This is a genomic window from Chthoniobacterales bacterium, from assembly GCA_039930045.1.
Taxonomy (GTDB): Bacteria; Verrucomicrobiota; Verrucomicrobiia; order Chthoniobacterales; family DASVRZ01; genus DASVRZ01.
The window spans coordinates 115,009-166,402 of record JBDSQB010000014.1; the positions used below are offsets into that span (position 1 = coordinate 115,009).

Sequence of the window (51,394 nt, forward strand, 5' to 3'; positions counted from 1 at the left end):
CGCTTGCAACTGGTTCTGCCCGCTCCAAGGCGCTGGCCAAGTTCAGCCGTGCCAGCATCAAGCTCGCCGAGCAGCGCATCAACGAAGGCCGCTTCGCCGACGCTCAAGCTGTGATCGCTCGCGTGGTGGAATACGATCCCGAAAATGACAGCGCGAAGACGATGCTGAAGCATTTGGGCGAGCCTGATTATTACAACAAGACTGTCGGTCCCAAGTTTGTGGCCAATGTCGAGCAAGTCAAAAAGCTGCTCGGTGAGGCGGAAGGTTATTACGACAGTGGCCGCTACGACATGTCCGTCAAACGTTGCGAGCAAGTCCTGAATATCGACCCCTACAATGTGGCCGCCCGTCGCATGGAGGAGAAGATCACCAAGGCCAAAACCCAATATTCTCACGCCGCTTATGATCAGGCCCGCGGCCAGGCGATCTGGGAGGTGGATTCTAAATGGGAGCGCCCGATTACCAAATATGGTTTGGGCTCAGCCGTGATTGTGCAAAGCCCGTCTGACGACCTACGAGGCACGGCTTCCATCACTGCCAAGCTGAATAAGATCATCATCCCAAGAATTGAATTTAAGGATGCCACCATTCGTGAGGCCATCGATTATCTGAAGGCGAAGAGCCGTGATATCGATGACGATCCCAATCCAGAAAAACGTGGTGTAAACATCGTTCTGAAGCTGGAATCATCTTACCGCACCCCATCATCCCCCGCAGCGGCAGCTGCCGCTCCGGTGATTCCCGGCTTGGAAACACCTGCCGCTTCTGTGGATGCGACCGCAGCTGCTCCGTCGGCTGAGCCGGGTTCCACTCCAATCACACTTTCATTGACGAATGTGCCTTTGATTGAGGCCCTCAGATACATCACCAGCCTGGCCAATCTGAAGTTTAAGATTGAACCCTATGCCGTTTCCGTCGTGCCGCTGTCGCAGCCCACGGAAGATCTGATCACGAAGCAATATCAGGTCTCGCCTGGTTTCATTAGCGGAGCTGCTGCTGCCTCTGGCGAGGCCGCCGCTGCTCCTGCGGCTGGCACTGCGGATGCGGCTGGCACTGGCAATGCCATCGCCAAGAAGCAAGGTGCTAGGGAATACCTCGAAGGTCAGGGAGTGCCATTTCCTCCGGGTGCCAGTGCCACCTATCAGGCAGGCAGCAGCCGTTTGATTGTTAAAAATACTCAGGAAGCGTTGGACTTGATCGATACCTTGGTTTCCATCGATAGCGAAAATGCGCCTAAGCAAGTGGAGATCGAATCGAAGTTCGTGGAAATTACCCAGAACAACAGCAAGGAACTCAGCTTTGACTGGTTGCTGGGTCAGTTTGATTTAAGCAGCAGCAACGGAATCGTTGGTTCTGGTGGTACTCAGGGCACGGCTCCATCGCTTGACAACGGCGATTACCCCTTTGTCAGAAATGGAAGCCCTGTAGGCACCAATCCTATTACGGGTGGCAATCGCAGTGGCGGAACGGCTATTAGCGCGAACGCCATCGATGCGCTGCTCTTCGGATTATCGGGTAACTCTTTAAGGGCGCCAGCCGCGTTTGGTATTGCCGGCATCTTCACCGATCCTCAATTTCAGCTAGTCATCCGTGCCTTGGACCAGAAAAAAGGCGTGGATTTGCTTTCTTCTCCTCGTGTTACCACCAAGAGCGGCATGAGGGCTGTCATCGAAATCATTCGCGAATTCCGTTATCCAACAGAATTTGATCCGCCACAGATTCCGCAGACTGTTGGCAGCACGACGGTGACTGGAACCGGCGTTGGTACCGGCGGGGGCTCATCAGGCGGCGGAGCTTTTCCGGTTACTCCCACTACACCAACCTCCTTTGAGACTCGCAACACGGGTGTCACATTGGAAGTGGAGCCCCAGGTGGGTCCCGATGGACAGACCATCGATCTCACGCTGGCTCCTTCAGTGACTGAATTTGAGGGCTTCATCAACTATGGCAGCCCCATTCAGACCACCAGTACCAACCTTCTGGGAGTCACAACGACTAACGTTTTGACGGCGAACGTCATCAATCAACCGATCTTCAGCACCCGCAAAGTCACTACCCAAGTCAGCATCTGGGACGGCCAGACGGTGGTCGTAGGCGGGCTGATTCGTGAAGACGTGCAAAAGGTGGAGGATAAAACCCCACTCTTGGGCGACATCCCGATTCTGGGACGTTTGTTCCGCTCCAACGTGGATCAGCATATAAAACGCAACTTGGTGGTCTTCGTGACCGCCCGTTTGATGAACCCCGCCGGCCAGCCGATTCTGAATGCGGAATTGGAGGAAGAAACGGTCGAGCCATTGCCTCTGACCGAATTGAATCCGCCCGCGCAGCCGCTGCCAAACTACGCGAAGTAAGTTTACAAATGCCCGTCATAGGGATTACAGGTGGGATTGCCTCTGGTAAGAGCACTGTAACTCGACTGCTAGCGGAAAATCTGAGAAACGGCCAAGCCGAAAAGGTCCAATCCTTTTCGGCAGATGAATATGGGCATGAACTATTGGAGAACGATCCAGTGGTTCGGAGCCAGATTCACGAGCAATTTGGAAATGACGTGATCGGAGTTGACAGAGCGTTAGATCGCGCCCGATTGCGGCAATTAGTCTTTGCCAACGCAGATCGGCGGAAAGCGTTGGAAGCCATCCTTCACCCGAAAATTCACCAAAGTTGGAGGGACACCGCCGAACATTTTCACTTAAAAGGGCACTATTTTGTTGCAGAAATTCCCCTTCTATACGAAACAGACAGTTCTCCTTACTTTGACTGCATTGTCGTAGTCGAAGCGGACGTTCAGGTTCAACTTGAACGTCTCTCGTCCAAGCGGGGCTGGTCCTTGGAAACGGCGCGTCGAGTAATCGAAGCGCAAATGCCTGCCGAGGAAAAAACCCGGCGCGCGAATATCCTGATTTTGAATCATTACACCGAAAAGCTGCTGCACTGCCAGATCGAACTGGCGGCCCAAGCTTTGTTAACGCGATATGCTTGAAGAAAACATCCCGCCTTCCCCGGAAGGATCGGAGTCCCATTTGCCTTCTGGGAGTGCGGAAAATATCCCGCCCCAGCCGCCTGCCGAGGAACCGCAGCGGCTCATTCTGAAGCTCGGCGACCGAGTCATCGAAGATAAGATCGCCATGGCCGACCTCCATGCGGCCACACTTCATCAATTGATCGAACTCGGACGCGCGGCACGCATTCGTTTCACCCAGGAACGTTCCCGGCATCACATCACGCTCGACATCGTGCGTTACCTCCTCGGCCACGGCATCCCCATTCGGGTCGAAGGCATGCTCGATCTCACCAACGACGCCTACGGATTGCTGCGCTGGGCGCGCTACAGTTTCCAGCCCTGCCCGGAGGACATTTACGTTTCCCTCCAACTCATCAAGCGCCACAGCCTGCGCGCTGGAAACAAGATTTCGGGCTGGATTCGGCCCTCACGCGACAAGGAAAAATATGTCGCCTTGGAAATCATCGACGCCATCGAAGACATCCCAGCGGACGACTGGAAGGAGACCAAGTTCTTCGACAACCTGACCCCGCTTTTCCCGGATAAACGCATCATCCTCGAAAATGAAACGACGAAATCCGTCACCGCGCGGGTTATTGACTTGATTTCGCCGCTTGGTCGCGGTCAGCGCGCACTCATTGTTGCTCCGCCGCGCGCAGGCAAAACGATCATGCTCAAGGAAATCGCCAAGGCGATTCGCGTGACCGCACCGGAGATACACCTCATCCTTTTGCTCGTCGACGAACGCCCCGAGGAAGTCACCGATTTCCAGCAAACCGTCGATGCGGAAATTTACAGTTCCACCTTCGATGAAAACGCCCAGCGCCACACGCAGGTTGCCGATTTGGTGATCGAACGCGCCAAACGCCTGGTCGAACTCGGCCAGCACGTTGTCATCATGCTCGACAGCATTACCCGGCTCGCTCGCGGCTACAATAACCTGCAACCCGGCAAGGGACGCACCATGTCGGGCGGCATCGACGCCGCCGCGCTCATGAAACCGCGCCGCTTTTTTGGCGCGGCCCGCAATGTGGAAGAAGGCGGCAGCCTCACCATCGTCGCCACGGCTCTGGTCGAGACCGGCAGCCGGATGGATGACGCCATTTTTGAGGAATTCAAAGGCACGGGAAACATGGAACTCCACTTGGACCGCGCGTTAGTCGAGAAACGTGTTTATCCCGCGATTCACGTCTTGAAATCTGGCACCCGGCGCGACGAATTGCTTTATCATCCTGAGGAATTTATGCGTATCGGCACCATTCGTAAGCAACTCGCCTCCATTCCGCCGATCGAGGCCATGGAAGTGCTCATCGCCAACGTCAAGGCAACGAAGACGAACGCGGAACTTTTACTGCGGAGTTTCCGGTGAGCGATAATGATCTGACTCGCAGCGACTTGCATACTTTGCCGGTCGTTATTGAAACGGATTCCGTCCTCGCGGAATTCTCCGCCGAACTGGCCAAGGCCGATCTCATCGCCATCGATACCGAGGCGGACAGCCTGCATTGTTTCCGCGAAAAACTTTGCCTCATCCAGATTAGCATTCCGGGTTACGATGAAATCATCGACCCGCTGGCTCCCATTTCGATGGAACCGCTGGCCGCCGCATTGCGCGACAAGGAAATGATTGTGCAAGGCGCCGACTTCGACCTGCGCATGTTGCGTCGGGCAAACATCACCGTCGCGGGCGTTTTCGACACCTTAATTGCCTCCAAATTGATTGGCGAAACCGATGTCGGTTACGGTGCCTTGGTAAAAAACTTCCTCGGCATCGAACTCGCCAAGGGTTCCCAGAAAGCCAACTGGGCCCAGCGCCCGCTGCCACCGATCATGCTGGATTATGCGCGCAACGACACGCGTTACCTGTTGCCGCTGAGAGATTTGCTACTCACTCGACTGCGGGAACTGGGGCGCGAGGATTGGTTTCGTCAAAGCTGCCGTCAAGCCTGGCAACAGGCTTCAGTGGACCGCGAGCGCAATCCCGATGAGCAGTGGCGCATCTCCGGCAGTGGCGCTTTGCGCGGACGCGCGGCGGCGGTTTTGCGGGCGCTCTGGTATTGGCGCGACAAGGAAGCCGAGGCGCGCGACAAGCCGACTTTCCATATTTTGCAAAACAGCAAAATGATCGAAACCGCAGTCGCCATCGACGCGGGACGAACGATTTACCTCTCGGAATTGCGCGGTTCGCGAGGGCAGCGCTTCGATGCCGCCGTGCGGGAGGCTCTGGATTTGCCAGAGTCCGAGTGGCCGCAGCGCATCGTCGCTCAGCGCCATCGCTGGACCGAAGCGCAGGAGAAGGAATTTGACCGGCTCAAGGAGATTCGCGACAAAGTCGCTGCCGAATTACGGCTCGATCCGTCGCTGCTCGGGTCGCGAGTCGCCCTCGAAACCATCGCCCGCTCACCCGAATCTGCCGCCCAGACTCTGCTCCCGTGGCAGCTCGAACTTTTGGGGATCAACGCCCCTGCAACTCCCACACCATGATCATTGTCACCAAACCCGGCGCCACGAACGCCGAGATCGAACACATCGTCGAACGCATTCACGATTGGGGCCTGAAAACCGAGGTCAGCCATGGAGCTCAGCGCGTGGTCATCGGTGTTATCGGCGCGGAAGACATCATCCGCGAGAAACCGATTGCCGCGATTCCCGGAGTGGAATCCGTCACGCCCGTGCTCAAGCCCTACAAGCTGGTCGCCCGTGAATTCCGTGGAACTCCGTCGAAAATTTCCATCGGCAAAGTTGTCATCGGCGGCCCGGAGATCGTCATCATGTCGGGTCCCTGCTCGGTCGAAAGCAAAAGCCAGATCACCGAAATCGCCCAGATCGTGAAGAATGCCGGAGCCACGGTTCTGCGCGGCGGTGCTTTCAAACCACGAACTTCGCCTTACAGTTTCCAAGGGCTCGGAATCGAGGGATTGAAGCTCCTCGCCGAAGCGCGCGAGTCGTCCGGTTTGCCTGTGATCACCGAAATCATGGACACGAAGGACCTCGAAGCGGTGGAGCAATATGCCGATTGTTTACAGGTCGGCGCGCGCAACATGCAGAACTTTTCCCTGCTCAAGGAAGTCGGTCGCAGCAAACTGCCCGTTATGCTGAAGCGCGGCATGAGCGCCACCATCAAGGACCTCCTCATGTCCGCCGAATACATCCTCAGCGAGGGAAATTTTAACGTCATCCTTTGCGAACGCGGCATCCGCACCTTTGAGACCATGACGCGAAACACATTGGACTTAAATGCTGTTCCGGTGCTCAAAGCCGAGACGCATCTGCCGGTCGTTGTCGATCCGACGCACGGCGTGGGCGTTCGCGAATACGTCCCGGCGATGGCTCTCGCTGCCGTGGCTGCAGGCGCGGATGGCCTCATGCTCGAAGTTCACAACGACCCGGAACACGCCAAAAGCGACGGCGAGCAAGCCCTCCTCGGTCACGAATTTGCCGAACTCGTCATGCAGATCCGCAAAGTCGCAGAGGCGGTTGGCCGCAGCGTTGCTTAGCCGTTCCACCAGCCAGAGAGCCGTGCGCCGGGCTTCGTGGGAACGGACAGTCCAGTTTGATCGTAATGCGACGTGTCGTTAAACAACATCAGACGCGCCCGCGTCGGGTCCTTGAAATCGATCACGTTCAACGCAGCGGGACTTTGATCCAAATTGTCGCGATAACGCCGCGGGTCGAAGCCCAAAAGTGAGCTGAGTAAAAGTCGGATCGTTGCTTTGTGCGACACGACGAGGACATTTTCTCCCGGATGCGAGCGGACGATTTCGATCAACTCCGGCAGGGCGCGCGCGGTCACTTGCAATCCGCTTTCGCCGCCAATCGGGGCGAACGTGTAAGGATCGCGGTCCCAGTTTTCCAGCTCCTCGGGAAATTTTGCGGCGACTTGCATTCGAGTCTGCTGCTCCCAGCGTCCATGGGAAATTTCCTTCAACGCCTCGCGCGCATTCACCGACAACCCGTGCGATTCCACGACGATGGACGCCGTCTCCATCGTGCGGCCCATGGGCGACGCGTAAACGGCGGCGAGCTTGTCATCCGCCAGCCGCCGCGCCAGACCGCGCGCCTGCTCTCGGCCCTCGTCGGAAAGCGGCACATCGGTTGCGCCTGCGAAACGATCTTCCGCTGTGAGAACGGTCGCTCCGTGGCGAACCAGAAAAATGCGAGTGCATGACATGCCGAATCTTTTCACAGCCGCCGACTTTTTCGCAATAATCTTTAGCGGAAAAGAGGCGGGCCTGATACGGTCCTAACTCCAACCAAAACCGCATCTATTTCCATGGCCAAATCCGACGAATCTCCGACTGACAAAGCAACCATTGCCCGCAACAAAAACCTCGATCTCGCCATTCAGCAGATCGCCAAAGATTACGGTGAAGGCGCCATCATCCGCCTCGGCGACAAAGCCATCACCGACATCGAAGTCATTCCCACGGGCAACATCCTCATCGACCGCGCGCTCGGCACTGGCGGCTTTCCGAAGGGACGCATCGTGGAGGTTTATGGCCCCGAATCCTCAGGAAAAACCACGCTGACTTTGACTGTCATCGCGCAGGCCCAGAAACGCGGCGGACTCGCCGGGTTCATCGACGTCGAGCACGCGCTCGACGCGCAATACGCTCGTAAGCTGGGCGTGAATCTTGACGAATTGCTCGTTTCCCAGCCCAGCTCGGGCGAGGAAGCCCTGCGGATTTGCGAGACGCTCGTTCGCTCAAACGCGCTAGACGTCATCGTACTCGACTCCGTTGCCGCGCTCGTCACCAAGCAGGAGCTCGAGGGCGAGATCGGCGATTCCACCGTCGGCGCCCAGGCCCGTCTGATGAGCGCCGCGTTGCGCAAACTCACCGCTCTGATTTCCAAGGCCAACACGGTCGTCATTTTCACCAACCAGATCCGCGAAAAAATCGGCGTCATGTTTGGCAATCCCGAGACCACGCCCGGCGGCAAGGCGCTCAAATTTTACGCCAGCGTCCGCGTGGACATTCGCCGCATCGGCGCGATCAAATCGAGCGACGGCACCGTCACCGGCAACCGCACCAAGGTGAAAATCGTCAAAAACAAAGTCGCGCCGCCCTTCACCGAGGCTGAATTCGACATCATGTATAACGAAGGCATCTCCGGCACCGGCTCGCTCCTCGACCTCGCCTTGGAGAAAGGCATCGTCGAAAAACGCGGCAGTTGGATGAGCTACAGAGGCAACCAACTCGCCCAAGGCCGCGACGCTGCGAAAGAGATTTTGAAGCACGACCAGGCGCTCTACGACGAGATCGAGACACTGGTCAAAGCCAAGCTCGAAGAGGAAAAATAGCCGCCACACCATGCGTTGGAAGTCGCTTGGTATTCGGCTCGCACTAGCGCTCCTGCTTTTTCGCGTCAGCGCGGTTGCTGAGCAAAAACCGCTCTTCGACAGTACCGCGCTCTCTGGCGAATGGGGCGGAATCCGTTCTCCCGGCAGCGGGATCACGATCGAACTCGGCTACACCCAGGAATATCTCGGCGTCGTCTCCGGCGGCATCCGGCGCACGGGCGAATACGACGCGCTGGCATCGCTCGACCTGGAGTTTGATCTGGAAAAACTTGCCGGCTGGACGGGAGCCAGTCTGCACGCGACAGGTTTTTCCATCGTCGGCTCCAGCCTTTCCGCCGAGGCGATTGGCGACGACAGCAACGTCAGCAACATCAACGCGCGCAACAGCGTTCGACTCTTCGAGCTGTTTCTCGAACAGAACTTGTTCGCAGGCCGCGCGTCGATCCGGGCTGGTCAACTGGCGGTCGATTCGGAGTTTTTCGGGAGCGAAATTGGCGACATCCCCGGCGGCGGCCTCTTCATCAACAGCGACTTCGGAGTGCCGCCCATCGCCTCGTTTAACGCACCGCTGCCCATTTATTATATCGCCGCGCCCGGCCTGCGATTTCGGGTGAAACCGACTGAGTCGACTTCCATTCAAATCGGAGTTTACGACGGCAACCCCGCTCCCGACGCGCTCGGCGAGCCGGGGCCGGGATTCATCGCGGGCCGCCAGCTCAACGACCATGGGACCGACTTCCATCTCGCAGCCTCCGAGGGCGCGCTGTTCATCGGCGAGGCCAGCGTGGTGGGTAAAAACGGCAGCTACAAGCTCGGCGGCTACCTCCATTCCGCCGAGTTCACCCGCTGGTCCGATGACGGCGCGATTTCTGGTTTGTGGGCGGTGTATGCGATTGGCGCGCAGCAAATCTGGAGCGAAAACGCCACCGACACGCAAGGGCTTTACGTGTTTGCCCGGGCTGGTTTTGCCCCGCCGGACCGGGCTAGAATCGACTGGAGCTCCGATGTCGGCGTGAATTATGTCGGACTCGTCCCTGGTCGCGCCGCAGACATCTGCGGCCTCGGTTTCAGCCACAAACATTACAGCCGCGACCTCAGCGACGCCCTCGAGCGGACGGGCGAAAACGGAGTCGAGTCCGAGTCGATTCTGGAGCTGACGTATCAGGTAAAACTCGCGCCGTGCCTGACGGTGCAGCCCGATTTCCAATACGTCTTCCAGCCCGGCGGCCATGCCGGAGCGTCGAATGCCGCCGTGCTCGGCCTGCGCGTGAGCACGCTTTTCTAAGCCCGAACAAAATGCGGACGGCCAGCGAGGAAAAAGCGTTGATGGGAGAGAACACGCGCATGAGCCAGGTCCATAAATTCCCCGTGACGGACGCGAAAGTCGCCGATCTCTACCGGCGCATGGATGCCATGGGGTTGCGCGAGGCGGATTTGACCGAGACCTATTTCAAGACGGTGAAAAGTGGCGGCAAAGCGGGTCTGATCGGAGTCATGATTTACCATGCGCTGAGTGGACTGCGAGTGCGCTGCAACCGCGAGCGCAGCCAGGGGATCAATCGTTTCCTGGCGCGCCGGACGCTGGTGGAATTGCTGGAAAAGAAAGCCCGCCGGACGGCTGCGATTCCACTGAAAGTCGAATCCAACCCGACTCCAGCCCAGCCGCCACAAGTTATGCTACTGCCGTTACCGCCGACGCATTGGGGATTGGATTCGCCCATCGAGCAGGAGCAATAGCTTGCTTGCCGCGAGGTCCATTCCCAGCTAGTTTGCGCGTCCCGCAATGGCAAAAATTTTCCTGAAAACCTACGGCTGCCAGATGAATGAGCGCGACTCTGAACAGGTCGCCCAGATGCTCGTGGCGCGGGGTCATGCGATGACGAAAGCCGAGTTCGAGGCCGATGTGGTGCTGCTGAACACGTGCAGCGTGCGCGACATGGCGGAGCAAAAAGCCATCGGGAAAATGGGGATGCTGCGCGGGTTGAGCGCCGAAAAACCGGTGGTTTATGGCCTGCTCGGCTGCATGGCGCAGAGCCGGGGAGGGGATCTTTTCCGCGATTTGCCGCACCTCGATCTCGTCGTCGGGACGCAGAAATTTCACACCGTGGCCGATCATGTGGAGACGTTGCTGGAGAAAAAACGCAGTGCGCTCCATCGCCATGAAACTCGACTCATGGACGATCCGCGTTTCACGATTGTCGATGTGGAGGAAGAGGCGGATTCGCAAAGCACGATCCGCGATCACATTTTGAAAGACGGCCAGGCGACGGCGTTTGTTTCGATCATGCAGGGATGCAACATGCACTGCACGTTTTGCATCGTCCCGGCAACGCGCGGGGCGGAACGCAGCCGGACCATCGCCGACATTGTACTGGAAGTCCGCTCACTGGTGGCGCGCGGCGTGAAGGAAGTGACCCTGCTCGGCCAGATCGTGAATCTTTTTGGGCGTCACGAGTTTCCCAAAGTGGACGGGAAAAGCCCGTTCGTGCAACTGCTCGAGGCCGTCCACGAGGTCGATGGTCTGGAGCGGATTCGGTTCACCTCGCCGCATCCGATTGGCTACAAAGACGACCTCATCAACGCCTTTACCTACCTGCCGAAGCTGGTCGAACACGTGCATTTGCCGCTGCAATCCGGGTCAGATCGCATTCTCAAGGCGATGCATCGCACTTACACCGGCGAGAAATTTTTCGCGCTGACGGAGAAGATTCGCGCTGCGCGTCCCGACATCGCGATTACGACCGACATCATCGTCGGCTTCCCTGGCGAGACGGACGAAGATTACGCCGCGACTCGCGATCTGGTGAACCGGGTGCAGTTCGACAACGCCTTTGTCTTTCGCTATTCGCAGCGCAAGGACACGCCCGCTGCCGAGCTGCCGGGGCAGATTTCCGAGGAAATCAAGGAAGCGCGGAACCAGGATTTGCTCGAATCGGTGAACGCCATCGCCCGGCGCAAGACCGATGAATTGGTGGGAACTCGTGTGCAAATTCTCTGCGAAGGCGCCAGCAAGAATAATCCCGACCGGCTCTCCGGCCGCACGCGCACCAACAAAATCGTCGTCTTTGAGGGCGCCCCGCGTCACGTCGGCCAGCTCTTTGATGTGGACATCACCCGCTCCACCGGCTTCACCCTTTATGGCGATCCCGCCATTCATCTCTAACTCCGCTCATGCTTTATCATCCCAGTTTGTTCCTCACCCAGCTTGTTGTCGGCCTAGGGCTTCTCATTGCGCACGCCTGGGCGCTGGCGCAGGGCCGGTCGCTCGTGACTCCGCTGAAAAAATTCCCTCGCTCGAGAGCGTGGGGCTTCATTTTGCTCACGGTCGCCGCCGTCTGGTCGCTCTGGTTGATGATCACGATGGATCTCGGCGAATTCACCAGCAAACGTCCGATCCTCATCGCCATCGTGCCGGTGGCGTATCTGCTGACGCTCTTTTTCGTGGAGGAATTTCTCGCCGTGCGTGCGCTGGGAATGGTTAGCCTGCTCGTCTCCTGCATCGTGCTCGACGCGGCCTATTTGCACGCCGATCCGCTGCGCCTCCCGCTGGTGGTGCTGGCCTACGTCTGGATCGTTTCCGCGCTTTTCATGGTCGGCAAACCGTATCTGCTGCGCGACGCCATTAACTGGGTGACGGAAAAAACGAGCCGACTCCGACTGGCCTCTGTTGCCGGAATTGTCTTCGGCGTCCTCCTGATCGGGATCGCACTTGCTCGTTTTCGCTAGCGGATCGCGGGCCAATCTTCCTGACTCTGATGAATCTGGAAGCCTTCCGCAGCCATTGCCTGTCACTGCCGGGCGCGGAGGAGACGATGCCCTTTGGCCCCGAGGTCGTGGTGTATAAAGTGGGCGCGAAAATGTTCGCGCTCTCCTCATTTCTGGAGATTCCCGACCGGCCCGAGTCGTTCCACGTAAATCTGAAATGCGACCCCGAGCGCGCTGTGGAATTGCGCGACCGTTATGAGGACATTACGCCCGGCTACCACATGAACAAGCGCCACTGGAACACGCTCGATCTCGCCGGCCATTTGTCCCCGACATTCGTCCGCGAGCTGATCGACCACTCCTATCAACTTGTCGTCGCTTCGCTGCCGCGAAAGGCGCGGGCGGAGTTGCAGTAAAGTTCTACCGAATCGCGGCCCAGACGCGGTGGACGTCGTCGTGGTCGTCGAGCGCGTGGAGAAATTCGCCAACATCTTCCTTTTGCTCGTCGGTGAGCGTGGGAAATTGCTTCGCTGTGTAGCCGACTTCGCTCGTGACCACGGTCCAGCCGTTGTCTTTCAGCCATTTCGTAACGGCGGCTGTCTCGGTGCGATCGGAAATGAATCGAGATCCAGTCGTATCTGCTGGGATGTCGTCATTCTGCTCATGCGAAAGCGGCTCAAAATCGTTGGCGCCCGCCTCGATGGCGGCAGCTTCGAGGTCCACATCGGAGTTGGATTGGTAGGCCTCGACGAGGCCGACGTGATCGAAAAGAAATTTATTGCTGCCCGGCACGCCGAGCTGGCCGCGTTTGAAGAGCAGGCGAACTTCGGGCGCGGTGCGGTTGCTGTTGTCGGTCATGACTTCGACAATCACCGGCACTTTGTGCGGCGCATAACCTTCAAAAGCGATGTGATCGAGCGTGAGTTTTTCGCCGCCGATGCCTGCGCCTTTTTTGATCGCGCGCTCAATGACGTCGCGCATGACAGATGCCCGGCGGGCTTTTTCCACGGCGGTGAAGAGACGCGCGTTTCCATCGGGATCCGGCCCGCCGAGCTTGGCGGCGACCATGATTTCCTTAACCAGTTTCCCGACAACCTGACCCTTCTTCTGGTTGACGACTTCACGTTTTGCTTGCAGCCATTGGCGACCCATAGTCTGGCCATTTGTATCGGTTTCTCGTTTTGTCGCAACGCCTTTCTCCCTTGGCGGGCGTTTTCATTTCGCTTTAACTCGGCTCATGTCCTCCTACTCGATCTATTTCGCGGGCGAGCTTTTCAGCGCCAAACACCTCTACGGAAATGTCCTCCTCGCCGAGGCGATCTACGAGATTTCCGCAGGGAAATTTGTCTCCGTCGTGCCGCAAAATCTCGAGCAGCGCGAGACGACCGCGCACTCGATCCGCGATCAGGACATTCGCACCTGCCTGAGCTGCGACGTGGGGCTGTTTCACTACGACGGACCCGAACTCGACTCGGGGACGGTGGTGGAGTTTCTCTTCGCGAAGTTTGCTGATATTCCGTCGGTGTTGCTGCGCACCGATTTTCGCAAAGGCGGCGATCAAAGTGGAAACCAAGGCGGCGACCCGTGGAATCTGATGACGAGTTTCTTTCCGAGAACGGAGGTCATCACGCTCGATGCGATGTCCATTTACAAGGAGGCGTTTGCCGAAAACCAAGCCTCGGCGCATGAGTTGCTCGAGAGCAAGGCCGGCACATCGGCCTGCGACGCGATGACTCGCGTGATCGCCCAGCGCGTGATTCCGGCGCTGGAGCGGGTGATCGCGATGCCTCCGATTCTGGCGAAGGAAAAGGCGGCGGCAGTTTACGAATGGCTCGCGGTGATGCCCGGGTTTCAGTCTGATCCGCAGGCGAATGCGAAGTTTGTCATGGAGCAGTTGCAGAACAAACTGGGCCGCGAGCTGCTCTAGAAAACGCTGATCCGAGTCAGGCTCGAATCATTTTCTGAACATCTCGCGAGCGCCCCTGTCTGAGATTGCGGTGAACTTTTCCGCCCGCTCACGCACTTTCAGAAACGCCTAAATTCTTGTGACTGCCTCTGTATTCTCTGGAAATATCTCGCTCGTCCGGCCAATCTCCGCTCCTGTTCCTGAACGAACGGAACGCATGGACCCGACCCCAACTCCCACCCTGACAGAGGACGCGCAGCTCGTCGCCCGCACCCAGGCCGGGGACGCGACGGCTTTCGACGATTTGGTCCGAAAATACACCCAGCGCCTCTACGGGTTGGTCTATAACATGACCTCCAATCACGAGGACACGAACGATCTCTTACAGGATATTTTTGCCAAGGCATACCGCGCCATCGGCGGTTTTCAGGGCAAATCGAGCTTCTACACCTGGGTGCATTCCATCGGGGTGAACATGACGATTAATTTCCTGAAAAAGCGCGGTCGCCGGTTCCACATGAGCCTCGACGACATCGATTCGGGCATCCAGAACGACAAGGAATTTCTCGAACTCACGGCGAGTTCCAACCCCGTGCGCGACAACGACTTAATGGAGCTCCAGCAAAGATTGAACATGGCCATGCAGAAGCTGTCGAATGAACACAGAGCTGTCGTGACCATGTTCGATATTCAGGGAATGCCCCATGCTGAGATCAGCAAGATTCTGAATGTCTCCGAGGGCACGGTCCGCTCCCGGCTTTTCTACGCGCATCGCCAGTTGCAAAACTATCTCGAGGAATTCCGCAAAAACTAACTTTCAAAATTATGGACGACGAATTTAAGGATCTGCAAACCCTCCTCCGGCTCAAAAAATACGAGCAGCCTCCACAGGGCTTTGAGAGTTATGGCGAACGTTTCCTGAAGGAGTTTCATCGCCGCCAACGTTGGGAGGAGTCGCAAAAAACCGGTCTTGCCACACTCTGGGCGTCGGTCACCGGGTTCCTTGAGGAATTCACCGTTCCGCGCTATGCCTATGCGGCGGCACTGGCCGTTTTCGGAGCGGTCGCGCTGGGCATCAATGGCTTGCAGCCGGTCAATTCGGGAAACCAAGTCGTCGCAGCGGCTTCCATTTCACCACGAGTGGTTTCCGAGTCACACCGCGCTTTTGCGCTGAATTCGCCGCTCGATCTTTCCGAATTGGAAGTGCAGTCGCAAATGAACGCAGGCACTCGCGCCGCCAATGCCGACACTCAGCCACGCTACATTCTCGACAGCCGCCCGGCCAGTTACGACGCTTCCTTTAGCTTCTAGACGTCCCTCGTCTCCAGGCGTTTTCAGATGTTTCCCCGCTTCCTACCCGCAGTTTCCATCGCTCTCTTAGTCGGATGGAATGCCCCGCAACTGCTGGCGGAGGAAAATGTCCTGTCCTCCATGACGGAGGCTGTGCAGACCGTTTTTCAAAATACCAAATCCGCCGTTGTGAAAATCCGCGCCAGCGACAAGCACGGTCGCTGCGTGGGCAGTGGATTTTTCATTGATCCCAACGGCACGATTTACACGACCTACGCTGTGGCTGGAGAGGCTGAAAACATCGTCGTGGAATCTGGCGACCACCAATACAATGCGACTCGTCTCGTGGCCGACGCGCGGAGTGGGATCGTGCTCCTAAAAGTGGACGCGAGCACGCCATTTTTGCCGATTGGAAAATCTGCCGATCTCACCATTGCCTCACCCGTGGTCACTGTCGGCTACCCGATGGATCTCCCGATCACGCCGATGCTGGGCTTCATCGGCGGCTTCGATCTGCAATATCTCCATCGCTATTTCACCACCACTCACATCCGCGCCAACGTCTCCGTCCAGCGCGGCGAAAGTGGCGCCCCGCTCATCAATACCCAGGGCGAGGTTGTCGGCATTCTCATCAGCGGACTCGACGGCGGTGCCGCTTGTTATGCGCTGCCCATCGAGGCGGCGGAAAAAATTCGCAGCGACTACGTTCGTTATGGCGAGGTGCGCCACGGCTGGATCGGAATCACGGTGGCACCCAGCGAGGTCGCGCATGAAGGCTCGCTCGCTGTGATCGACAACCTCGGCGAAGACACGCCCGCGGCTCATTCTGGAATCAAAAAAGGAGACACGCTCGTTCGCATCGGACACGTGGTTGTCAAGCGGCCCGAGGACGTTCTCAACGGCTCGTTTTTCCTCACCGCCGGAGAAAATACTCCCGTGGAAGTGGTCCGCGACGGCCAGCATTTGAGTTTCAATGTGCCCGCCGTGGAGCATCCCTTCAGCGATAAATCGCGCGCCGCCGGTGCGCTGACGAAGTCCGACTTGGGCGGAACTCTCAGCCTCACTTCCGGGCGCTAGATTTCCATGAGCGATCCGAAGTCCGGATCGAAGAGTCGTTTGTAAGTCCGAATGGCGAACCCATCGGTCATGCCCGCGAGATAATCGCACATCAGGCGGACGCGTTTTGGAGGCTGAGCTTCTTCTAACAATGCCTTCTCCACCGCCGCCGGGAACAGGGAAAAATCCACCGACTTCGGTTCCACTGCAAAAGCTAGAAACGCCTCGAAGACGCGCTCGATAATGCGGTCGCCCTTGTGCTCCAACTGGCGCAACTGCGGACTCCAGAAAACTAGTTCCCGCGCCACTTGTTTGTAAAATTCCGCCTCCTCTCGCACTGTCGCATCCACGACCAAGCGAAAGGCGTGGCGGTTGGTGAGATCGCTTAAAAAGCCATCGGATTTCACCAGATGAACCGAATGAATATACTCGCCCACTTTTTTGCCGAAGATCGGCTCGGGACGGCGCGACTTGATGACGCCTAGTAAAATCTCCAGCGCATTCGCCTCGATAAGACTCAAACTCCGCTGCTTGGCCCAGGCCTCGACCATTTCCAGCCGGAGAAATCCGCCGTTGATGCAATCGACCAAATCATTCAGCGAATACGCGGTGTCGTCGGCCCAATCCATGATCTGGCATTCGATGCTGCGGAGGCCGTTGCGCACCTTGCCCGGCTTCAACTCATCCGGCCACGACTGCCCGCCGACGACCCAGGTGAGCAACTCCGCGTCGTCATCGTAGAGGTAGTGGTTTCTTGCGCCGCCCGCCTCGGAAAAGAGTGTCTTGTATTTCAGAATGCCATCGACAAAAGCTCGAGTCGGATTCAACCCGCGCCGACCCGAGTCGCCGCTGTAAATCGTCCGCGCAATCATCCGCAGACTTTGCGCATTTCCCTCAAACCCGCCGAAACCGCTCGACATCAGGCGGTGCAACGTCCGCTCCCCCGCGTGGCCAAAGGGCGGATGCCCCAGATCGTGCGCCAGACAGCCGGCCTCCACGAGATCGGGATCGATGAAAAAATCGTCGCTCAGCGGCTCGCCTTTTCGTTTCAAAAACTGACAGATCGAACGCCCAATCTGCGCCACCTCGATGGAGTGCGTCAGCCGGGTTCGATAGAAATCGTACTCGCCTGAAAGGAACACTTGAGTCTTCGCCTGGAGCCGTCGAAAAGCCGCCGTATAGATCACGCGATCCCGCTCCACCTCGAACGGACTTCGATAGGAATCTTCCAGTCCCGGCCCGCTAATTAGCTCGGTGTCGAAGGCCGAATAAAACGTGTTCACGAGCCGCAGCATAGCTCAGGCGGATTTCGCCAGAAGCAAAAAAGTTTGCCCCCATCCAGACGAACGAGTTGAATCCAAATGTGGAACTTCAAACCCTCGCCGCCCTCAAATCCTCCGCCGACGCGCAGCCGGTGCAAGGCCTTGTGCATGTGCAACTCGAGTCGGTTTGCAACAAGCTCACCCGCGACGGAAAACCATTTTTAGAAATGCAATTTCTCGACGCCACCGCGTCCATCACGCTGCGGGTGTGGAGCGATCATCCCGAGTATGCCAGCTACTCGATGTTAGAAGCCGCGGAGTTTCATGAGCTTGCGGGCGAGTTCTATCGCAATGGCAGTTTCGGAGTCGATGTTAGGAAATACTACTTGCGCCCGCTGGATGACGCCGAGCGCGATGCCCTGCTGGCCGGTCCGGCGGAACTTCAGGAGAAACAAGGCGCGGACTATGCGGAGATTTTGCGATTGATAGAAACCATCACCGATCCCCGTCTGCTAACCATTTGCCAAACTTTTATTGCCGATCTAGGGCCGCGCTTTTGCCGGAGTGCCGGGGCACGTTTTGTGCATCACGCGCGACGCGGCGGACTCGTCGAGCACACAGCGCAAATGATGCGGACCGCCGATGTGGTCCAAACAATTTATCCCTATCTCAACCGCGACCTTTTGTTAGCTGGGACACTGCTGCACGACATCGGCAAGCTCTGGGAAAATCATGTGCCCGAGAACGGCTTCGGCATCAGCCTGGACGAACGCGGCGAATTGTTAGGTCACATCACGATCGGAGCCGAGCTGGTCAATTCTCTGTGGCGCAAAATGCAGCTGCAACTGGAGGAATGGACAATGTTAGAACCGGCCAGCGAGCAGGTGCGCCTGCATCTATTGCACCTCGTGGCGTCGCATCACGGTTCGCACGAATTTGGCTCGCCTGTCGTTCCGAAAACACCGGAGGCGATCGCGTTGAACATGATCGATAACCTCGACGCCAAGCTGGAAATTTTCTCGCAGGGTTACAAGACGCTGCCGCTGCTAACACCGCACATTCACGACAAGGTGCGTCCGCTGAATCATCACCTGATTCGCCCGCTACCTAGCCATGTCCCGCCAGTTGCGGCGGAGGAAGACCAGGTTCCCGCATCTGACGAAGAGTAAACGCACCGCTGCGCTTCGCCAGGCGACTTCCATTCGTATCCAGAACGAGTGGAGTATGATAAAAATCAGGCGGTGTTAGCCCTAGCGCGCGATAGACGAGCAACTGGCGAAAGGTCGATCTAACCAAGTCTTCACCGCGCACCACTTCGGTGATCTGCATCGCGGCGTCGTCCACCACGACTGCTAGCTCGTAAGCCGGAACGCCGTCTTTTCTCCAGACGAGAAAATCGCCGAAGTCGCGACCAGCCGCGGCGGTTTGTAAACCGAGTCGTCCGTCGCGAAAGCCGATTTCCTCGCCATCAGGAACACGGAAGCGCCAGTTGCATGGCTCGTCGATGTTAGTCAGCGTCCGATGCCTGCAAGTGCCGGGATAAATCGGCTCCTCCTCATGCGGTGCGCCCGCTGCGGTGAGCACGTCCTTGCGCGAGCAAAAGCATGGATAGATCGCGCCAGCTTCTAACAAAGCTTTCCACGCGCCTGAGTAGTCACGCCGGCTCTGGTAAATGGGTGCGCCATCCCATTGCAACCCGCACCAGCGCAAATCTTCTAACATCGCCGCGACATACTCCGGCTTGCAACGAGTTTGATCCAAATCTTCCACGCGCAAAAGCAGTTCACCTTTCTGCTCGCGTGCTCGTTGTTGCGCTACTAGAAACGTCCTCGCGTGCCCTAGATGCAAGTAACCCGTGGGCGAGGGGGCCAGCCGTCCGCGATAGTTAGCAGCTATATTATGAGCGGCGGGCGCGGAGTTCATCCGTCATTCACAAAACGTCCGCCGGGCCCGGGAATGTAAAGTTGCAGAAAGCCTTTGTCGGCCATCTCGCGGAAATGTTTGTCCTGCGCATAGACGCGGTAGCCGCGCCTCGAGGCGATGCCCGCGATCATGGCGTCCACCCACGGCACGGTGATTCCCGCCGCTCGGAGACGTTGATAAAATTGCGCCGTTTGCTCCCAAAGCCGTTCCGATTCCGGGATGTAAGGAATGAGATCGAACAGCTCCAGGATGCGGTCCTCCTCGCTTTTCCGGGCGCCGCCGAGCACTTCCATTTTCACTGGGCCGCAAAGGACAGCAGCAAATTCCGAAGCGAGATTTTCCACCGCCAGACTCACTGCCATGTCGCCGTGGGACCGGAAAAGCTCAATCCAAACCGATGAATCCACGAGAATCATCGGAATGGATCAAGCTTTCGGGAATTTCTTCGCGACCTCACGATAACTCACCGGCCGCCGCAGCGGAATAGGGTCGGCGGTCTCCTCCAGCTCGTCGTTGGTCTGGCCATAATTCAGGGGATCCTCCCGGAGGGCACGAATCATCGCGACGGCTTTCTGACGTTTCGTAAACATCTCGGCGGCCTTTGCGATGGCGGCGCTCATTTTCCGTTCACCGGTCATTGCCATGATCTCTTCGACGACTTTGTCATCCATTTCGACGCTGATTCTCATGCCGTAGTTTCCCGCACTTTGCAGCAGACGCAACTGAAAATGATGTAATCCTAGGCTCATTTCAAAATTACAGCCGCAGCCGCTAGTATGTAACAGCGAATTTTTAATTCCAAAAGGCAACGTCCCGGTTCATCGTGGCTCCATGGAATATTTTAACGACTGCACCGTCCTCATCACTGGTGCATCCTCGGGCATCGGTCGTGAATTTGCCCTGCAACTCGCGCCATTTGCCTCGAATATCATCATCGCCGCACGCCGCATCGACCGGCTGGAGGCGCTCAAATCGGAAATCGCCGAGTTGCATCCAGAGACAAATGTTTTCACCTACGGAATCGATCTCGCCAATGGAGCCGATGCAGACACTTTCCTGGCCTGGCTCGATGACAGTGGATTGAAAGTGGATTTACTCATCAACAACGCCGGCCTCGGGGATCACGGACCTTTCGCCGATTCGAATTGGACTCGCATCGAGCAGATGCTGGCCGTGAACATTTCCACACTCACCAAGCTCACCCACGCGCTCCTGCCGCAAATGCTGCGGAGTGGCGAAGGCGCGATCTTGAACGTGAGTTCCGTGGCGAGCCTCATGCCAGTGCCGCACCTGAATGTCTATGCCGCGACGAAGGCATATGTGACTAGTTTTTCCGAGGGTTTGCGGGCAGAATTGCGCGGGACTAACATCAGCGTGACGGCGCTTTGTCCGGGGCCGGTGCCCACCGAGTTTGGCAAGCAGGCGACGCGGCTTGGGGAGAATGAAAAATTTGACATGAGCACACCCGGTTTTCTCTCCGTGGATGCGGCCACAGTGGCGCGCGCGGGGTTAAAGGCAGTGGCTGCGGATCGGGCTCGCGTGGTGCCCGGTGTCGTCATGTGTGTCGCGGCGCTTTTACTAACCATCATCCCGATCTTTCTCATCCGCCCATTTCTGAGTTTGAGCGGATTGAAGCAACGCAAATAAACCAATGAACTACCTGTCTCTCGCTACGATCTTTTACTTTATTTTCGCCACGCTGACGCAGGTTGGCGGCGTCATAGGTTTCATCAAGGCGAAGAGCCGCGCCTCGCTCATCGCGGGTCTGATTTCCGGCGCGCTGCTGGACTTGGCAGGCATCATGTTAGTCGTTCGACCGGAGCGTCCGCAGATTGGACTGGGACTCGGATTGGTGGTCACGCTTTTATTGTTAGGAAGATTCGCTCCGGCGTTCTTTCGGACCAAGAAATTCATGCCTGCGGGAATGATTTTCTTCCTAGGTTTGATTAGCCTTGCGCTGACGATTGCGGCGTTTATCTAACATCCGCTCCGGCATGAAGTTTTTTCGGCGAGTTCTAGGGCTGAGTTTGATTGTTCTCGGACTGGTGGCTTGTCCTCGGCAGCCGGAACATTCGACTGCAACTCCGACCCCGGTGGTGCCTGCGGAAACGCCAGAGCCGAGTCCGACTCCCATCACGACAACCACGCCAGTTCCGGCACCGACGGCCTTGCCCGAGATGTTTGTTCCGCGCCGTTCCTACGATACTTCGCGGCTTTTCAATGGACTAAAAATCTACAGCCACCTGCAGAGTCTTCCCGGTGGAATCGCCCCGGTGGAACGCACGCTGGATGAAAGTTTCTCCGTGGACATTTCACTGAAAGTCAAAGTGCCGTCGGCGATGGCGACGGTGGAGGATTTTACCGTGGCAAATCCTAACATCCTGAAGGCGCTCCCGATGTTAGGAGACTTGCTCGTGAGCAGCCGCGTCTCGCCCTACTATCACGGCTTGTATGCGTTGAAAGTGAAGTCGCTTCAGCAGGATTTGCGAAACTTGAACGAGATTCTTTCGCGACACAATTTCTACGATTGCGGGACGGTGCTGGAACTAACGAATCCTAACACGAAACGCCGCGCACTTCTGCTCCAGGCCGACATGGATGTGGTGGCCGACGGATCAGACTCCGATCGCTTTCTGGAAGTGGACGGAACGAGCATGCACTACCAGCCGTTCACAAGTTATCGCTGGCCGAAACTAACCAAAACGCCCAGTCAGTTTCTGGCGGGTCGCGAGGCGAGCATTTCCGCTGCGCAGACAGAACTGCAAAACCCCGGAGTGGCAGCGGAACGTGCCCGGACTTTGCGCAACTCCATTGCGACTAACAAACTGGAAGCCGCCGACTTGCAGACGTTTAGTTTTCTTATTTCCAAGGCTGATCCATTTATCGTTTTGCCGGGCTTCATGCTGCGCGACAAATCGCTGCCGTTCAACCCGCGCATCGGCGATTATGCGGCGGTCATTTACGGATCAAAAATCTATCCCGCGATCTTCGGTGATGTGGGGCCTTCCGTGAAAGTCGGCGAGGCTTCGCTGCGGCTGGCAACGGCCTTGAATGTGAAGTCCAATGCGGCAAACCGACCGACTAACAATCTCGATGTTAGCTATCTGATTTTTCCGCAGACGGCCGATGCTACACCAGCTCCGCCCGACTACGAAAAATGGCGGACGCGCTGCGTGGATTTGCTCGCCGAACTGGGTGCGACTAACATCCCGGTCGAGCACTGGGAAAACATCCTCCCGCCGATGCCGACTCCGACGCCAAGCCCGACGCCATCGCCTGATCCGGCGGTCGCGATTCCGACGCCGAAAGCGCTGGAAACGCCTTCGCCGACGCCTTGATCTAACGGCGTGACAATTTTCCCCGAATCGCGATAACTTGCGGCCATGACTGCTCCCGCTGCCCGTTCGTTTACGCCACCGATTGTTGATGAGATTGCCGCTGGCTCGGCACAGGATGCGGTAGCCCGACTCGCCACGTTTCGTCCGGAGGAGGCCGCCGGACTTTTGGCTCGTGCGCATGTGCTGCGGCGCAATGAAGTTTTTGCCCTGCTGCCGCCCAGCCAGCTCGATTCGATCATCGCTGCGGCACCTCCCGAGACGGCGGCGCAATGGCGCGCTTGGAAACAATATCCCGAGGACACGATTGGGCGTCTCATGGAGCCGCCGGTGGCTGTTTTCAGCCCGGAAGTGACTGTCTCTCAGGCGGTGGAAGAACTCCGCGAGCTGACCAAAAAAGCCTTCATCACCTACGGCTTCACGGCCGACGAAAAGGGCCGGCTCCTCGGTGTGATCGTCATGCGCGAACTCCTCCTCGCCCGGCCCGAGCAGACGCTCGCCGAAATCACTCTAGCGAATCCATTTTACCTGACGCCGGACCTTTCGATTACCGACGCCATGAAAACCGTCCTCAACCGCCATTATCCGGTCTATCCGATTTGCGCGACAGACGGGACTTTCATTGGACTCGTGCGTGGCTCGACCTTGTTTGAGGCGCAGGCTGTGGAGTTGTCTGCCCAGGCCGGAACGATGGTCGGTGTCGTGAAAGAGGAACGCCTCGCCACAAGCTGGCAGCAGAGCCTGAAATTTCGTCATCCGTGGCTGCAATTGAACCTGCTCACGGCCTTCATCGCGGCGGCGGTCGTCGGGATGTTTGAGGGAACGCTGGAAAAAATCGTCCTGCTCGCAGTGTTTTTGCCCGTCATGGCCGGCCAGTCGGGCAACACCGGCTGCCAGGCGCTGGCCGTGGCGTTGCGCGGGATGACTTTGGGCGAATTGCAGACGGGAAAAGAGAAACGCGCCATGATGAAAGAGGCCGTGCTCGGCTTTTGCAACGGCGCTCTGGTCGGCGTGACGGCAGGCATCGGCATGTATGTTTACGCGACGATGCAACACTCGGCGCACGCGCTCAAACTCGGCATCATCGTCTTCGTGGCGATGATCGGGAGCTGCCTCGTCAGCGGCGTTTCCGGGGTGCTGGTGCCGGTGACTTTGAAGAAACTCGGGGCCGATCCAGCGACGGCGTCCAGCATTTTTCTCACCACGGCCACCGACGTTGTGAGCATGGGACTTTTCCTCGGACTGGCGACGATTTTTCTCTAGGGAAAACTGGGGTGAAAACCTCATTCGAGTTTGACTCCACCCAGGGCATCCGCTAGCCATTAGGCCGTCATGTTTCGCCTCGTCGCCTCCCTGGGTTTCGCCCTCTCTGCCATCTGCGCTTTTGCTCAGGAACCAGCCACCATCACCGTGCAAAAAGGCGCGCTGCTCAACGCCCACATCAGCGGCATCAGCGGCGGCGACGGTGCCAAGGCCACCAGCGTTTTGTCCAACGACCTCACCCTTTCCAACGCCTTCGCCATCGGCGCTGAGTCGAGTGCGAACTTTATCATCAGCGGCACAAGCTCTGGCGGCCAGCTTCAGGGCCGGGTCGTGGATCGCTCTGGTGGCACGGTTTTGGAGAAATCCTACAGCGGCGACACGCGTTCGGCGGGGCATCAATTTGCTGACGACATCGTGGAAACCGTCACCGGCAACCCCGGCATCGCCACGACCAAGCTCGCTTTCGTCGCCAACGCCTCCGGCAAAAAAGAAATCTACCTTTCCGACTACGACGGAGCCAACGCCCGCCAGCTTACGCACGATGGCGGCATCAGCGTCAGCCCGTCGCTTTCGCCCAATGGACGCGAGCTTCTCTACACCGGCTACCAGAGCGGCTACGCGGATATTTACAAAATCGACCTCGGCAGCGGCGCACGCAATCGAGTCGTGAAATCGCCTGGCACCAACTCCGGCGCGTCGTTTTCCCCGAGCGGCGGCTCCTTCGCGGCAACCCTCAGCAAGGACGGCAACCCCGAGCTCTACGTCATCGGCATCGGCGGCGGTGGTGGGCGGCGGCTGACTCACACGAAAAACTCCGAGTCCTCCCCGTCGTTTTCGCCGGATGGCGACGAGATCGTTTATTCCTCCGATGAGGGCGGCCAGCCGCAGCTCTACCGCATTTCTGCCAGCGGTGGGAGCGGTTCGCGCCTCGGCACCGGCTACGGCTACTGCACCGAGCCGAGCTGGTCGCCAGATGGAAAAAAAATCGCCTTCAACATGCGCAACAACGGCAACTTCGCCGTCGCCATTTACAACGTCGGCTCCGGCAGCACCAAAGTCGTGACCAGCGGTGACGACGCCGAGGACCCGACCTGGGCCCGCGACTCGCGTCATCTCTTTTTCGCGCAAGACCACGGCGTTTATCTCCTTGACGTTCAGACCGGAAAACAAGTTAAAGTCGTCTCTGGTTTGGGCAAAATCTCCGAACCATCCGCCTCCCGCTAATCCCGCTCATTCCTATGCAACTCCGCTCTAAAACCCTCTCATTTCTCTGTGTCGCCGCCCTCGCCCTCTCTGTTGGCGGTTGTAAAAAGGGCAACAAAAAAGGCGACCAATACGCTGGCGTCGATGGCGATTACGTCAACGGCACGCCGCTCCCAGATCGTCCCGGCGACGGCGTCTCCTTCACCAGTGCCAACGTGGACAAAACGCAGTTCCGGCCCATCTATTTCGGGTTTGATAGCGTGGACATCTCCGGCAGCGAAAGCGGCAAGCTCGACAGCGTTGCCAGTTTCCTGAAGTCGGGTTCGAGCACGATCATTCTCGCGGGCTTCACCGACGAGCGCGGCACGGAGGAATACAACCGCGCCCTCGGCGAGCGCCGCGCGCAGGCCGTTCGCAACTACCTTATTTCCGCAGGGGCCGACGGCGGCAAGATCCAGACCGTGAGCTTCGGCGAGGAAATGCCCGCCGATTCCGGTTCTGGCGAAGAGGCTTGGGCCAAAAACCGCCGCACGGAAATCGGAGTGGTCAAATAACGTTTTTCTGCTAATATCCCGAAATCCAATCCACAAAGATTTATGGCAAAATTTCTCATCACCGAAGACAAGAAAGGCGAATACCGCTGGAAACTCATTTCCGGAAATGGTCAGATCATCGCGATTTCGGGCGAGGGATACAAAGCCAAGGATAGCTGCGTCAGTGGCATCGAAGCCATCAAGAAGGACGCAGGCATGGCCAAAGTCTTCCAAGTTATTGAAGAATAAAGTCAGCCACCCGGGTTCCATTGGAATCCAACCCATCGGAGACCGCTTCTTGTCTTCAAGAACCGTCTCCACACTATGAGTTTTTCAGATCTGGGCCTTTCCGAGGCCGTCGTCCACGGCGTTCAATCCATGGGGTATGTCGATCCGACTCCCATCCAACTGCGTGCCATTCCCGTTGTTCTGCAAGGCCGCGACCTCATCGGGTCCGCCCAGACTGGCACTGGCAAAACCGCCGCGTTTGCCCTGCCCATTTTAACCAAACTCGCCTCACACCAGCGGGCGCCGCGTTGCCTCGTGCTGGAGCCGACTCGCGAGCTTGCGCTTCAAGTCGAGACCGCGTTTCGCGATTACGCCCGCTTCTCCGAACTGCGTGTGACCTCCATCTACGGCGGCGTCGGTTACGGCAAACAACGCGAGGACCTCACCGCTGGCGTCGATACGCTCATCGCCACCCCCGGACGCCTGCTCGATCACATCCAGCAGGGCAGCATCGACCTTTCCAGCATCGAGATTCTCGTCCTCGACGAGGTCGATCGGATGCTCGACATGGGCTTCCTGCCCGACGTGCGGAAAATCATCGAGCACTGTCCGAAACAGCGACAGACATTGTTCTTTTCCGCCACCCTGCCGCCCGAGATCGAGCGCCTCACCACTTGGGTGCTGAAAGACCCCGAAGTCATCGAAATCGGCGTCCGCCAGTCTGTAGCCGACACCATTTCGCATGCGTTTTATCCCGTCGCATCGGATCAAAAATACGACCTACTCTCCGCGCTCCTCGCCAAGACGAACTACGACAGCGTCCTCATTTTTTCGCGCACCAAACACGGCGCTGATTCGATTGCAAGTCGATTGAAAGCCGAGAAACATTCCGTCGCGGTGCTCCATGCGAATCGCACTCAAAACGAACGCATTGAGGCGCTTGAGGGTTTCAAATCCGGCAAATACGAAGTCATGGTCGCCACCGACATCGCCGCGCGCGGCATCGACATCGCAGGCGTCAGCCACGTGGTGAACTACGACATTCCGCAACACCCCGAGGACTACGTGCACCGCATCGGACGCACCGGCCGCGCCGAGCGGGTGGGCGACGCGTTCACTTTGGTTTGCGCTGAGGAAGTCAGCGCCATGCAAGACATCGAGCGGTTCATTGGCAAGAAAGTCGCCCGACTCAAGCTCGAGGGTTTTCCCTACCTTTACACCGCGCTTTTCGACGAAGCTCGCAACAGCAGCCGCACCGCCGTCAAAGGCGTGCGCACAGGCAAAGGCATGTCCTTCGGACGCCACGGCAAACGTTAAAAACCGCAGCGCGGTTCGGGACATGAGGCGTTTACGCGGTCCGGGAAAGGCGCAAATACCTGCCGAAGTGGTTGGAACGTCTGCCGAAGTGGCCGGAACGTCTGCCGAAGCCCTTGGAATGCCTGCCGAAGGGTCCGTTTTTTCTGTCTACGCGGTTGGTGGCTGGCAAATCGGGCACCAGCGGGTGGTGCGGCCGCCGACGGTGGCGGTCGAGAGCGGCGTGCCGTGTTTTGGGCAGATGCCTTTAGCGGTCCAGCGTTGGTGAAACAGCCAGTCGGCAGGCGGGTCGCCGGGTTCGTTGCCTTCGGCGTCGCCGATGGTTTTGAGGGAGACTTTGATGACTTGCCGGATCTCGCGGTGCAACTTTTCAATCGAGTTAGAGTCGAGTCCACCGGAGCGGCGGTCGGGCGGCAAACCGGCGCGCCAGAGAATTTCGTCGGCCATCCAATTGCCGATGCCGGGGAAAAATTCCTGCATCAGGAGCACGGCCTTGAGCGGAGCCTTGCCGCGACGCTCCAAGATTTTGCCCAGCTTGATAACACTGAAACTCCGATGAGAAAGTTCCTCGGGCAGCTCGCTCCACCACTGGGGATCGGCGGTGCCCGGAGAAAAACGGACGCGTCCGAAGAGTCGGAAGTCGCGGAAAACCAGCGCACGTTTCTTCTGGTAGAGCACGAGGTGATCGTGCTTTTCCGGGGTGAAATCGGACTCTGCTGAAAAAAGTTCGCCCGTCATTCCGAGGTGAATTCCCAGCGTCGCGGTGGAGAAACGAAACAACATTTGCTTCGCACTCCGCTCGGAACTGAGCAGCGTCGCGCCAGTCAGCGCGTCTTTGATTTCAGTCTCAGTCGAACCTCGAAAAATGCGTTTCGCGCCGTGCAGATGGACGCGGAGGATTTTGTCGCCGATGCCGGGCGACCAGCGTTTGCGAAACCATTCGACTTCAGCGAGTTCGGGCATCGGCGCGGGATGTTTTGGAGGCGTTGCGTTTTTCGAGGAAGAAATCCTGCAAGAGTGACCGGCATTCATCCTGGCGCACGCCGCTCGTGATCTCGCAACGGTGGTTGAGCTGGGGCATTTGCAGGAGGTTAAGGAGACCGCCCGCCGCACCGCCTTTGGCATCGCCGCAGCCGAAAATCACCCGACGGAGTCGGGCGTGAACCAGCGCGCCGGCGCACATCGGGCAGGGTTCTTTCGTCACATAAAGATCGCAGTCGGCCAGCCGCCAATCGTCGAGCACGCTCTCGGCCTGGGTGATCGCCAGCATTTCGGCGTGAGCCGTGGCGTCTTTCAAGGTCTCGACCTGATTCGACGCACGGGCGATGATTTTTCCCTCGCGAACGACCACCGCGCCGATGGGCACTTCGTCGGCCTCGCCCGCCCGATGCGCCTGGCGGAGGGCTTCGCCCATGAAATAGAGGTCGCTCGCGAGGTCGATGATGGGCTCGGGGTCATTCACAGCGGGAAAATAGGACGGACTTTTTCAGATTGCGACTCCAGATCGTGTGCAGTTGAATGGAACTCGCATGAAACCCGTTCTCATCGCCCCGAGCATCTTGGCTTCCAACTTTGGGAAACTGGCCGAGGAAGTGCGCAGCGCGGAGGCGGCCGGAGCCGACTGGTTGCATCTCGATGTGATGGACGGCCATTTCGTGGATAACATTTCGTTTGGACCCGCCTTTGTGCAGGCTGCGCACACGGCGGCGACGGTGCCGGTGGATGTGCATCTGATGATTTCGCGGCCCGATCATTATCTGACTCGATTCACCGGCATCGCGAAAAATATCTCGGTGCATGTTGAGGCGGAGCACGATGTTAGTCAGACGCTCGCTGCGATCCGCAAGGCAGGTTGCACGGCGGGACTGGCAATTAGTCCACCGACGCAGATTGAAATGGTGCGACCATTTTTGGCGGAGATCGATTTGCTCCTCGTGATGACAGTGAATCCCGGCTACGGCGGGCAGCCGTTCATCCCGGAAATGCTGGCCAAAGTGGAGCAACTCGCCGCGTGGCGGGCGGAGTTGGGGTTGGATTTCCACATCGAAGTGGATGGCGGCATCAATGCGAGCACGAGTCGAATGTGCCGCGAGTCGGGTGCGAATGTGATGGTGGCCGGCAGTTCGGTTTTTGGCGCGGCGGACCGCACGGCAGCCGTGGCGGAATTACGCAAACCGTTATGAATTTCCTCGCCGTCACCGGGGATGCATGGAAGCCAGGCAACGGCGTGGCGTCGGTGCTGGCGGGAGTGCTGATTTATCTGCTGGTGCATCTCATCGGGCAGATTCTGAAAAAACGCACTGGAGTGCGGCTCGGCCTGACCTATGAAATCTTTGCCGCCACGCTCGCCATCATCGCCGGGTCGCTGGTTTACGAACCGGGTCATGCGATTTCAGTCGGATTAAAGTCGATTGCACAGCTCACCGGAGCGTTTGTCATCACGGCCATCGTGAACCGCTACTTCTGGGAGATTTATTTCATCCGGAGCGGGAAACCGGCGGCGCCAAAATTTTTCAGCCAGGTCTTCTCCTTGATCGTCATCGTAGCGGCGCTGGTTCTAATCGTCACGGCCAATTTCCAAGAAGGGTCCAATCTTGTAAAAACTGTGCTCACCACAGGCGGCGTCCTCGCGCTGACCATCGGTCTCGCGCTCCAGGATTTGCTGGGGAACATCATAGCCGGGTTTGCGATTCATTTTGGCCAGCCGTTCAAGCTAGGCGACTGGCTCATCCTCGACAACACACACGTCGAAGTCATGGAGATCAACTGGCGCTCGACTCGTTGCCGGACCAACGACGACACCTATCTCGATGTGCCGAACGCGAGCATCACCAAGCAGACGGTGATGAACCTTTATTACCCCGACCGCGTCCACGCGATTCGCGTCTATGTGTCTTTGGAATACGACACGCCGCCGAACCTGGCGAAAGATTGCCTGCTGCGCGCGGCGCTGGGTGCGCAAGGCGTAATGGCGACGCCGAAACCGGTGATTTACCTGAAGGAATTTGCCGACTCGAGCATCAATTATGAGATCAAGGCGTTCATCATGGATCACTCGAAATACCCTGTGATCATGGACGCAATCAGGACAAACATCTGGTATGAATTGAAGCGGAAAAAACTAACGATTCCATTTCCTCAGCGTGTGTTGCAGGTGAATCGTCCGGTGAAGGCGGCACCCGAGAATTTCTCGAATGAAGTGATCGAGGTCTTGAGAAAGCAGGACTCGTTTTCGTTCCTGACTCCGGTGCAACTCCGCCGCCTGACTGAGGGCTGCCAGGCGATATTTTATGGACGGAATGAGAAAATCATCCAGCAAGGCGAGCCGGGCGAATCGATGTTCGTCATTCTTTCCGGGAGTGTGAGCGTGCTGGTGGAATGCGACGCTGTGAGCACTGAAGTCGCGGTGATGAAAGAGGGCGCGTGCTTCGGCGAAATGTCGTTGCTGACCGGGGAAAAACGCAGCGCGACGGTCATTGCCGTGGAGGATTCGCTGGTCGTCGAGCTCTGCAAGGAAAGCATGTCGCGGCTTTTGAAAGAGAACGTCCGCGTCGTGGAAAAGCTCGGAGAACTTCTGGCCAACCGGAAATTAACCAACGAAACCCAACTCGCCGCAACGAAGGGCAAAGGCGGCCGGGTGGCGACCGCGCGCAGCCTGAAGGCGTCGTTCCTGAGTCAGCTCAAGGCGTTTTTTGACCTCTAGGCCAACTCGTCGATCTGCCGAATGCGGTCGATGTGGCGACCTCCCTCAAATGGCGTTGTCAGAAAAATCCGCACAATCTCCAGGGCGAGTTCCAGTGATATCATGCGTTCGCCGAGTGAGAGAACATTGGCGTCGTTGTGTCGGCGGGTGAGCACGGCGCTCTCGGTGTTCCAGCAGAGCCCGCAACGAATGCCCCGCGTGCGATTCGCCGTGATCGCCTCGCCATTTCCCGAGCCGCCAAGCACGATGCCGCGCTCGTAGTCGCCTGCGGCCACTGCCTCAGCGACTGGACGGATGAATTTCGGGTAATCCACTGGCTCGGTCGAAAACGTCCCGAAATTTTTCACCTCGTGCCCGTCCGCCTCCAGCATGGCGATGATCGCCTTCTTGTAGTGAAACCCGGCGTGGTCCGATCCGATGGCGATTTTCATGGGAGTTAAAGGGTAATGGCAGGAACTTCTGATTGCCGATTTTTTCAAGACTGCTACATAACTCCGTAGCAAACAAGCGTTCGTAGCTCAACTGGATAGAGCGCCGCCCTCCGAAGGCGGAGGTTGTGGGTTCGACCCCCGCCGAACGCAGTTTCCGCAAAATTCCCGCTTGCAGGCTGCGGACACGTGTGGCAGTCTTGCGGCCCGTTTGAAAACACGGGTTTATTTCATGGCTTACGCAATCATCAAAACTGGCGGCAAACAATACCGCGTGACTCCCGGGCAATATTTCGACATCGAGAAGTTGGACGTTGCCGTGGGCGAAAAAACCACTTTTTCCGAAGTCCTCTTCCATTCCGATGGAAGCAAGCTGACCTACGGCTCCCCGAGCATCGCCGGCGCGACCGTCGTGGCCGAAATCCTCGACCAGCACAAGGATAAAAAAGTGATTGCCTACAAATACAAACGCCGTAAAGGTTACCACCGCACTGTGGGACATCGCCGGAAATTGACCCGGGTCAAAATCGAATCCATCTCCCTGTAACTCAGCTCATTTTTTTAAAACGTCATGGCACATAAAAAAGGACAAGGCAGCGTTAAGAACGGCCGCGACAGCGTCAGCAAGCGTCTCGGCGTCAAAAAATTTGGCAGTGAATCCGTCGTGGCGGGCAACATCATCCTGCGCCAGCGTGGCACCAAGTTTCATCCCGGCAAAAACGTCGGGTTGGGACGTGATTACACGATTTTTGCGCTCACCGATGGTGTGGTTCGTTTCGACCGCGATGGTCGTCGTGTAAACGTCGATCCAGTGCTGGAAACCGTTTCCTCCAACTAAGAGACAGACAATTCCCTCCCGCAGCAAAACCGCGCTCCAAATCATATGGGGCGCGGTTTTGTATTTTCTGGGGTAATTGCGGTGTTTTCTGGTAGTCAGTAGCGACCGACTTGAAAACGCCATGCTAGAGCAATTTTTTCAGCTCCAGAAAAACGGCACCACCATCCGCCGCGAAGTGATGGCTGGTCTCACGACCTTCGCCGCGATGGCCTACATTCTCGCGGTGAATCCCTCGATTTTGTCCGTCACCGGAATGGATCGGGGCGCACTCATCACCGCGACAGCACTCGCCTCGGCCATCATGACGCTCGCGATGGCGCTGCTCACCAACTACCCGCTGGCTCTCGCCCCGGGCATGGGTCTGAATGCGTTCTTCGCCTTCACCGTCTGCGGAGCGATGAAAATCCCCTGGCAGGCCGCGCTCGGCATGGTCTTCTGGGGCGGAGTTGTGTTTCTCCTGCTCTCGATCACCGGCATTCGCCAAAAACTGGTGGACGCCATTCCGATGGAACTCAAACTCGCCATCACCTGCGGCATCGGGTTGTTCATCGCCTTCATCGGCTTGAGAAATGGCGGCATCATCGTGGGCCATCCGGCAACGCTCGTCGGCTTGGGAAATTTCCATCAGCCCAGTCCATGGCTTGTGCTCGGCGGACTGATTTTCACCGCCGCCTTGGTCGCGAAAAAAGTCCGAGGTGCCGTCGTCTTGGGAATTCTCGCCGTAACTATCGCGTGCCTTTTTGCTGGCATCACGGCGCATCCATCTTCCTTGGTCGCCTGGCCCGCATCGCTCGCGCCGACTTTTCTCAAACTCGACCTCTCGTTTCTCTGGACGCATTCGGCAGTCGCCATTCCCATTGTCCTGAGTTTTCTCTTCGTCGATCTTTTCGACAACATGGGGACTTTGATCGGTGTCTGCAACCGGGCCGGTTTGCTCGATCGGAATGGAAGTCTGCCCAAAATCGGCCGCGCCTTCACCGCCGATGCAAGTGCCGCGATGATCGGTTCCTGCCTCGGGACTTCCACAGTGACGACTTACATCGAGTCCGCCGCCGGCGTCGAGGAAGGCGCGCGCACCGGTTTCTCGAGCGTCATCGTGGCGCTCTGTTTTTTGCTCGCGCTCTTGTTGCATCCGCTCATCGCCATCATTCCAGCCGTAGCCACCGCGCCAGCCTTGATCATCGTGGGAATTTTCATGATGCAAGGCGTCCTCGACATCGATCTGAGGGATTTTAGCAAAGCCGTTCCAGCCGTCATCACCATGATCGCCATGCCGCTGACCTTCAGCATCAGCGAAGGCATCGCGCTCGGCTTCCTCGTTTATGCCGGTCTGAAACTCTGCCTCGGTCGGGCGAGGGAGGTGACTCCGCTGGCGTGGATCTTGGCGGCTTTGTTTCTGGCCCATTTCATTTATCAAGGCGTGGACGCGGCGACATGACTCGCACGGTCGGCTTTCGGGTTGCGCAGGCGGCGAGTTGAACGTTTATTGGCACCCTCGTGAGCATCCAACCGAAAGACATCATTTACCTCGATAATAACGGAACGACCGCCGTCGATCCTGCCGTGGTCGCCGAAATGATGCCTTATCTGACCGATTTTTATGGCAATCCGAGCAGCGCCTACAGCTTCGGCACCCAGGTGAAGGAAGCCATCGAAGTCGCCCGTGCCAAGGTTGCCACGCTGCTCGGCTGCGCTCCGCCGGAAATCATTTTCACCTCCTGCGGCACGGAATCGAACAACGCGGCCATCCAGTCCGCCCTGCTGATCGACCCGGATCGCCAGCACGTCGTCACGAGCGCCGTCGAGCACAGCGCCATCATCAAACACGGCGAAGCGCTGGCCCGTCGCGGCATTGAAGTCACGTGGCTGCCAGTCGATTCCAGCGGGCAAATTGATCTCGACGACTTGAGAAACGCCGTCCGCGACGACACTGCGATTGTGTCCCTCATGTGGGCCAACAACGAAACTGGCGTCCTCTTTCCCATCGAGGAAGCCGCCGCCCTCGCTCGTGCCAAAGGCGCTCTCTTCCATACCGACGCCGTGCAGGCCGTGGGAAAAATCCCCATCAAACTAGCCGACTCGAAGATTAATTTCCTCTCCGTCTCCGGCCACAAACTGCATTGCCCGAAAGGCGTCGGCGTTCTCTATGCCAACCGCAAATCCCGCTTTAACTCGTATCTGATCGGCGGCGGCCAGGAAAACGGCAAACGCGCCGGCACTGAAAACGTCCCCTACATCGTCGCCCTCGGCAAAGCCGCCGAACTCGCCGGAGCCGCCATGGCCGAGGAAAACATCGAGGTTAAAGCCCTGCGCGACCATTTCGAAAACACCCTGCTGGCCACCCTCGACGGCATCGAAGTCAACGGCGACCGCGAAAATCGTCTGCCCAATACGAGTAACATCGCAATCAGCGGAGTCGAATCCGAGGCCCTCCTCATCCTTCTGGACCAGCGCGGCATCTGCTGCTCCGGCGGCTCCGCCTGCACCACCGGCCAGCTTACCCCGTCACACGTCCTCATGGCCATGGGCTTCTCCGTCGATCGCGCCCGCTCCAGTGTCCGCTTCTCCTTTAGCCGCTACAACACCCGCGCCGAAGTCGATCGCGCATTAGAAATCGTCATTGCTGCCATCGAGAAACTGCGTTCTCTAACGGTTGTTCCTGCCTGATGTCGTTGGGTGGGCCAGCGGACGTCAGTTATAGCCCAGCCACCGGCGAGGCTTTCGAGACACGCTCATGAGCCGCGCCCGTATTCTTCAGGTCTTCAGTCGCTACGAGCATTACGGTGGCGAAGAGGCGAGCGTGACCCGGATCGGCGACATCATGCAGCGAGCGTATGATGTGGAGTATTTTCTGGGTTCCACTTCCGATCTCATGCGCCCTGGGGTGCTGAACAAGCTGCAACTGCCGCTGCGAATGCTCTACAACCAGGATGTAAAAAAACGGCTCCTGCATTATCAGAAGGCAGGCCGCTTCGACTACTGGCAGGTTCACAACGTCTTCCCCGGCATGTCGCCGGTGGTCTATTATCTGGCAGAAAACCTGGGCATCCCCGTGGTGCAATACCTCCACAACTACCGATTCTCCTGCTCCAACGGCTTTTTTCTCAATCACGGTCAGCCGTGTCAGCTCTGCATTAAAGGGAATTTTTTCCCCGCCTTTGAGACAGCTTGCTGGCGCAATAACGCGGTTTACAGCGGCGCGATGGGCTTTGTGCTAAGCACCGTCCGCTGGAAAGAATTATTTTCGAAAATCAACCGTTTCATCGCCATCAGTCATCGTCAGAAAGCCCTGCACATCGAGATGGGAGTCCCGGCGGAAAAAATTGATGTCATCTATCATTTTGCCGAGCCGGTCGAAGCTGCAGCCGGTGCCCAGGCAGGCGGTCATGCCTTGTTTATTGGTCGGCTTTCCGCGGAAAAAGGCGGCATGCACTTGCTTCGCGCCTGGCAGAAGATCCAGCACCACGAGCGCAAATTATTCATCGTTGGCGATGGCCCGGAAAAGCAACGGATGGAGGAGTTTTGCCAGCAAAACGCACTGAAAAATGTCGTCTTCACAGGATTTCTCAAAAGTACCGAGCAGCAGGAAATCTGGGACAACGCGGCTTTCACCCTAGTCCCCTCGATCTGGGAAGAGCCATTTGGACTGGTCGTTCTCGAATCATGGGCGCGGAAAATCCCAGTTATTGCTCACCGGATTGGTGCCTTGCCCGAACTTATTTCCGATGAGCAGGATGGGTTGCTCTGTAATCCTAATTCGCCCGAAAGCCTGGCCGCCTGTATGGACACATTTTTCTCCGACCACTGTATGACGCGCGACTGCGGTATGGCGGGCTATCGCAAGCTGCTCTCAGATTTCAATGCGAACAGATGGCTCGACGAGATCAAGGCCACTTACAGTCGGCTTCCATAAGCATGGCCACTCTTGTAACCTGCTCCCTCCCTCCGATGAAAATCCCCGATAATCTTCCCCAGCCGCTCATCTCCGTGCGCATGAGTCTCTTTGCCATCACCGCACTGGTGGTGATCCTGACCGCAGATAATCTGCTGCCCTATGTCACGATCACTCCCCCGCTTTCGCTCCTGATAATCGGATTTCTCGCTCTGAAAGTACGTCCGAAAATTCTCTTCGCTTGGGTGTTGCTCTACTCCAGCGCATCCATCGTCATGATCTATCAAGATCGCATCAACTGGACTCCCAACAGCTACGAAGTCCGTTTCGCCACGCGTTTGCTGGGCATTATTGCTGGTAACAGTGTTGCTCTCGGTCTGAGTATTTACCGGGCACGGCTGGAGGATAGCTACCTGCAAATTTTGAGTATTTTCCAAAAAATACCTTCGCCGTTGATCGTCTCCGACAATATTGGCAATGTCGTCACGGTTAATGAGGAGGCGGTGAGGCTTTGTGAGTTGGATGCGGAAAAGATGGTCGGCGATTCCTACTTCAAATACTTCGGCATTGGGCGATCCAAAGGAGAATCCATCCGAAAATACCTCGAACTGGTGCAAAATCCATCCAATGACACACAGAGGCTGGATATCTGGTTAGATGGGAAAAAAATATACCTGCAAGGTTCCTTGGTAATACTTCCCATCGCATCTCTCGGCGGTGAAAAATGGATTCTAACGACGTTATTCCCCGACGATGGAGTTTCCTCTTTATCCAACCAAAGTGGAACGCCATGAAGATTTTATTCGACCATCACTCGCCATTTTTCCTGGCGCATGGTGGGTTTCAAACCCAGATCGAACAGACGAAGCTGGCTCTGGAACAGATCGGACTCGAAGTCGAATACGTCCGCTGGTGGGATGATGCGCAGCGTGGGGACATCATCCATTATTTTGGTCGGCCAGATGAAGGCTACATCCGGTTTGCGCATCAGAAAGGAATGAAAGTCGTCGTGGCCGAGTTGCATTCTGGCCTCGGCTCGCGCTCGTCCCAAGCTAGGTGGGCCCAGAAGCTACTCAAGCAGACGTGTCAGAGACTCATGCCCGCAGCCTTTCTTTCCAAGCTCGCTTGGGAAGCCTATCGGGACGCGGATGCTTTCATTGCCCTAACGTCTTGGGAAGCTCGGCTCATGCAGGAAATGTTTGGAGCGAACCAAAAGAAAATCCATGTGATCCCGAATGGAGTGGAGGAAATGTTTTTTGAGACGATTTCGGAAGTCGAGAAGAAGAACTATCTTGTCTGCACGGCGACCATTACCCCGCGCAAACAAGTGCTGGAACTCGCCGAGGCGGCCACTGCTGCGGGAACTTCTCTATGGATTATTGGAGAGCCTTATTCTCCCACGGATCCGTACTACCTGAAATTTCTTGGAGTCGTCCAGCAGTCGCAGGGTTTGATTCGATACGAGGGCGGCATTTCAGACCGCACCAAGCTGGCGCGGATTTACCGTGAAGCTACGGGTTTTGTGCTCCTGAGCACGATGGAAAGCTTAAGCCTTTCTGCATTGGAGGCAGCGGCCTGCGGTTGTCCTCTGTTATTAAGCGATCTTCCCTGGGCGCGAAGTGCCTTTGGTGATTCGGCCAGTTATGCTCCCATCTCGGATCCGGTTTCGATCATCAAAAAGCTGAAAGCACTTCTCTCTGGCAAAATCAAGCACGCCCATTGCGCCCCGAAGACCTGGGTTGAAGTCGCGCGTCAACTGGATGCAGTATACCGCTTGTGTTCCCCTCGCTAATCAGTGTTCATGCCGCTTGATATGCCTGACGAGATCGAAAATGTGAACTTGAGAAAAAAGGGAACCGTCCTTGCTCTGTTAGGTTTTGGCTTATGGTTGACCATCATCTTGCTAACGCCTCCGAGGATTCCTAGTGGAGACCTAATTTGCTTCAAGGACCCGGGGATAAATTTTGCTCGTGGCGAAGGACTGGTTGAACGATTGAGTCCGGCGCATCACTCTCTCACTCCTCAGTTTTATTCCAATTATCCACCGCTGGCACCGTATCTCTACGGCTTCTATGTGAAAGTGGCCGGAGTCAGCGCAAAGGCGGATGAGGTTTTTGACTTCCTAACTTCCTCGCTGGCGGGACTGATGTTTTGGTTTTATATCGCTCCCAGGTTCTGTAGCAAACGCGATTCCATTGCCTGTCTGTGTTTGCTGGGACTGCTTCTTCTCCTGCTTCCGATTGGCCCTTTTTGGACTCAGCGGGAGCGTCCCGACTCCCTCAGCTTTGCTGTGATGTTGGGCAGCCTGATGATTTTTCGCGGTCCTCTGAGTGAGAAAAGAATCTTCCTCACCATGCTCGTCGCCGGAGTGAATGGCTTGATCTCGCCTTTTGGCTTCGTGATGAATTGCGGGGTCATTATGGCCATGGTCATGGTTAAGACCTTGCCCAAATACCAGGCGAAAGAAATATCTATCTCGCGTATTCTGCGGCTGGCTGCGGCAGCGGTCGCAGGTGTGGTGATTCCGTTGGTAGGTTTGTTTGTCATTCAGTGGCTGAATGATCCGAGCGCCATTAGTCGTTTCGCCACCAATGCTTCTGGCAAATCCACCAATGGCACAGCCGGTGCCGGATATTTTGCTGCCCTGCTAAAAGGCGACTTTCATCATTATCTCAGCGCCTTCAAACGTTATAACAGCATTCGTTATCAATGGATGATGTGCCATCTGGTCTTTGTCGCTTTGCTGGCGCTCGTCTATTTTCTCCGTCGCCGGAAATCGGGAGCGACAGACCTTCGTTGGCTGTGTGTTTTGGCGATAGCCTGCGCGGCTTTTTTTCCACCGCTCATCTTTCCCTACCAGCCCTGCTACACCTCGTTTACCGCAGCGATCATAGCCATCTTATTCGTAGGCCTTGTTTTTGAGACCGAACGCCGGCTGCCCATTTCAGCTATCACGACCGTGTTAATCGGCACGTTATTCCTAAGCCTGGTGGCCTTGCCATTCACACTGAGAGAATTTGCCATTGGTTACGCGGTGCAGCCGACATCGCTGCGGATCAATCAATTCATCAGTCAGCTTCGCAAAGAGACAGGCGACTCTCCTCTGACTGTCGCCAGCACTGCGGCGTCGTATTTCGATTTCAAACGGACCGGCTTCATAGTAACAGATATGTCGTCAGTGCTGACGGACGAGCATGTCTCGCAGATCGACCTCTTTGCCTTTACTTCCAATGCCACACCATTTCATGCGCCTCCTGACATTCCGGCTTGGATCTACGAAAAGAACTTTGAACTTATCCATGCTCAGGAAATTGATTCTCCCGTGAAGATCGGCCATCTGCCGGTTTACAACCGTCGATCTAGTTGGGACGTGGTTGTTTATCGGAGACGAAAATAAGTTCTCACCTTCTCGCCAGCACGTCCCGGTAAATCTCCAGATGGTGCGACGCAATGATCTTTGGATGAAAAGAAGTTAGCGCTTTCTTTCTGGCAGTGACTCCGATTTCCTGTCCCAAGGCGCGGTCGTCTAAAAATTGATTCACGATCGTGCGCATAGAATCCAGATTGGTCGGGTCGCAGAGAAAACCTGTCTGCCGGTCCGTGATGAGCTCGGGAATACCACCGACTTCCGATGCAATCACCGGTAACCCTGACGCCATCGCCTCCAGAACGACCATGGGGCAATTGTCCTCCAGTGAAGCAAGCACCAGCAACTGCGCCTGGCTAAGATAGAGTTTCAATCTTTCCCGGTCTGCGAAACCCCCGTAAGTACACCAAGGGCGTTCTGCGAGTAAGTGATCGAACCTTTTCGCATATGGGTCGTTTGAGTCTTTTGACCCCAAGAAAACCAGCCGCTGCTTCCGCATTTCCGAAACGCCATCCATCGCCTCGATGAACGCATTCTGATTTTTTCGTGGAGAAATATTTCCCACATAGAGCATCGTGGGACTGGGTTGCTCCTGGGGGCGAATGTCGAAGAACGACGCATCGACCGCGTTGGGAACCAACCAAGTCCGCCGAGCTAAAGATGTGACATTTTTGCGGGTATAATCTGTGATGCAGACTACACCATCTGTGCGTTGCAAAGAAAAGCGCTCCAGTTTGGCCGCCAGCCAGTAGAATGAAAGTGGACGCGCGTTTTGCATGCCGGCGATTACCTGCATATTTCCGTGAATGGTGAGCACATTGGGATATCCGGAGAGCACCGCACTGATCGCGCAATCGCGCTCGGTTCCCTGTCCATGAACGATGTCAGGTTGAATCTGTTTCAGTGTATTCCGAATAGCACGGATGCAACCTTGGTATCCTGTCCGCAGCCAGCCACTCTTTGGCACATGCAAGCCATGGAACCAGATATTTGGCGCGATTTTCTCGGGAGATTGCACCGGCTTTTGCAGGCAGGAAACCACATGCACCTCGACCTCGGGCAGCATAGCGAAACCTTGCAACAAGGCTTCGGGGGCCGTCCCGAAGTAGGGCGCGCTTCGCTCATACTCCCCGAAATGCTCGCGACTGTCCGTCGTCAGCAGAGCGATTTTCATCTAGGCGAGCTTGCGAAAAACCCGATTGTGCCCCACCTGCAAAATCTCCTCAAACTCCTTGGGCTCGATTTCAGAAGCGACTTGGGATGGGCCGGGATGACCGCCGGTCGCGAAAGCCGGCGGAAGATAAGAGGTCGACAAGCCGGAGTCGTCCAAAACCAATATGCCGCCCGGCTGTAAAGCTCGCGAGCAGGCCAGCAAGTCCGCTAGGGCCACTTCGTAGTCGTGATTCCCATCGATGTAGATGCAATCCCAAGCCCCGTTCCCAATCGCTTCCAAGGCGGCCGGATCAGTGGAGTAAGCTTTTACCAAATTGGGCGGAGTTAGATTGAAATGGACGAAATTTGCGAGAGTGTCCGCTCTGTAATCCAAGTCCTTGCGGTATTGGCTAACGGCGTCGCCGGATGAGGTGAAAGGCGAAATTCCAGTCACCGAACCTTCTATGCCCAGCTTCCTTTGCAGCAATGCGGCTAGGCTGAGGGTTTGTCCTCGATAAACGCCGATCTCCAGAAAATGCCTCGGTCGAAATTCTCGGAATAGCATCCACCACATCACGTGGAAGGCCTCCTCGCCAAAGCCTCGCTGCTCGGCATTGAAATACCGCCGGTGCGCACGGATATCGTCCGGCAGGTGTTTGTAAAAAAAGGCCACACAAGTTTTATAAAACTGGGTGGGATTCCTCAAGCTCTCCCTCCAACGCTCCAGCGCCAGATCGCTTTCGGTGGCCGACGCTGAACTAAGGACGAGCCACTTGGAAATGCATGACTCTAAACGGCGGGGCAGGCTTCGGAGAAATCGATAGGCAGACATGGGCGAAACAGAAAATGGGGGCCAGTGAGAGTCAAATCAATGTCGAATACACCGCCAGCAGACGGTCGCCGTAATCCTGCCAGGTGTTTTGCAGGGCGCCACGGGCATGGGCAGCGTCGCTCATTCGTTGGTTGAGTTCGCGGTCACGCCAGATTTTTAGCATTGCATTGGCGATCTCCTCAGGATTTCTCCCGTTGACGATAAACCCTTCGATTCCGTTCTGAACCAGAGTCGATGCCCCGCCGGCATGAGTGCCGATGAGCGGGAGTCCAGAAGCCAACGCCTCAATCTGGGCACGGGCGATGCCTTCCTCTTGCGACGGAAAAACGAAGGCAGTGCTGCGTTGGAAAAGCTCCGCAATCTCGGGGTGCGACAGATGTTCGATATGAGTGAAAGTCCCATGCCACCGGGGTTTCTCGAGGCGAAAATCCGTTTTGTAGGCTCCCACACACACCAACTCGGCTTCCGGCAACTGGCGTTTTACAATCTCCCACGCGCGGAAGAGATACTGGTGCCCCTTGCGCAGGCAGATCGTGCCGACCGTCACAAAGAGCGGCTTCTCCGGGACTTGTGATCGTTTCTTGAAAATGCTCGTGTCCACACCCATGGGATTGACGAGAACCTTGTCCCCGGAGATCCCGTTGAGAAGCATCGATTCCTTGCAAAAATCCGATTGCACCAGAATCAAGTCCGCGCGCTCCAATTCCCGCGTCATCCGGGCAAACATCCAGGCCGGGATCGGCACACGCTCGCCGGGGCACCAGAGATCGCACTCTCTCTGCCAGAAACCATATTGCGTCACGGGATGACTGTTCGGGCAATCGACCACTTTTAGCATGCCATGTTTGTCCGCCATGTCGAAAGGCTCGGACGCATACCCCATGATCGACTGGACCACATTGGCCCGCGGCACCTTTTGCGCGAGAACCCAGTGTTTCCAAATAGGGAAAAATGCATAGAAGGCGTGTTCGATCCATATCTGCGGAGCCAGATGGTAGAAGGGCTTCATGGCTAGGTGAAAGGGCCAGCAGCGGCGAAAAAACTCCGGAGCGATCCCAGTTCGATTCTTATCGGACATCCAAAACGCAGCCAGAGCTTGGCGGTTTTGAAACGCTTTTGCGGTATTAGGCAGGTGCCATCCCTGACAGAGCCAGACTGATGGCGAAGCGGTTGACAGCATGCTCATTTACTTAGGTAGCCCGGATGGTTGTTTTGCTCGCCGCGGGAACCAAAAAATTGGCCTAGAATATGAGCACTGTAGCGGAGCCAGTTTCCATGGTCGATCTCGCCGCGCAGCCTGGGCAGGGTCTGGTTCTTGAGCGCGCCTCCAAGTTGATAAAGGCCCATTGGGCGATGGCTGGCGGAGCGGGGAGCGGCCTTGGCATCACCATAACCCTTGCGATACATGTAACGGAGAGAGGCTTGATTTTGATTGAGAGTGCAGGCTTCCGGTAGGAAGGCAAAATCATATCCGTGGTCGAGTGCGGTTAGAAGCCAGATCTTGTCCTCAGCAGTGCGAATATTTTCATCAAAACGGAGTGTCTCCCAAACCGCTTTTCGATAGAAAGCGTTGCCGTTCCCGCAGAGATGGATGATTTTTTGGAAGTTATCCTTGCTGTGGAAGCTGATCTTATTTTCTGCCTCAGACAGACCGCTCTTACCGGTGATGGTGGAAGGGCCGTAAATGACAGCCACATTCCCCGGCAAATGCGTTATTTCTGCCCGGTAAAGCTCTAGAAAATTCGGGTTTTGTGGAGTGGCGTGGGAACTGAGCACGAGCACCCAAGGATTTTTTGCCGCCTGGAAACCGAGGTTGAGGGATTTGCTGTAGTTGAAGGGGCTTGGGGCAGGGACGATTCTCGCGCCCGAGCCTTGGGCAATCTGCAAAGTGGCATCCGTGGAACCCGAATCAACGACAATGATTTCATCTCCAGGTGACAGAGCAAGCCGGGCCATGACCTTCGGAAGGGTCTTAGCAGAGTTGAAGGTGCGGATGAGGACTGAAATCAAATACGAGCACATAATCTACAGTTCCGGCTGCTTTCATTCGCATTCACATGGCCGGGGGTGAGTCATTTGGCATGATGTGATTTTACGCCGCGAATCCGATTTAGCAGAGGAAGAGAGAAGTTGTGATACACCAAAACGGAGAAACCAAAGGTCAAGGCCAGCGGAGTCACAGTTTTTAGGATATATACGGTAAATGAACCATGCGTCTGGCCAATTGTTTCCTGGAAAAGATGAACCACGGGCTGATGAAATAGATACCATTCATAGCTTACAATACCCACGAAACGAAGTGCGGGATGAGAGAGGATGCGAGTGGCAAGGCAGGTTGGGTCAAATACGAGAAAGAGCAAAAGGAATGCAGAGAATCCAGACATTAGGTGGAGTGTTTCAACACTCCACCGGGTTGGATGGGCGGGAATGTTGTAAGCATTAGTCCATAAGGCATACATACATAGATTCGTAATCACGAGAATCGCACCTGCATAGCCAAGTATGCTCAATGAGCGAAGCTCGTCTCGCAACGGAAAGACAGACATAAAGATGAACGAGAAGAGGATGCCCCAGCAGAAATAGTCCATTTGGCAGGGGAAGCGGACTATCGAGAATTGAATATTTAGCAAAGATGGTGCGTGGTCTGGCCAAGTGAGTTGCCGGACTATGAGTGGGATGGCTAAAAAAGCTAAAAAAAGCAGCACTGCAGAATGTCTCGCCGTTAATCGCCTTAAGAGAAAAAACAATACCGGCGTGAGAAGATAAAAATGCATCTCAACGACTAAGCTCCAGAAAGGAACCTGAAACCCAACGCCGTCACTTCGAATAAAATTAGGAAGGCCCAGAGCCCACTGGGCTGCCGATTTGATATAGGCAGTATCTGAAAAGCGAACGCAATAGTAAACCGTAAAAATAATCAGCGCGAGGAAATATGGAGGAAGTATCTTCCCCGCCCGGCGGGTTGCATAGCCCGGGATCCACCATAAATGAGGATTTCTGACTTTTTGCCGGAAAAAAGGATAGGAGATAAGGAAGCCAGATAGGACAAAAAAAATAGGAACTCCCATGACGCCGCCCCCGATCAACAAGCCGGCTGTTTGTGAAAGACGGCCTGCATCTGGATTGGTGTAAAAGGCGTGGAAAATAACGACCATTAAAATGGCAACACCCCTTATTCCGTCGAGAACAGCAAAGTGGTTTCCAGTGCTAGTGGGGGCTTCCCAGTTCCGGATGGATTCGCTCATGATCCCAAGACCTCATCAATCCTATCCAGAATGAAGGGATCGGCAGCAGGGGCAAATTTACGGGCAAAGTGAGCCGTTGTGGCCATCATCCGGGGCAGATCATTCGAGGTGAGAATCTTAGGACTGCTTCCGCCGTGGGTCCAATCAATATAACGCAAGTGATCCTGACTGAGCTTGAGTCCGGGCGCATTCGCCAAAACGGTGTGGAAGTAGGATTCCTCGGGGACCAGCACCTTCCGGTAGTGTGGCGCGAGCTTCGTGTCGGTATCGTAAAAACCTAGAATGGCTTGTGCTGATTTGCGGTTGGCACAGAACCAAGCCTCGCCTGCAAAGCAGCGAAGCGTGTCTGAGAAAGGAAGCTGTCCTGTAGTAAAAAATGGATGCTCCAGCCAGTATGCGCGACTCGTAAGCCTCAGGTGCCGACTAATCCATGGCACCCGTAATCTCCGGGAACAAAATAGCTTGTGGCAGTAGCGCAGCCAGTGTGGGCCTTTGTATCCCTCGGGATGGAATGGGTTGGATGGCGTGGGTGTCAGTTTGTCAACGGCAAGATGTTCTATATGGGCATCGTACGGGCTGGCAGCTAGATCTGACAGGATAGTTGCCGCGGGCTTAATGGGATAATCGGCCCCGCTGAGATAGATAAACCAGTCGGGTGTTTTCTCCCCGGAGTAGAGTAGCCGGAGGGCTTTGACCGCTGCCTCAATGCAACTGAAGTCGGCCCACCGGGTGTTCACATGGGGACGGACAACTTTGACGTTATCGGGAAGATTTTGAATGAATTCCTGACTCTTCCCAAAGTCGTGATGGCAGGCAATAGGCGGAAAATCGAACATCCGGTTCAGTGTGCGGATCAGGCGTTCCGTTTGGCTGAGAGGGCTATGTGGGTTTACTAACAGAACGAAACCTAGGGTGGGCATCATGGATGTTTAGAGTGGTTCTGCTGACGGGTAACAAGCTGCTCCCAACGATGCTGCCACTGCGAGCGGAGCCAATGCCCCACCGCGTAATGTAATCCGAAATGTTCTTGAATGAGACGCAGCCGGTTTTGGGCAAATGGTACATCCTGCACCCGGTCAGAAAGTCCGCCGCCCTCGTAATCGGCAATGACCTCGTCCCAGTAAACAGTCTGCACCTGGGGATTCCCTAAGCATTGAAGATTAAAAGCCCAATCGGCATACACTCGATACTTTAACTCGTAGGAGCCTAGCTTGGTGAACAGTTGTTTTTCGTAGAAGATACCTTGGTGGCAGATGTTGGACGTGCATAGACGGTGTTTGGAAAATGATCCGTCGCCCACACGATTCTCTGAGCGGTAACGGACATTCCCGTAGAGAAAACTTAGCTTGCCGGATGGCAAATGGGTAATGCGTTCTGCTGCCTTAGATAATATGCCCGGCTCTAAAAGATCGCCGGCCCCTAAAAAAAGCAAAAAATTACCCTTGGCCAATCCGATGCCTTTGTTCATGGCGTCATAAACCCCAGAATCGGGTTCAGAAATGCTGTGGAGGCGAGGATTATTCTGCGCACGCAGCCATTCGCGTGTTTCATCCGACGACCCGCCATCGATGACCCAATACTCAAATAGGCTGCTCATTTGGCTCATTACCGAGGCGGCCGACTGTACTAGTCCGTCATAAGCATTATAAGTGGGGGTTATGATGGAAAACATCGGCGGCATAAGACTAATAGAGATGTTACTATACAACGGCTTTCTGTGGACTCCGAAAATGGTGGTTGCATGAGATCTGTATTCTTAGATGATGCACTTTATTTCTTAGCATTGGCTGAATTCCCTTTATGAGAAAGAATTTCCAAATATGAAAATAACTACTCTGGAATCTCCTATTCTCCAGCCAGCACCCTTGGGTAGGTGTGGAATGTTTGTCAGTGCGCTATTCTGTGTTCTTGCCTTGGCATTTATTATTTTAACCCAGAGTCCCCATCTGAACAGGCCGCCTTTTGATGCGCATAACTTCCGTCAATCTCAAACATGGAGCACGGTCGAGCTTTACAATGAGACAGGGATTGATCTCTTGAATCCAAGAACAAACTATATAGGGGAGCCAGGCATATTTGTGCTGGAGTTCCCATTATATCAAGCTCTGGCAGCTATGTTAATGAAAGGCTTTGGTCACACCATCGCTGTGGCAAGAGTTTTTAATTTATTAGTCACCCTCGCCAGTGCTGGGATCGTTTTTTTGATGGGACGCCGCATTATGGGAATGCCTTCCGGTCTGCTGGCCGCCCTACTTTACCTGAGTGCCCCTCTCAATTTGACTTACATGTCGTCCGTGCTGATCGATCCGCTGGCAAATCTTGCCGCCTTGGGTGCGTTTTACATGGCGGCGCAGCTTCTCGCCGAAATCCCCCCAAAAACTGTCTGGATTTCACTTTGTTTTTGTTTTTTTGCCATAGTCACTGCCTTGATCAAGGCCCTGTATCTTTTTCCGGTGATTTGTCTGATCTCATTGGCAATCGGTACAGGGGGGCGGGAACAACGAAAGTCGGCGTTGCTGCTTCTAGTATGGCTGGTTCCCTCAGGCATTAGTTTCTTATTATGGAGTCATCATGCAAGCCAGGTTAACAACGCCTCTTTTTTTACAGAGGGGGTTAATCCTCTAGGTCTTCTCGGGTGGGATAAGTTGTTTACTGTCGGGTGGATTGTAGCGATGGCAAAACGCTTCGTTTCGGCCTGTGCGGGACCTCTGGCAGCTCTTCTGATATTGTCTGGATTGCTGTATGCGGCATACGAAGCTTTTCGCACGCACCAAAGAGGAAATTTTTTGGTGGTACTATTCTTCACGTGTGGCGTCGTCATCGGATATTGGCTGGTATTTCCAAATATTAACTATCCGCACGAATATTATAGTTTAATCACAACCCCCTTTTTAGCCTTGGCGGCAGCGGCGGTCATTACGCGGCTGACGGTCAAGTGCCAAACCGTTTTTGCAAGGGCTCCGTTAGCAATTCTGCTTTTTATAGGCATGGGACTAGTGACTAGTGGGACCAATGTATTATTCTTTCTCAAGAGAAACGCCACTCTTCCGATATCTTCCAATCCAAATTTGCTAACTCTGCAGTCGCTCGCAGGGAATGCGTTCCAGCACGGGGACTATGCAATGGTCTTCGTTCAGACAGAACGCAGTCCTGGCGGAGGCAACATGGGAAGCTCACCCGCAGCCATGACAGCTCTTGGCGTGCTTGGGACCTCGACGATTGTGGACGACGCTGCAAATGCGCTCGAGCGGTGGCGTGCTTTTCGTCCTCATTACCACCATCTCCACTACGTAGTTTTTTTCGGAATGCCTCCCGTGCAACAGATCGTCCAAGAATTTTCAGTTCCTGTCTTTACCAACGAGACTGAGAAAATATATGGCTTCGCAGTGCCCAACTTTGAAAGTTCAAAGTCAGAAATAGTCAAGCAGCCAGATATTTGAACCAGCGGCCTAAAGATTTCGGAACTGCCTAATTTTGGTGGAGTCTTCTAAGGTGATAGCAGCCAGTTCCGAAGCCGGGTTGAAGTGTTTCGGTGAAATCATTGCCGAAGATATATCGGCGCTCCACAATCTCAAAGGGTGCAAAAAGTTTCTCCAAGTAAGGTTCGCAAAACGCTCGATGCGCATTGAAGTAGATCCGATTTACGTCATCCACCGGCACCGAAATGTAGAGGTCTCCACCGGGTTCGACGATCCGCTTTAACTCCTCCACCGCCTTGACAGTTCCTTCAGGATCGAGCGGATCGCCGTAACGCCCGAGCCCAATGTGTTCGACCACGCAAAGGCTGGAAACAGACGGAACGCTGGCGTCGGCAAAAGGCAGATCGACAATCGTGCCTTCCTTAAAGGCAAGGCTGGCGAGTGTCACCGGCAAAGGCCGCAGATCGACCATCGTCGTGGGTACGACCTTGGAAAGAAGGGAGACAAACTTGTGATGCGATCCCACGTCGATGTGAGAAGCGGGTTGGGCCTTGAAGATTTTCTCAAATGCCCAGGCGTCTTGGAAGTAATAGCTGGGATCAACCGGGGTGGTGTCGGTTGCATCGTCCAGACAGGGATAAAAATATTTTTCCTGCGGGCGGTCTTCCGCCGGAGAAAGAGCGCAGTACGCCTCATACTGCTGCCAGAATTGTGCCCGTGCCCGGAATCGGCGAAAATGCGCTCGAAAGCCGAAGCGCGGGGGCCAGCAGGCAAATCGCAGCCGGGAAAGGGAGTGATGAAGGCTCATGGAAACGGACTGCTAAAGTAAGCTGAGAAGCGGGGTTAGGAAATACTTTACGGCACCGCATCGACCTGCACGGCGATGGATGGACGGGCGTTCCAGACATTGTTATCGACAAAAATAGTGTTCAGATAGGTGTCGGCGAAAATCCGATAGTTCTTCGAGATCATGAAGTCGATGATCGGCGCAATTTTGCGTTCGATGGTGTTTTCCAGCGTCTCGATACAAAACGCGGTGGGGCGACATTTTTCAAAATTGAAACTTTGCAGGATTATCAAATCCCAGCCTTCGGTATCGAGAGAAACGAGATGAAGAACCCCGGGGAGATGATGCTCGATCACGTCGTTGACGTTTGCGACGGGAATTTGCAGGCACTGCGTGTTCACCCTTCCATTGGCGATTTGCTCATCCCGAATTTCGGGTGAGAACGTGTTCATTGTCGCATTGTCGAAAACATAAAATTCCAGACTTGTGTCCTCGCCTGTGGCGACGCCAATGTTGAGGCAGACATCTCTGGGCCTTTTTTGCTGAATACGCTGATGTAGAGTGGGATCGGGCTCCACGCAGACGCCTCTCGCACCTTGTTTGTAAAAGAGATAGGTATTGCTTAGGTAGGTGGGATGATGCGCCCCGATGTCCAAGTAAGTCGGATGAGGCACTCCCAACAAATCAAACAAAAATCGCAGAACGCGATCCTCGCCGGCTTGCGCGTAGCTTTCTTGCGTGTGCTCAAATTTGATGGCCGAAGCCAACCTTTTGAGGAGTCGTATGCCTTTCATATCGTCCAAGGAAGAATGGGAGCGAGCAGGCCCGGTCTTTTGGCTGTCCACAGTGGAGAGGAACTGAGCCCACCCTGAATGTTGAGGCTGATGGCGGGGCTGTTGCCGGGCGGGAACAGCCATTCGCGGTGGTGCAGGCCACCGATCAGTTCGATCCGGTAAATGCCTTCATTGAGGAAGTGAGACGGCATGCGTGTTTTCAAAATATTCTCTCCTTTAGAAAGGGAAGGCCAATTTTCGGAGTCGGTGTCTGTTTGATAGGACCAAAAAAGAAGCTCGCCACTCTCCGCATAAATGGCGCAGCCGATCGTGAGGGAGGGATCGGGGTTTTCAACACGTGCTTTAAGATAAATCCAAATCTCCGACTCGTTGGATACAGGCATGGTCAGTAGATCGCCGTTCCTGTTTCCCAAATAGAATTCCTCAGGTGAGAAGTAAGGATTGCTAGTGGAGGTGTTTGCCGGCTTCCAACTCGCCACACCCTTCGTTTCTGCGTCAGTTCCGCCAAATAGATAATTTTGGGTGACTTCGCGAATATCCCGGCTGTCGGCCTTGATGCGGCCGGAGTCGAGTTGGATCACTCTACTGCAGAGTTGCTCGATAGCATTGATCTGGTGGCTGACGAATAACACCGTTCGCCCAGACGACGTTACCTGGCCCATTTTTCCGAGGCATCTTTTCTGGAAGGCGGCGTCGCCCACGGCGAGGACTTCATCGACGATCAAAATCTCCGGCTCGAGGTGGGCGGCCACGGCAAAGGCGAGTCGCATATACATGCCCGAGCTGTAGCGCTTCACCGGGGTGTCGAGAAATTTTTCGACCTCGGCAAAGGCGACGATCTCGTCAAATTTGGAGCGCACTTCCATGCGACTCATGCCGAGGATGGAGCCGTTTAGGTAAATGTTTTCGCGCCCGGTCAACTCCTGGTGAAACCCGGTGCCGACTTCCAATAAACTGGCGACGCGCCCGTGGAGATCGATGCTGCCGGTGCTGGGTTCCGTGATTCGGCTAAGGAGTTTGAGCAAGGTAGATTTGCCCGCTCCGTTGCGGCCAATGATGCCCACTGCCTCGCCTTGTTTGATGTCAAAGGAGACCTCTTTGAGAGCCCAGAATTCTTCCCGTATGGCCGGGGCAATGCTGTCCTTGTCATGAAAAAGCGACGTGAGTTTTCCAGCCAGCGCCTCCCGCACCGTCTTGTAGCGGTGAGTCTCGCGCTGATGTCGGATCAGATACTTCTTGCCGAGTTCTTTGACGCTGATGGCGATGTCAGACATGGTGAAGCAGAGCGAAACTTGAATCGCGGGCATCCAAGAAAGAAGTAAAGCGGAAAAAGCCGCGAAGGAATGCCGACCTGCTATGCACAAGCGTTTCGATCCATGATCCCGATGCCACACATGGACCATCGGGGGAAGTCGTGTGTCCGTTGAGAGAAGGGCGTCTGCCCGTTGGGGGAAAGCGGCGAGCCCGTTGGGGGAAGTCAGTTGCCCGTTGGGGGAAGTCAGTTGCCCGTTGGGGGAAGTCGGTTGCCCGTTGGGGGAAGTCGGTTGCCCGTTGGGGGAAGTCGGTTGCCCGTTGGGGGAAGTCGGTTGCCCGTTGGGGGAAGTCGGTTGCCC

Annotated in this window: 55 protein-coding genes and 1 tRNA gene (1 of these 56 cut by a window edge); 36 read left to right on the forward strand and 20 right to left on the reverse strand. The window is 56.0% G+C overall.

The genetic code is table 11. The annotated features are described in order from the left end of the window. The 5 genes in view from ABIT76_10875 to aroF are tightly spaced (at most 8 nt apart) and all read left to right on the forward strand, a layout consistent with a single transcriptional unit that may run on beyond the window. On the forward strand, positions 1-2,354 hold the 3' portion of the coding sequence (locus ABIT76_10875; GenBank protein ID MEO7933649.1) for an Amuc_1098 family type IV pilus outer membrane protein. Its footprint begins 265 nt before the window's first position; the window shows 2,354 of its 2,619 coding nt (coding positions 266-2,619); the start codon falls outside the window, past its left edge; it ends in the stop codon at positions 2,352-2,354. Between the two features lie 8 nt (positions 2,355-2,362). Continuing rightward, positions 2,363-2,983 (forward strand): dephospho-CoA kinase, encoded by a 621-nt coding sequence (gene coaE / locus ABIT76_10880; protein ID MEO7933650.1) that lies wholly within the window; start codon positions 2,363-2,365, stop codon positions 2,981-2,983. Next, entirely contained in the window at positions 2,976-4,373 is a 1,398-nt protein-coding gene (rho, locus tag ABIT76_10885) for a transcription termination factor Rho (GenBank protein MEO7933651.1), read from the forward strand. The genes coaE and rho overlap by 8 nt, the downstream gene beginning before the upstream one ends. Next, positions 4,370-5,488, forward strand: coding sequence for an HRDC domain-containing protein (locus tag ABIT76_10890; GenBank protein MEO7933652.1), 1,119 nt, complete (start codon positions 4,370-4,372; stop codon positions 5,486-5,488). The genes rho and ABIT76_10890 overlap by 4 nt, the downstream gene beginning before the upstream one ends. Beyond that, positions 5,485-6,501 (forward strand): 3-deoxy-7-phosphoheptulonate synthase, encoded by a 1,017-nt coding sequence (gene aroF / locus ABIT76_10895; protein ID MEO7933653.1) that lies wholly within the window; start codon positions 5,485-5,487, stop codon positions 6,499-6,501. The genes ABIT76_10890 and aroF overlap by 4 nt, the downstream gene beginning before the upstream one ends. On the opposite strand, the gene ABIT76_10900 is transcribed toward aroF, so the two are convergent. Next, complete coding sequence (locus tag ABIT76_10900; protein MEO7933654.1) at positions 6,498-7,175, reverse strand: histidine phosphatase family protein; 678 nt, start codon at positions 7,173-7,175, stop codon at positions 6,498-6,500. The genes aroF and ABIT76_10900 overlap by 4 nt on opposite strands. Positions 7,176-7,277: 102 nt before the next feature. Between ABIT76_10900 and recA the strand changes: the two genes are divergently transcribed. From recA to ABIT76_10930, 6 genes are read left to right on the forward strand one after another with little or no spacing between them, the layout of a single operon-like run. After that, positions 7,278-8,306, forward strand: a complete 1,029-nt coding sequence (gene recA, locus ABIT76_10905; protein MEO7933655.1) for a recombinase RecA — start codon at positions 7,278-7,280, stop codon at positions 8,304-8,306. Between the two features lie 10 nt (positions 8,307-8,316). Beyond that, the gene (locus ABIT76_10910; GenBank protein ID MEO7933656.1) at positions 8,317-9,591 is read left to right on the forward strand and encodes a carbohydrate porin; all 1,275 of its coding nucleotides are present in this window, start codon (positions 8,317-8,319) and stop codon (positions 9,589-9,591) included. An 11-nt stretch (positions 9,592-9,602) separates the two neighbouring features. After that, a complete protein-coding gene (locus tag ABIT76_10915; GenBank protein MEO7933657.1) occupies positions 9,603-10,043 on the forward strand; it encodes a hypothetical protein in 441 nt (146 codons plus the stop codon). A gap of 46 nt (positions 10,044-10,089) precedes the next feature. Next, positions 10,090-11,469 (forward strand): tRNA (N6-isopentenyl adenosine(37)-C2)-methylthiotransferase MiaB, encoded by a 1,380-nt coding sequence (miaB, locus tag ABIT76_10920; protein ID MEO7933658.1) that lies wholly within the window; start codon positions 10,090-10,092, stop codon positions 11,467-11,469. Positions 11,470-11,477: 8 nt separating this feature from the next. Beyond that, positions 11,478-12,032 (forward strand): hypothetical protein, encoded by a 555-nt coding sequence (locus ABIT76_10925; GenBank protein ID MEO7933659.1) that lies wholly within the window; start codon positions 11,478-11,480, stop codon positions 12,030-12,032. Positions 12,033-12,061: 29 nt separating this feature from the next. After that, on the forward strand, positions 12,062-12,427 hold the full coding sequence (locus tag ABIT76_10930; GenBank protein MEO7933660.1) for an MmcQ/YjbR family DNA-binding protein: 366 nt from the start codon (positions 12,062-12,064) through the stop codon (positions 12,425-12,427). Positions 12,428-12,431: 4 nt separating this feature from the next. Here ABIT76_10930 and ABIT76_10935 read toward each other — a convergent pair whose 3' ends face one another. Then, positions 12,432-13,163 (reverse strand): YebC/PmpR family DNA-binding transcriptional regulator, encoded by a 732-nt coding sequence (locus ABIT76_10935; protein ID MEO7933661.1) that lies wholly within the window; start codon positions 13,161-13,163, stop codon positions 12,432-12,434. Between the two features lie 85 nt (positions 13,164-13,248). Here ABIT76_10935 and ABIT76_10940 point away from each other — a divergent pair, with 85 nt between their 5' ends. The 4 genes from ABIT76_10940 (at position 13,249) to ABIT76_10955 (ending at position 16,284) form a co-directional block, all read left to right on the forward strand. Then, positions 13,249-13,938: a nucleoside 2-deoxyribosyltransferase gene (locus ABIT76_10940; GenBank protein ID MEO7933662.1), complete on the forward strand. Its 690-nt coding sequence runs from the start codon at positions 13,249-13,251 to the stop codon at positions 13,936-13,938. Positions 13,939-14,056: 118 nt separating this feature from the next. Then, positions 14,057-14,731, forward strand: coding sequence for a sigma-70 family RNA polymerase sigma factor (locus ABIT76_10945; protein MEO7933663.1), 675 nt, complete (start codon positions 14,057-14,059; stop codon positions 14,729-14,731). Between the two features lie 11 nt (positions 14,732-14,742). Continuing rightward, entirely contained in the window at positions 14,743-15,228 is a 486-nt protein-coding gene (locus ABIT76_10950) for a hypothetical protein (GenBank protein ID MEO7933664.1), read from the forward strand. Positions 15,229-15,255: 27 nt separating this feature from the next. Next, complete coding sequence (locus ABIT76_10955) at positions 15,256-16,284, forward strand: S1C family serine protease (protein ID MEO7933665.1); 1,029 nt, start codon at positions 15,256-15,258, stop codon at positions 16,282-16,284. On the opposite strand, the gene dgt is transcribed toward ABIT76_10955, so the two are convergent. Beyond that, on the reverse strand, positions 16,281-17,558 hold the full coding sequence (gene dgt, locus ABIT76_10960) for a dGTP triphosphohydrolase (GenBank protein ID MEO7933666.1): 1,278 nt from the start codon (positions 17,556-17,558) through the stop codon (positions 16,281-16,283). The genes ABIT76_10955 and dgt overlap by 4 nt on opposite strands. Positions 17,559-17,626: 68 nt before the next feature. Here dgt and ABIT76_10965 point away from each other — a divergent pair, with 68 nt between their 5' ends. Beyond that, entirely contained in the window at positions 17,627-18,694 is a 1,068-nt protein-coding gene (locus ABIT76_10965; GenBank protein MEO7933667.1) for an HD domain-containing protein, read from the forward strand. Here the strand turns inward: ABIT76_10965 and gluQRS are convergent. The 3 genes from gluQRS to ABIT76_10980 are packed head-to-tail and all read right to left on the reverse strand — an operon-like array spanning position 18,633 to position 20,197. Continuing rightward, positions 18,633-19,448: a tRNA glutamyl-Q(34) synthetase GluQRS gene (gene gluQRS, locus ABIT76_10970; GenBank protein ID MEO7933668.1), complete on the reverse strand. Its 816-nt coding sequence runs from the start codon at positions 19,446-19,448 to the stop codon at positions 18,633-18,635. The genes ABIT76_10965 and gluQRS overlap by 62 nt on opposite strands. Continuing rightward, positions 19,445-19,864, reverse strand: coding sequence for a PIN domain-containing protein (locus ABIT76_10975; protein MEO7933669.1), 420 nt, complete (start codon positions 19,862-19,864; stop codon positions 19,445-19,447). The genes gluQRS and ABIT76_10975 overlap by 4 nt, the downstream gene beginning before the upstream one ends. Positions 19,865-19,873: 9 nt before the next feature. Continuing rightward, entirely contained in the window at positions 19,874-20,197 is a 324-nt protein-coding gene (locus ABIT76_10980; protein MEO7933670.1) for a hypothetical protein, read from the reverse strand. A gap of 82 nt (positions 20,198-20,279) precedes the next feature. On the opposite strand from ABIT76_10980, the gene ABIT76_10985 reads away from it, so the two are divergent. The 8 genes from ABIT76_10985 to ABIT76_11020 all read left to right on the forward strand — a co-directional run bounded on the left by ABIT76_10985 (position 20,280) and on the right by ABIT76_11020 (position 27,327). Continuing rightward, positions 20,280-21,095, forward strand: coding sequence for an SDR family oxidoreductase (locus ABIT76_10985; protein MEO7933671.1), 816 nt, complete (start codon positions 20,280-20,282; stop codon positions 21,093-21,095). Between the two features lie 4 nt (positions 21,096-21,099). Beyond that, on the forward strand, positions 21,100-21,429 hold the full coding sequence (locus ABIT76_10990; GenBank protein ID MEO7933672.1) for a TMEM14 family protein: 330 nt from the start codon (positions 21,100-21,102) through the stop codon (positions 21,427-21,429). 13 nt (positions 21,430-21,442) lie between these two features. Beyond that, positions 21,443-22,786 (forward strand): glycoside hydrolase family 75 protein, encoded by a 1,344-nt coding sequence (locus ABIT76_10995; GenBank protein ID MEO7933673.1) that lies wholly within the window; start codon positions 21,443-21,445, stop codon positions 22,784-22,786. Between the two features lie 45 nt (positions 22,787-22,831). After that, the gene (locus ABIT76_11000) at positions 22,832-24,046 is read left to right on the forward strand and encodes a magnesium transporter (protein ID MEO7933674.1); all 1,215 of its coding nucleotides are present in this window, start codon (positions 22,832-22,834) and stop codon (positions 24,044-24,046) included. Between the two features lie 69 nt (positions 24,047-24,115). Beyond that, a complete protein-coding gene (locus ABIT76_11005; protein MEO7933675.1) occupies positions 24,116-25,270 on the forward strand; it encodes a biopolymer transporter Tol in 1,155 nt (384 codons plus the stop codon). 14 nt (positions 25,271-25,284) lie between these two features. After that, on the forward strand, positions 25,285-25,803 hold the full coding sequence (locus ABIT76_11010) for an OmpA family protein (protein MEO7933676.1): 519 nt from the start codon (positions 25,285-25,287) through the stop codon (positions 25,801-25,803). A gap of 42 nt (positions 25,804-25,845) precedes the next feature. Further along, positions 25,846-26,031 (forward strand): DUF1508 domain-containing protein, encoded by a 186-nt coding sequence (locus ABIT76_11015; protein MEO7933677.1) that lies wholly within the window; start codon positions 25,846-25,848, stop codon positions 26,029-26,031. A gap of 75 nt (positions 26,032-26,106) precedes the next feature. Beyond that, positions 26,107-27,327, forward strand: coding sequence for a DEAD/DEAH box helicase (locus tag ABIT76_11020; GenBank protein MEO7933678.1), 1,221 nt, complete (start codon positions 26,107-26,109; stop codon positions 27,325-27,327). Between the two features lie 147 nt (positions 27,328-27,474). Here the strand turns inward: ABIT76_11020 and ABIT76_11025 are convergent, their stop codons facing one another. After that, the gene (locus tag ABIT76_11025) at positions 27,475-28,287 is read right to left on the reverse strand and encodes a DNA-formamidopyrimidine glycosylase family protein (protein ID MEO7933679.1); all 813 of its coding nucleotides are present in this window, start codon (positions 28,285-28,287) and stop codon (positions 27,475-27,477) included. After that, positions 28,271-28,786, reverse strand: a complete 516-nt coding sequence (tadA, locus tag ABIT76_11030) for a tRNA adenosine(34) deaminase TadA (protein MEO7933680.1) — start codon at positions 28,784-28,786, stop codon at positions 28,271-28,273. Before tadA ends, ABIT76_11025 begins: the two co-directional genes overlap by 17 nt. Before the next feature lie 67 nt (positions 28,787-28,853). Here tadA and rpe point away from each other — a divergent pair, with 67 nt between their 5' ends. Beyond that, positions 28,854-29,507, forward strand: coding sequence for a ribulose-phosphate 3-epimerase (gene rpe / locus ABIT76_11035; GenBank protein ID MEO7933681.1), 654 nt, complete (start codon positions 28,854-28,856; stop codon positions 29,505-29,507). Next, positions 29,504-31,027 carry a mechanosensitive ion channel family protein gene (locus ABIT76_11040; GenBank protein MEO7933682.1) on the forward strand — a complete coding sequence of 508 codons (1,524 nt, stop codon included), beginning with the start codon at positions 29,504-29,506 and terminating at the stop codon, positions 31,025-31,027. The genes rpe and ABIT76_11040 overlap by 4 nt, the downstream gene beginning before the upstream one ends. On the opposite strand, the gene rpiB is transcribed toward ABIT76_11040, so the two are convergent. After that, on the reverse strand, positions 31,024-31,458 hold the full coding sequence (rpiB, locus tag ABIT76_11045) for a ribose 5-phosphate isomerase B (protein ID MEO7933683.1): 435 nt from the start codon (positions 31,456-31,458) through the stop codon (positions 31,024-31,026). The two genes, ABIT76_11040 and rpiB, sit on opposite strands and share 4 nt — an antisense overlap. A 76-nt stretch (positions 31,459-31,534) precedes the next feature. On the opposite strand from rpiB, the gene ABIT76_11050 reads away from it, so the two are divergent. The 7 genes from ABIT76_11050 to ABIT76_11080 all read left to right on the forward strand — a co-directional run bounded on the left by ABIT76_11050 (position 31,535) and on the right by ABIT76_11080 (position 36,979). Then, a tRNA-Arg gene (locus ABIT76_11050) sits at positions 31,535-31,608 on the forward strand. Between the two features lie 79 nt (positions 31,609-31,687). After that, entirely contained in the window at positions 31,688-32,002 is a 315-nt protein-coding gene (rplU, locus tag ABIT76_11055) for a 50S ribosomal protein L21 (GenBank protein ID MEO7933684.1), read from the forward strand. Positions 32,003-32,026: 24 nt separating this feature from the next. Next, entirely contained in the window at positions 32,027-32,293 is a 267-nt protein-coding gene (gene rpmA / locus ABIT76_11060; protein ID MEO7933685.1) for a 50S ribosomal protein L27, read from the forward strand. A gap of 121 nt (positions 32,294-32,414) precedes the next feature. Further along, a complete protein-coding gene (locus tag ABIT76_11065; protein ID MEO7933686.1) occupies positions 32,415-33,731 on the forward strand; it encodes an NCS2 family permease in 1,317 nt (438 codons plus the stop codon). A gap of 59 nt (positions 33,732-33,790) precedes the next feature. Beyond that, positions 33,791-34,960 (forward strand): cysteine desulfurase NifS, encoded by a 1,170-nt coding sequence (nifS, locus tag ABIT76_11070; protein MEO7933687.1) that lies wholly within the window; start codon positions 33,791-33,793, stop codon positions 34,958-34,960. A 67-nt stretch (positions 34,961-35,027) separates the two neighbouring features. Continuing rightward, complete coding sequence (locus ABIT76_11075) at positions 35,028-36,206, forward strand: glycosyltransferase family 4 protein (GenBank protein ID MEO7933688.1); 1,179 nt, start codon at positions 35,028-35,030, stop codon at positions 36,204-36,206. Positions 36,207-36,241: 35 nt separating this feature from the next. Then, entirely contained in the window at positions 36,242-36,979 is a 738-nt protein-coding gene (locus ABIT76_11080; GenBank protein MEO7933689.1) for a PAS domain-containing protein, read from the forward strand. 5 nt (positions 36,980-36,984) lie between these two features. Here ABIT76_11080 and ABIT76_11085 read toward each other — a convergent pair whose 3' ends face one another. Further along, positions 36,985-37,209, reverse strand: a complete 225-nt coding sequence (locus tag ABIT76_11085) for a hypothetical protein (GenBank protein MEO7933690.1) — start codon at positions 37,207-37,209, stop codon at positions 36,985-36,987. Here ABIT76_11085 and ABIT76_11090 point away from each other — a divergent pair. Continuing rightward, complete coding sequence (locus ABIT76_11090; protein ID MEO7933691.1) at positions 37,126-37,977, forward strand: glycosyltransferase family 4 protein; 852 nt, start codon at positions 37,126-37,128, stop codon at positions 37,975-37,977. The two genes, ABIT76_11085 and ABIT76_11090, sit on opposite strands and share 84 nt — an antisense overlap. A 21-nt stretch (positions 37,978-37,998) precedes the next feature. Beyond that, positions 37,999-39,582 (forward strand): hypothetical protein, encoded by a 1,584-nt coding sequence (locus ABIT76_11095; protein MEO7933692.1) that lies wholly within the window; start codon positions 37,999-38,001, stop codon positions 39,580-39,582. Positions 39,583-39,586: 4 nt separating this feature from the next. Here the strand turns inward: ABIT76_11095 and ABIT76_11100 are convergent, their stop codons facing one another. From ABIT76_11100 to ABIT76_11130, 7 genes are all read right to left on the reverse strand, one after another. Continuing rightward, positions 39,587-40,726 (reverse strand): glycosyltransferase family 4 protein, encoded by a 1,140-nt coding sequence (locus tag ABIT76_11100; protein ID MEO7933693.1) that lies wholly within the window; start codon positions 40,724-40,726, stop codon positions 39,587-39,589. After that, a complete protein-coding gene (locus tag ABIT76_11105; GenBank protein MEO7933694.1) occupies positions 40,727-41,377 on the reverse strand; it encodes a class I SAM-dependent methyltransferase in 651 nt (216 codons plus the stop codon). Positions 41,378-41,567: 190 nt separating this feature from the next. After that, positions 41,568-42,545, reverse strand: a complete 978-nt coding sequence (locus ABIT76_11110) for a glycosyltransferase family 4 protein (GenBank protein MEO7933695.1) — start codon at positions 42,543-42,545, stop codon at positions 41,568-41,570. 173 nt (positions 42,546-42,718) lie between these two features. Continuing rightward, positions 42,719-43,546: a glycosyltransferase family 2 protein gene (locus ABIT76_11115; GenBank protein MEO7933696.1), complete on the reverse strand. Its 828-nt coding sequence runs from the start codon at positions 43,544-43,546 to the stop codon at positions 42,719-42,721. Positions 43,547-43,608: 62 nt separating this feature from the next. Then, positions 43,609-44,781, reverse strand: a complete 1,173-nt coding sequence (locus ABIT76_11120) for an acyltransferase (GenBank protein ID MEO7933697.1) — start codon at positions 44,779-44,781, stop codon at positions 43,609-43,611. Continuing rightward, a complete protein-coding gene (locus ABIT76_11125) occupies positions 44,778-45,704 on the reverse strand; it encodes a beta-1,6-N-acetylglucosaminyltransferase (protein ID MEO7933698.1) in 927 nt (308 codons plus the stop codon). The genes ABIT76_11120 and ABIT76_11125 overlap by 4 nt, the downstream gene beginning before the upstream one ends. After that, positions 45,701-46,453 (reverse strand): glycosyltransferase family 2 protein, encoded by a 753-nt coding sequence (locus ABIT76_11130; protein MEO7933699.1) that lies wholly within the window; start codon positions 46,451-46,453, stop codon positions 45,701-45,703. The genes ABIT76_11125 and ABIT76_11130 overlap by 4 nt, the downstream gene beginning before the upstream one ends. Before the next feature lie 148 nt (positions 46,454-46,601). Here ABIT76_11130 and ABIT76_11135 point away from each other — a divergent pair, with 148 nt between their 5' ends. Next, on the forward strand, positions 46,602-48,221 hold the full coding sequence (locus ABIT76_11135; GenBank protein MEO7933700.1) for a hypothetical protein: 1,620 nt from the start codon (positions 46,602-46,604) through the stop codon (positions 48,219-48,221). 28 nt (positions 48,222-48,249) lie between these two features. On the opposite strand, the gene ABIT76_11140 is transcribed toward ABIT76_11135, so the two are convergent. From ABIT76_11140 to ABIT76_11150, 3 genes are read right to left on the reverse strand one after another with little or no spacing between them, the layout of a single operon-like run. Beyond that, positions 48,250-49,008 carry a DUF268 domain-containing protein gene (locus ABIT76_11140; protein ID MEO7933701.1) on the reverse strand — a complete coding sequence of 253 codons (759 nt, stop codon included), beginning with the start codon at positions 49,006-49,008 and terminating at the stop codon, positions 48,250-48,252. Between the two features lie 47 nt (positions 49,009-49,055). Beyond that, a complete protein-coding gene (locus ABIT76_11145; GenBank protein MEO7933702.1) occupies positions 49,056-49,781 on the reverse strand; it encodes an FkbM family methyltransferase in 726 nt (241 codons plus the stop codon). After that, positions 49,778-51,055 (reverse strand): ABC transporter ATP-binding protein, encoded by a 1,278-nt coding sequence (locus ABIT76_11150; protein MEO7933703.1) that lies wholly within the window; start codon positions 51,053-51,055, stop codon positions 49,778-49,780. The genes ABIT76_11145 and ABIT76_11150 overlap by 4 nt, the downstream gene beginning before the upstream one ends. Positions 51,056-51,394: the final 339 nt, after the last annotated feature.

What these genes read in the sequence shown, in the direction of transcription:
- ABIT76_11150 (MEO7933703.1), bottom strand. Translation starts at nt 51,055, where the DNA reads ATGTCTGACATCGCCATCAGCGTCAAAGAACTCGGCAAGAAGTATCTG.
- ABIT76_10925 (MEO7933659.1), top strand. Translation starts at nt 11,478, where the DNA reads ATGCTTTATCATCCCAGTTTGTTCCTCACCCAGCTTGTTGTCGGCCTA.
- ABIT76_11080 (MEO7933689.1), top strand. Translation starts at nt 36,242, where the DNA reads ATGAAAATCCCCGATAATCTTCCCCAGCCGCTCATCTCCGTGCGCATG.
- ABIT76_11140 (MEO7933701.1), bottom strand. Translation starts at nt 49,008, where the DNA reads ATGAGCCTTCATCACTCCCTTTCCCGGCTGCGATTTGCCTGCTGGCCC.
- ABIT76_11085 (MEO7933690.1), bottom strand. Translation starts at nt 37,209, where the DNA reads ATGCAACTCGGCCACGACGACTTTCATTCCTTTCTGATGCGCAAACCG.
- aroF (MEO7933653.1), top strand. Translation starts at nt 5,485, where the DNA reads ATGATCATTGTCACCAAACCCGGCGCCACGAACGCCGAGATCGAACAC.
- ABIT76_11110 (MEO7933695.1), bottom strand. Translation starts at nt 42,545, where the DNA reads ATGAAGCCCTTCTACCATCTGGCTCCGCAGATATGGATCGAACACGCC.
- gluQRS (MEO7933668.1), bottom strand. Translation starts at nt 19,448, where the DNA reads ATGAACTCCGCGCCCGCCGCTCATAATATAGCTGCTAACTATCGCGGA.
- ABIT76_11040 (MEO7933682.1), top strand. Translation starts at nt 29,504, where the DNA reads ATGAATTTCCTCGCCGTCACCGGGGATGCATGGAAGCCAGGCAACGGC.
- rpiB (MEO7933683.1), bottom strand. Translation starts at nt 31,458, where the DNA reads ATGAAAATCGCCATCGGATCGGACCACGCCGGGTTTCACTACAAGAAG.
- ABIT76_11120 (MEO7933697.1), bottom strand. Translation starts at nt 44,781, where the DNA reads ATGAGCGAATCCATCCGGAACTGGGAAGCCCCCACTAGCACTGGAAAC.
- ABIT76_10915 (MEO7933657.1), top strand. Translation starts at nt 9,603, where the DNA reads ATGCGGACGGCCAGCGAGGAAAAAGCGTTGATGGGAGAGAACACGCGC.
- ABIT76_10930 (MEO7933660.1), top strand. Translation starts at nt 12,062, where the DNA reads ATGAATCTGGAAGCCTTCCGCAGCCATTGCCTGTCACTGCCGGGCGCG.
- dgt (MEO7933666.1), bottom strand. Translation starts at nt 17,558, where the DNA reads ATGCTGCGGCTCGTGAACACGTTTTATTCGGCCTTCGACACCGAGCTA.
- ABIT76_11145 (MEO7933702.1), bottom strand. Translation starts at nt 49,781, where the DNA reads ATGAAAGGCATACGACTCCTCAAAAGGTTGGCTTCGGCCATCAAATTT.
- ABIT76_10955 (MEO7933665.1), top strand. Translation starts at nt 15,256, where the DNA reads ATGTTTCCCCGCTTCCTACCCGCAGTTTCCATCGCTCTCTTAGTCGGA.
- coaE (MEO7933650.1), top strand. Translation starts at nt 2,363, where the DNA reads ATGCCCGTCATAGGGATTACAGGTGGGATTGCCTCTGGTAAGAGCACT.
- ABIT76_11000 (MEO7933674.1), top strand. Translation starts at nt 22,832, where the DNA reads ATGACTGCTCCCGCTGCCCGTTCGTTTACGCCACCGATTGTTGATGAG.
- ABIT76_10940 (MEO7933662.1), top strand. Translation starts at nt 13,249, where the DNA reads ATGTCCTCCTACTCGATCTATTTCGCGGGCGAGCTTTTCAGCGCCAAA.
- ABIT76_11025 (MEO7933679.1), bottom strand. Translation starts at nt 28,287, where the DNA reads ATGCCCGAACTCGCTGAAGTCGAATGGTTTCGCAAACGCTGGTCGCCC.
- ABIT76_11010 (MEO7933676.1), top strand. Translation starts at nt 25,285, where the DNA reads ATGCAACTCCGCTCTAAAACCCTCTCATTTCTCTGTGTCGCCGCCCTC.
- ABIT76_10975 (MEO7933669.1), bottom strand. Translation starts at nt 19,864, where the DNA reads ATGATTCTCGTGGATTCATCGGTTTGGATTGAGCTTTTCCGGTCCCAC.
- ABIT76_10935 (MEO7933661.1), bottom strand. Translation starts at nt 13,163, where the DNA reads ATGGGTCGCCAATGGCTGCAAGCAAAACGTGAAGTCGTCAACCAGAAG.
- ABIT76_11135 (MEO7933700.1), top strand. Translation starts at nt 46,602, where the DNA reads ATGAAAATAACTACTCTGGAATCTCCTATTCTCCAGCCAGCACCCTTG.
- ABIT76_10980 (MEO7933670.1), bottom strand. Translation starts at nt 20,197, where the DNA reads ATGAGCCTAGGATTACATCATTTTCAGTTGCGTCTGCTGCAAAGTGCG.
- recA (MEO7933655.1), top strand. Translation starts at nt 7,278, where the DNA reads ATGGCCAAATCCGACGAATCTCCGACTGACAAAGCAACCATTGCCCGC.
- ABIT76_11015 (MEO7933677.1), top strand. Translation starts at nt 25,846, where the DNA reads ATGGCAAAATTTCTCATCACCGAAGACAAGAAAGGCGAATACCGCTGG.
- ABIT76_11095 (MEO7933692.1), top strand. Translation starts at nt 37,999, where the DNA reads ATGCCTGACGAGATCGAAAATGTGAACTTGAGAAAAAAGGGAACCGTC.
- ABIT76_10950 (MEO7933664.1), top strand. Translation starts at nt 14,743, where the DNA reads ATGGACGACGAATTTAAGGATCTGCAAACCCTCCTCCGGCTCAAAAAA.
- ABIT76_11125 (MEO7933698.1), bottom strand. Translation starts at nt 45,704, where the DNA reads ATGATGCCCACCCTAGGTTTCGTTCTGTTAGTAAACCCACATAGCCCT.
- rpmA (MEO7933685.1), top strand. Translation starts at nt 32,027, where the DNA reads ATGGCACATAAAAAAGGACAAGGCAGCGTTAAGAACGGCCGCGACAGC.
- ABIT76_10985 (MEO7933671.1), top strand. Translation starts at nt 20,280, where the DNA reads ATGGAATATTTTAACGACTGCACCGTCCTCATCACTGGTGCATCCTCG.
- rpe (MEO7933681.1), top strand. Translation starts at nt 28,854, where the DNA reads ATGAAACCCGTTCTCATCGCCCCGAGCATCTTGGCTTCCAACTTTGGG.
- ABIT76_10990 (MEO7933672.1), top strand. Translation starts at nt 21,100, where the DNA reads ATGAACTACCTGTCTCTCGCTACGATCTTTTACTTTATTTTCGCCACG.
- ABIT76_11065 (MEO7933686.1), top strand. Translation starts at nt 32,415, where the DNA reads ATGCTAGAGCAATTTTTTCAGCTCCAGAAAAACGGCACCACCATCCGC.
- rho (MEO7933651.1), top strand. Translation starts at nt 2,976, where the DNA reads ATGCTTGAAGAAAACATCCCGCCTTCCCCGGAAGGATCGGAGTCCCAT.
- ABIT76_11075 (MEO7933688.1), top strand. Translation starts at nt 35,028, where the DNA reads ATGAGCCGCGCCCGTATTCTTCAGGTCTTCAGTCGCTACGAGCATTAC.
- ABIT76_10900 (MEO7933654.1), bottom strand. Translation starts at nt 7,175, where the DNA reads ATGTCATGCACTCGCATTTTTCTGGTTCGCCACGGAGCGACCGTTCTC.
- ABIT76_11005 (MEO7933675.1), top strand. Translation starts at nt 24,116, where the DNA reads ATGTTTCGCCTCGTCGCCTCCCTGGGTTTCGCCCTCTCTGCCATCTGC.
- ABIT76_10910 (MEO7933656.1), top strand. Translation starts at nt 8,317, where the DNA reads ATGCGTTGGAAGTCGCTTGGTATTCGGCTCGCACTAGCGCTCCTGCTT.
- ABIT76_11130 (MEO7933699.1), bottom strand. Translation starts at nt 46,453, where the DNA reads ATGTTTTCCATCATAACCCCCACTTATAATGCTTATGACGGACTAGTA.
- ABIT76_10995 (MEO7933673.1), top strand. Translation starts at nt 21,443, where the DNA reads ATGAAGTTTTTTCGGCGAGTTCTAGGGCTGAGTTTGATTGTTCTCGGA.
- ABIT76_11100 (MEO7933693.1), bottom strand. Translation starts at nt 40,726, where the DNA reads ATGAAAATCGCTCTGCTGACGACGGACAGTCGCGAGCATTTCGGGGAG.
- miaB (MEO7933658.1), top strand. Translation starts at nt 10,090, where the DNA reads ATGGCAAAAATTTTCCTGAAAACCTACGGCTGCCAGATGAATGAGCGC.
- rplU (MEO7933684.1), top strand. Translation starts at nt 31,688, where the DNA reads ATGGCTTACGCAATCATCAAAACTGGCGGCAAACAATACCGCGTGACT.
- ABIT76_11020 (MEO7933678.1), top strand. Translation starts at nt 26,107, where the DNA reads ATGAGTTTTTCAGATCTGGGCCTTTCCGAGGCCGTCGTCCACGGCGTT.